Origin of the sequence: Mesorhizobium sp. M8A.F.Ca.ET.208.01.1.1 (assembly GCF_004791315.1) — a bacterium.
GTDB lineage: Bacteria > Pseudomonadota > Alphaproteobacteria > Rhizobiales > Rhizobiaceae > Mesorhizobium.
The window spans coordinates 171,665-229,335 of the sequence record NZ_SRUT01000007.1 but is presented as its reverse complement, the minus strand read 5'-3'; the positions used below and the strand labels follow the sequence as shown (position 1 = coordinate 229,335).

Sequence of the window (57,671 nt, the reverse complement as noted above, 5' to 3'; positions counted from 1 at the left end):
TGGCGCGAGGCGATCAGCTCGCGGGCGAGCACGTTCGACGTCTCGACCTGCATGGTGATCTCGATGCGCGGGTAGATGCGGCGGATCTCGCGAATCGCCGGTACGGCCAATTCGATCGCCGGCGCGGTCACGGCACCGAGGAACACCGAGCCGCCCTTGCCGGCCTTGAGCTCGGCAATCTCGCGGTCGGCTTCGCGCATCTCGAGCAGGATCGACCGGGCCCGCCTGGCGAGCGCCTGGCCGTAGGGGGTAAGGGTCACGCCGCGCGGCAGCCGTTCGCACAGCTTTACGTCAAGCACCGCCTCCATCTCGGCGATCATGCGCGAGGCGGCCGGCTGGGAGATGTTCATGACCTGGGCCGCCGCGCTCACCCGTCCGTGATCGTCGAGGGCGGCGATCATGCGCATGTGGCGCAAGCTCAAGCCACTGCGCAGGAGTGTCTCCCCATCTCCCGGGAGCTTCTCGTAACTTACTGGAATAGCATCGGGATCGCGCAATGCCGCCATGATCTTCCAGCCTTTCCGCCGGTTTCTTTCCGCATGCTAGATCATACCGGTTTCGGTATAGCAACCACCAAAGATCGCATTTGACAGTTATGGCAAAGGGACCCACCCTTCGCGCGCTCCGAGATGCAAGGGTCGGTAACGAACAAAATCGTATCGATTGAAACTGTGTCGCGGAGCCGATTGGGAGGATACCGGAGATCGATAAAGCCGACAGCGGCGCCTTTGCGCTCCTGTCTGGCTGCGCGGCCCGCGAAGCCCCGAGGTGTCGCGTCCATCAACCAGGGAGAGTAACGTGAAAATCATCAAGACGCTGGCCGCCGTCGCGGCCCTTGGCATCGCTGCCATGAGCTATCAGGCGCACGCGGCCGACAAGGGTCTTGTCGGCGTGCTGATGCCGACCAAGACCTCGCAGCGCTGGATCAATGACGGCGACGCCGTCAAATCCCAGCTCGAGGCGCTCGGCTACACTGTCGACCTGCAGTATGCGCAGGACGACATCCCCAACCAGCTCAGCCAGCTGGAAAACGAAATCACCAAGGGCCCGAAGGCGCTGATCATCGCCTCGATCGACGGCACCACCCTGTCGGATGCGCTGCAGAAGGCGAACGACGCAGGCGTCGTCGTGGTCGCCTATGACCGCCTGATCAAGAAGACCGCCAATGTCGACTACTACACCACTTTCGACAATTTCGGCGTCGGCGTGATCCAGGCGAATTCGCTGGTCAAGGGCCTCAAGGAGCGCTTCCCGAACACCAAGCCGTGGAACGTCGAACTGTTCGGCGGCTCGCCCGACGACAACAACGCCTTCTTCTTCTACAACGGTGCTATCTCCGTCCTGCAGCCGTTGATTGACGACGGCTCGATCAAGATCAAGTCCGGCCAGACCGGCATGGACAAGGTCGGCACGCTGCGCTGGCTCGCCGCCACCGCCCAGGCTCGCATGGACAACCTCCTGTCGGCCAACTACTCGGACGGCAGCCGCGTCGACGGCGTCCTGTCGCCCTATGACGGCCTGTCGCGCGGCATCACCGCCTCGCTGCGCGCCGTCGGCTACGGCACGGACGCACAGCCCTGGCCGATCGTGACCGGTCAGGATGCCGAGACCGCCTCGGTCAAGCTGATCATCTCGGGCGAGCAGTACTCGACCGTGTTCAAGGACACCCGCGAACTGGCCAAGGCCACTGTGCAGCTGGTCGACAAGGTGCTCTCGGGCGGCAAGCCGGAAGGCCTCGATGAAAAGACCTACAACAACGACGTCAAGGTGGTTCCCTCGATCCTGCTGACGCCGCATGAGGTCGACAAGTCGAACTACCAGGCGATGGTCGTCGATTCCGGCTACATCAAGGCCGAAGACCTGAAGTAATCCCGGTTATAAAATCAGGGGTCCTGCGCAACGCAGGGCCCCTTTTCGTTCACAAGCGACCCCGGTATTGTTTCTGCCGGCCTAGAGCAATTCCAGGAAAAGTGCGCGGCGGTTTTCCGTCAGGAATTGCGTAAAAACAAGAAAGTCTAGGAGGAGCTTGCCCTGATGACCTCGACGATTTTGGAGATGCGCGACATCACCAAGACGTTCCCCGGCGTGAAGGCGCTGTCGAACGTCAACCTCAGCGTGGAGGAAGGTGAGATCCACGCCGTTGTCGGCGAGAACGGCGCCGGCAAGTCGACGCTGATGAAGGTGCTGTCGGGCGTCTATCCCTCCGGCACCTATGACGGCCAGATCATTTTTCAGGGCCAGGAATGCCAATTCAAGGGCATCCATGACAGCGAACACAAGGGCATCGTCATCATCCACCAGGAGCTTGCGCTGGTGCCGATGCTGTCGATCGCCGAAAACATCTTCCTCGGCAACGAGCACGCCAGATACGGCGTCATCGACTGGAACGCCAACGAGGCGCGCACCAGCGCCCTGTTGAAGAAGGTGGGCCTCAAGGAGGACCCAAAGACCCTGATCACCAATATCGGCGTCGGCAAGCAGCAGTTGGTCGAGATCGCCAAGGCGCTGAGCAAGGAAGTCAAGCTGCTGATCCTCGACGAGCCGACCGCATCGCTCAGCGAAAAGGACAGCCAGGCGCTGCTCGACCTGCTGCTCGAATTCAAGCGGCAAGGCATGACCTCGATCCTGATCTCGCACAAGCTCAACGAGGTGAACCGGGTCGCCGACAAGGTTACCGTGATCCGCGACGGGCGTACCATCGAGACGCTGGCCAAGAAGGATATTTCGGAGGACCGCATCATCACCTCCATGGTCGGCCGCTCGCTCGACGACCGCTATCCGCCGCGCGAGCCTGACATCGGCGAGGTCGTGTTCGAAGTGAAGAACTGGTCGGTCTATCACCCGATCCATGCCGAGCGGCAGGTGATCAAGGGCATCGACCTCAACGTGCGCAAGGGCGAGGTGGTCGGCATTGCCGGGCTGATGGGCGCCGGCCGCACCGAATTCGCCATGAGCCTGTTCGGCCGCTCCTATGGGCGCCGCATCACCGGCGAAGTGCTGCTCAAGGGCAAGGCGGTCGACGTCTCCTCGGTGAGCAAGGCGGTCCAACACGGGATCGCCTATGTGACCGAGGACCGCAAGACCTACGGTCTCAACCTCATCGATCATATCAAGCACAACATAACGCTGGCCAATCTGGGCGGCGTCTCGCGCCACAGTGTGATCGACGACATGCGCGAGCTCGCCGTTGCCAACGACTATCGAAAGAAGACCAACATCCGTGCATCGAGCGTCTATCAGATGACCGGCAATCTTTCGGGCGGCAACCAGCAGAAGGTGGTGTTGTCGAAATGGCTGTTCGCCGACCCGGAAGTTCTGATCCTCGACGAGCCGACGCGCGGCATCGATGTCGGCGCCAAGTACGAAATCTACACGATCATCGCGCGCCTCGCCGCTGAAGGTAAGGCGATCCTGGTCATCTCGTCGGAAATGCCGGAATTGCTCGGCATCACCGACCGAATCTATGTCATGAACGAAGGGCGCATCGTGGGCGAAATGCCCGCGGCGGACGCGAGCCAGGAAAAAATAATGCGGGCCATCGTTCGTGGAGAAGGAAAAGCAGCATGAGCACCGACAGCGCCCCCGCCCCGCAAGGCAACATCGCCGAAGAACAGCGTCCACGCATCGCCGTCTCGGCGCTGACGACGAACCTGCGCGAATATGGTCTGATTATCGCGCTGATCGTCATCATGCTGTTCTTCCAGTTCACCACGTCGGGAACGCTGTTCAAGCCGGTCAACCTCAGCAACCTGGTGCAGCAGAACTCGTTCATCATCGTGATGGCGCTGGGCATGCTGCTGGTCATCGTTTCGGGCTACATCGACCTCAGCGTCGGGTCGGTCGCCGGTTTCATCGGCGCGCTGGCGGCGAACATGATGGTCATCTGGCAGCTCGGACCGCTCAGCAATCCGCTGGTGGTCTCGATCGTCTGCCTGATCGTGGGCGGCCTGATCGGCGCGGCGCAAGGCTATTGGATCGCCTACCACCGGATACCGAGCTTCATCGTGACGCTGGCGGGCATGCTGATCTTCCGCGGCATCTGCCAGGCGCTGCTGGGCGGCGGCTCCTCGGTGGGTCCGCTTCCGGACGGCTTCAAGGCACTCAGCTCCGGCTTCATCCCTGATGTGATCGGCCCGCTGACGCTGGTTGCGCCGACGGTGAACGCGGCCGGCAAGACCATTTTGGGCAGCGGCCTGACGCTGCACATGACGACGGTCGTGCTGGGGCTGATCGCCGTGCTGGCCTATGCCTATTTCGGGGTGAGGACACGGCGCAAGCGCGAGCGCCACGGCTATGAGGCCGAGCCCTTCCCCCTGTTCGTCATCAAGACGCTGGTTGCCAGCGCGCTGGCGCTGTTCCTGGTCTATGAATTCGCCAGCTACAGGGGCCTGCCGGTGGTGCTGCTCGTCATGGGCGTGCTGATCTCGCTGTTCGTCTTCGTTACCAAGCGCATGACCATCGGCCGCCGCATCTACGCGATGGGCGGCAACCCCAAGGCAGCACAATTATCCGGCATCAACACCGAGCGGCTGACGCTTCTGGTGTTCATCAATATGGGCGTGCTGTCGGCGCTCGGCGGCCTGATCATCGCCGCGCGTCTCGGCCAGGCCGTGCCGGCCGCGGGCCTCGGCAGCGAGCTCGACGTGATCGCGGCCGTCTTCATCGGCGGCGCCTCGGCGATGGGCGGCGTCGGCCAGGTGATCGGCGCGGTGGTCGGCGGCTTCATCATGGGCGTGATGAACAACGGCATGTCGATCATGGGCGTCAACGTCGACTGGCAGCAGGTAGTCAAGGGACTGGTGTTGCTCGGAGCCGTCATCTTCGACGTCTACAACAAGAACAAGGCTTAAGGGCTGGAGGCAAGGACTAGGAGGCATACGGGTTCTAGATCGCGAAGCTGCCGGCAGCCCGTCGGCACCAAGAAGTCCGGGGAAGGACCAGGCTCGCGAACGCAATCCGGACGAAGCGTTTCAACCGTGGCGCGTTTCCGCGCCGCGCCGGTCAGGATTTTGCCGATGGCAGCCGGACACGGAAAAATGAGAGAGGACTGATCATGCTGATCTCGCAGATTCTCGACGACGCCGAGACGATCCGTGTCGTTGCCCGCAGCGGCGGGAAGACCCGGATCATCAACGGCGCGCGCAGCGTCTATTCGCTGGCGATGGAGGCCGCCCGCACCGGTGTCGGCCTGGCCGCTCTGATCGAACGCAAGGGACTTGGCGAGACGGTCGATCTCGACGCCGCCTACAAGAGAGGACGGCTCCTGTCGCCGATCAATCACCCCGACCCGGCGCATCTGCATTTGACCGGCACGGGGCTGACGCATCTCGGGTCGGCCGCGACGCGCGATTCCATGCACAAGAAGCTCAGCACCGACGGCGAGGAGCAGCTCACCGATTCGATGAAGATGTTCCGCATGGGGCTGGAAGGCGGCAAACCCGCCAAAGGCCAGGTCGGCGTACAGCCGGAATGGTTCTACAAGGGCAACGGCACCATGGCGGTCGCGCCTGGCGCGGCGCTGATGTCGCCGGCCTTTGCCAAGGATGCCGGCGAAGAACCCGAGGTCGCCGGGATCTATGTCATCGGCGACGATGGCGCGCCGTTCCGCGTCGGCTTCACGCTGTCGAACGAATTCTCGGACCATGTGACCGAGCGCGTGAACTATCTCTTCCTCGCCCACTCCAAGCTGCGCAATGCCTCGTTCGGGCCGGAAATCCTGATCGGAGACCTGCCTTCGGACATCCGCGGCACGTCGCGCATCCTGCGAGACGGCAAGACATTGTGGGAGAAGCCGTTCCTGTCGGGCGAAACGAACATGTCGCACACCATCGCCAATCTCGAACACCACCACTTCAAATATTCGGCCTTCCGCCAGCCGGGCGACGTGCATGTGCATATGTTCGGCACCGCGACGCTATCCTTCGCCGACGGCATCAACACGGAAGCAGGCGACGTGTTCGAGATCGAGGCAGGGGATTTCGGCCTGCCGCTGCGCAACCCGCTGGAAATCGAAAAGCCGGTGAAGGTGGCGGTGAAGGCGCTGTAAAAGCCACGGGGGCGTCATCCCCCTCTCGTGGGGAGATCGGCAGCTTCGACCTTAGCGCACCGCGCGGAAATGCTTTGAGAGCTTGAGGCCTTGCGCCTGGTAGTTCGAGCCCAGGTCGGTGCCGTAAAGCGCCCGCGGCCGCTTCAGCATGTGCTCGTAGACCAGCCGGCCGACGATCTGGCCATGGTCGAGGATGAACGGGACTTCGTGGCTGCGCACTTCGAGCACCGCCCGGCTGCCGGTGCCGCCGGACGCCGAATGGCCGAACCCCGGATCGAAAAAGCCGGCATAGTGGACACGGAACTCGCCGACCAGCGGATCGAAGGGCGTCATCTCGGCGGCGTAGAGCGGCGGCACATGCACCGCCTCCTGGCTGACGAGGATGTAGAACTCGTCGGGATCGAGCACCAGTTCGCCGGCGCCGCTCTTGTGGATCGGCTCCCAGAAATCGACGACGTCCTGTGCGGCACGCTTGTCGACATCGACGAGGCCGGTGTGGTGCTTGCCGCGATAGCCGACCAGCCCATCCTTGTCGCCATTGAGATCGATCGACAGCGCGATGCCGCCGCCGGAAATGTTCGGCGGATCGGTGGCGACCAGCATTTCGGCGTTGTGCAATTCATGCAGTTCGGCTTCCGATAGCAGTGCGTTGCCTGTACGGAAGCGGATCTGCGACAGGCGCGAACCGGTGCGCACGACGATCGGAAAAGTGCGCGGACTGACCTCGAGATAGAGCGGGCCGTGATAGCCGGCGGCGATCTTGTCGAACTCGTGGCCGCGATCGGTCATGACGCGGGTGAAGATGTCGAGCCGCCCGGTCGAGCTCTTCGGATTGGCCGAAGCCGAAATGCCAGCCGGCAGGGCCAGACTTTCGAGCAGCGGCACGATATAGACGCAGCCGGTTTCGAGAACCGCGCCTTCGGTCAGATTAATCTCGTGGAGTTGCAGCCGGTCGAGCTTTTCCGAGACCTTGTGATTGGGACCGGGCAGGAACGAGGCGCGCACCCGCCAGGCCCTTTCGCCCAATCTGAGATCAAGGCTCGCCGGCTGGATCTGGTCGGCATCGAGCGCGCGCGGCGACTTCAGCGCGCCGGACCTGAACAGCGCCGAAATGTCCTGATCGGGAAGAATGCCTGTCTGCCGCAAAGTCTGGCTCCGCCCAAGACTGGTCTCTTTTGGTGCAGGTTCTTGCCGCAAAACCACTGGGCACTTTTGCGGAACCTGCCTTGGTACAAACCTCTTAATGAAGCCGGCAATTGACGCAAGCGTGGCGCGGGTCTAAAGGGTCGTTATCCCGTGGTGATTTGGCCGGTCGGCTTGCAGCCACGTTAAACAAGTCGCTAAAGGACCGTCGGGCCGCAAGGCCGTATGGACCGGTTGCGACTTTCGCGGCCGGTTTTTTTGTGTCTGGAACAAAGCGATGAGCACCAAGAAGCGCAACTGGAAACCTCAGACGGCACTCGTGCATGGCGGAACCCTGCGTTCCCAATTCGGCGAAACCGCCGAGGCGATGTACCTGACCCAGGGCTATGTCTATAAAACCGCCCAGGCGGCGGAAGCCCGCTTCAAGGGCGAAGAGCCTGGCTTCATCTATTCGCGTTACGCCAACCCGACCGTCGACATGTTCGAAAAGCGCATGTGCGCTCTCGAAGGCGCCGAGGACGCGCGCGCCACGGCGTCGGGCATGGCGGCGGTGACCGCGGCCCTTCTGTGCAGCGTCAAGGCCGGCGATCATATCATTGCGGCGCGCGCGCTGTTCGGCTCCTGTCGCTGGGTGGTCGAGACGCTGGCGCCGCGCTATGGCATCGAGGCGACCTTGGTCGACGGCACCGATATCGCCAATTGGGAAAAGGCGGTCAGGCCGAACACCAAGCTGTTCTTCCTGGAAAGCCCGACCAATCCGACGCTGGAAGTCGTCGACATATCAGCCGTCGCCTCGCTTGCCAATTCGATCGGCGCGCGGCTTGTCGTCGACAACGTCTTCGCCACGCCGCTGCAGCAGAAGCCGTTGCAGCTTGGTGCGCACATCGTCGTCTACTCGGCCACCAAGCATATTGACGGCCAGGGCCGTTGCCTCGGCGGCGTCATCCTGTCGGACAAGAAGTGGATCGACGAAAATCTGCACGACTATTTCCGCCACACCGGCCCCAGCCTGTCGCCGTTCAATGCCTGGACCTTGCTGAAGGGGCTCGAGACGCTGCCGCTGCGCGTGCGCCAGCAGACGGAAAGCGCCGGCAGGATCGCCGACTTCCTGGCCGAGCAGCCGCAGATCGCCCGCGTCATCTATCCCGGCCGCGCCGACCATCCGCAGGCCGCCATCGTCAAGAAGCAGATGTCGGGCGGCTCGACGCTGATCTGCCTCGACGTCAAGGGCGGCAAGCCGGCGGCCTTCGCGCTGCAGAACGCCCTCGACATCGTGCTGATCTCGAACAATCTCGGCGATGCCAAGAGCCTGATCACCCATCCGGCGACGACGACGCACAAGAACCTGAGCGACGAGGCCCGCGCCGAACTCGGCATCGGGCCAGGGACGCTCAGGCTGTCGGTCGGCCTGGAGGACGCCGACGACCTGCTGGAAGACATCGCGCAGGCGCTGAAGGCCGCCAAATAGGCTGTTTGGGAGCGTCGGTCGCGGCGATCAGGCGCGCGACGGCGTCTCCTCCAGTTCGGCCGCCTTGGTGCGGATGGTCATTGCGTTGCCGCGCCAGTCGACGGCGCCGCCGAGCCAGCCGCGCGCCCAGAGGGTTGGGAGCATCACGTCCCGCGCAATCATGGCCGCGACCATGCGCGGCGACAGGTACCAGCCCTTGGACAAGGCCAGTGCGCACTCCGGAAGGTAGAAGGCCGCCAACACGGCAATCGCGGTTGCCCAGAGGCTGATGCCGGCGCTCGCCGCAGCAACCAGGGCAAGCGCGAGAGGCACCGCCGCGCCGGTCAGGATTTCGGGCGCGAAGAACAGCGGGAAGGTGACGCGGCGCAGGCGCGCCCAGCGGGCCTGGCGCGACCAGATCTCGCCAAGCGTGCGCTGGCCGAGCGGCTGCTCGAAGGGCGCGGCAACGAGATTGACGCGCAAGCCGAGGCCGTTCACCAGCTTGGTGGCGGCAGCGTCCTCGGCGATCTCGGCGGCCAGCGCCCGAATGCCGCCATTGGCATCCAGCATCGGCTTGTTCCACAGCATGCTCTTGCCCTGGGCAAAGCCGAGGCCGAGCGCCTCGCCGGCATACTGCCAGCGGGCCTGCAATGTGTTGAGGAAGGCGCATTCGACATCGGCCCAGAAACCCTCGGGCCGCGAGCCGATCGGCGTCGAGCAGACAAGGCCGGTGTCGGGCCGCCATGCCGCCATCATGTGCTCGACATAGTCCCTCGGCATCAGGACGTTGGAATCTGCAAGGATGACCCAGTTGTGGCGTGCCGCTTCCCAACCCTTGACGCAATTGTTGAGCTTTGGATTGGCGCTGACGCGGTCGTCACCGATCAGCAGCCGGGCCGGCACCTTGGGAAACCGGGCAATCGCCCTGTTTATCAGTTTGACCACCGGATCGTCGGTATGGGCGACGCAGAAGATCAGTTCGTAGCGTGGCCAGTCGAGGGCGAAGGCGCGTTCCAGCGTCTCATGCGTGAACGGCTCGACGCCCCGCGACGGGACGACGATCGAGACCGGTTGCGGCTTGCCGGCTGGCGGGGCGATCGTGTTGCGCCGTTTCAGCTGTGAAGCGGCGAGCGAAATGCTGGCGGCGTTTGAAAGGATGAGTGCGGTCGAAAGCGAGGCGGCTATGAAGGTGAGTTCCATCGAGATCTGGTCACTCCGGAAAGGCGGCCGGCATCGTGGCCGTTTTCAACAGTTCGACAGAGCGCCGAGTCGCCCGGTTCGTGCACACCACCATTGTCGTGTGTCACTTAAATGACATTCTTTGCCGGCACCTGCGGTTCAAGGTCAGCCGCGACAAGACGCGCACGTTGACCTGCTCACCGGGAGCGCTGAAAGTCATCGGGTTGTTTTGGAGCCGCTCATGTACCGCGCCGTGACGCGCAACATCGAAGTGCAGGTCAGGCCGTTCTATCTCGAGGACCGTTCGGATCCCTCGGAGAACCGCTATGTCTGGGGCTATCAGATAACGATCGACAACCAGTCGGACGAGTTCGTGCAGTTGTTGTCGCGCTATTGGCACATCACCGATGGCGCCGGCCGGGTCGAGGAAGTGCGCGGGCCGGGCGTTGTCGGCGACCAGCCGGAACTCAATCCCGGCGACAGCTATCAATACACGTCCGGCTGCCCGCTCTCGACACCGTCCGGGATCATGGTCGGACGCTACACGATGCGCAACAAGCGCGGCGAGACCTTCGACATCGCCATCCCCGCCTTCTCGCTCGATCTGCCGGGGACAAGGCGCACGGTGAATTAGCGTCTTTTCTCCCGTCACTATACGGGGGAGTTGAGGAATGGCCGCGAAGCGGACGAAAAGCCAATTGCTTGGCTTTTCGAGTGACGACCGTCCGGCAGGACAATGAGGGCAGCGCCGAGCTTGCGAGAATTTTCTTCAGACAGAGCCAAGGAGCTCCTGTACTAACGCTGGCGCTGCCCCTCATCCGCCTGCCGGCACCTTCTCCCCGTATAGTGACGGGGAGAAGGGACTAGCTTTACTGAGCCGCAAACTCGGCCGGATCGAAGTCGTACTGGGTCGAGCAGAACTCGCAGGCGACGTGGATGCCGCCATCCTCGGTGCTGTCCTTGATCTCCTGCGCGGAGAAGCCCTCGAGGATATCGCGGATCTTGTCCCTGGAGCACGAGCACTGGTCGGTGACGGGGACGCCGCCGAAGACGCGCACGCCATGCTCGTGGAACAAGCGATAGAGCAGCCGCTCGGCGCCGATGGTCGGGTCGATCAGCTCGGTCGGCTCGATGGTGCCCAGCAAGGCGAGGAGTTCCTGCCAGGAATTATCGGCCGGATCGTGGACTTCCGCGCGCGGATCGCCATCGCCGCCCGGCAGGTCCGGGACGCGCATGCGCTCGGGCGATTGCGGCAGGAACTGCGCCAGTATGCCGCCGGCGCGCCACTGCTCGCGCGCACCGCCGATACCGGGCGTCAGCAGCTTGGCGACCGAGAGCCTGATATCCGTCGGGATCTGTTCCGACTGGCGGAAATAGGTGCGCGCCGCGTCTTCCAGCGTTTCGCCGTCGAGCTGGACGATGCCCTGATAGCGCTGCGTATGGGCGCCCTGATCGATGGTCAGCGCCAGCACGCCGCTGCCAAGCAGCGTTTGCTGCGAGGTCTCGCCGGCCGCGACCAGCGCTTCGAGCCGATCCGCGTCGAAACGCGCATAGGCGCGCAGCGCCGAGGGCGTGGAAAAGTCCGCGACCAGCATGTCGACAGGCCCGTCGGTACGGGTCTGCAGGATGAACTTGCCTTCGAACTTGAGCGAGGTGCCGAGCAGCACCGTCAGCACACAGGCTTCCGCCAGCAGGCGGGCGACCGGCTCGGGATAGTCGTGGCGGCCAAGGATGGCGTCGAGCATCGGCCCGAGCTGCACCGTGCGGCCACGCACGTCGAGCGGACCGACTTCGAAGGGAACGACGTGATCGTCGCCGGCGTAGCCGAACTCGCCGAGTTTGGGGTGATGTTCAGTCACTTGATGGCTTTCCAACATGACAAAGCTCCAGGGCGCGGCCATGCGGCCCTGGTGGGCACATGCGTCCAAACGCGCTTGATTTGCGTGATGCGGCGCAGATAGGCATCGCGCCCCCGCAGATCAAGCGCCTGGGCATTTCAGGCGCCAAGACATATCAAGCAACAAGACACATCAAGCACCGAGACACCAGGCAAGCACGGCCTTCTGGGCGTGGAGCCGGTTCTCAGCCTCGTCGAAGACCACCGAATGCGGTCCGTCGATGACCTCGTCGGTTACCTCCTCGCCGCGATGGGCCGGCAGGCAATGCATGAACAGGGCGTCGGGCTTTGCCTTGGCCATCAGCGCCGCGTTGACCTGATAGGGCGAGAAGACATTGTGGCCGCGGGCACGGTGTTCCTGGCCCATCGACACCCAGCAGTCGGTGACGATGCAGTCGGCCTGGTCGACGGCTTCTTCGGGCGAGCGGGTGAAATGCAGCTTGCCGCCATGCGCCTTGGACCAGTCGACATGCTTCTGCGCCGGTTCGCTGCCTTCGGGTACGGCGACGTTGAGATTGAAGCGGAACCGTGCCGAGGCCTCGAGCAGCGAGTGTAGCACGTTGTTGCCGTCGCCGGTCCAGGCAATGGTCTTGCCGGCCACCGGACCGCGATGCTCCTCGAAAGTCATGATGTCGGCCATCAGCTGGCAGGGGTGGGTGTCGTCGGTCAGCCCGTTGATCACCGGAACGGTGGCATTCTCGGTCAACTCTAGCAGCCGCTCGTGCGAGGTGGTGCGGATCATGATGGCGTCGACATAGCGCGACAGCACCTTGGCGGTGTCGGCGATGGTCTCGGAGCGGCCGAGCTGCATCTCGGTGCCGGTCAACATGATGGTCTCGCCGCCAAGCTGGCGCATGCCGACGTCGAAAGAAACGCGCGTGCGCGTCGACGGTTTGTCGAAGATCATGGCCAGCACCTTGCCTTCGAGCGGCTTGGTCCGCTCGCCGGCCCTGAGACGCGCCTTTCGCGTCACCGCATCATCCAGCATGAAGCGCAAATCGCCTTCGGAAACGGTGGAAAGATCGGTGAAATGGCGAACTGACATCAGGAATGGTTCCGGATTACTTCGCGGCGGCGGAGGCAATGGCCTCCGACAGGCCCTTGGCGCCGGCGCGGATGCGGCCGAGCGCTTCGTGAATCTCGGCATCGGTGACGGTCAGCGGCGGCAGCAGGCGAATGACGTTGTCGCCGGCCGGAACCGCCAGCAAATGCTGGTCGCGCAGCGCCATGTTCACCTTGCCGTTGGGCATCGCGCATTTGAGGCCGAGCATCAGCCCGGTGCCCCTGATATCCTCCATCACCTCGGGGAATTCGTCGGCTACCGACGCAAGCCCCTGCTTCATCAGCAGCGCCTTGCGCTGGACATCCTCGAGAAATCCATCTTCCAGCACGACGTCGAGGACGGCGTTGCCGACCGCCATTGCCAGCGGATTGCCGCCGAACGTGGTGCCGTGCACGCCGGCGGTCATGCCGACGGCCGCTTCATCGGTGGCAAGGCAGGCGCCCATCGGGAAGCCGCCGCCAATGCCCTTGGCGATTGCCATGATGTCGGGCGTCACACCCGACCACTCATGCGCGAACAGCTTGCCGGTACGGCCAATGCCGCACTGAACCTCATCGTAGATCAACAACAGGCCGTGCTGCTCGCAGAGCTGCCGCAGACGCTTCAACGACTGTGTCGGTACCGGGCGGATGCCGCCCTCGCCCTGCACCGGCTCGATCAGGATCGCGGCGGTCTCGGGCGTGATCGCTTTTTCAGCGGCGTCGATGTCGTCGAAGCCGACCTGATCGAAGCCTTCGACCTTGGGTCCGAAGCCCTCGAGATATTTGTACTGGCCGCCGGCCGCGATGGTCGCCAGCGTGCGGCCATGGAAGGCGCCTTCGAAGGTGATGATGCGGAAGCGCTCGGGATGTCCCTTGACGAAGTGGTAGCGCCGCGCCGTCTTGATCGCGCATTCCAGCGCCTCGGCGCCGGAATTGGTGAAGAACACCTTGTCGGCGAAGGTGGCATCAGCCAATCGTTCGCCAAGCCGGCTCTGCCCCGGGATCTCATAGAGATTGGAGACGTGCCAGAGCTTCGCCGCCTGTTCGGTAAGGGCCGCGACCAGATGAGGATGGCCGTGGCCAAGCGAATTGACAGCTATGCCGCCGGCGAAATCGAGATATCGCTCGCCCTTGTCGGTAACCAGCCAGGTGCCTTCCCCATGGTCGAAGGCCAGGGGTGCGCGAGCAAAGGTCTCGTAAAGCGCCGAACCGCTCATTATATGCGTCTCCGGTACCGGAAAATCAAAAAAGCCGCCAAAGCGGCGGCCTTCTGTGGCTTATCGTGTTTTTCGGTCATGAAGTCAACGAAAACGTCGCGTAGTGGCGCGCGGCAAGCCCCCTGACGCGACGCCGGCTCATGAGCGACCGGGCAAGTTGGGGAAAACCGAAAAAACCGATTCGTGTTGCACTTGGGACTCTTGTCACCGAGTCAGCGCATAGAGTAGTTGTAGTCGAGAAATAACTAGATTTCGTGCGGCGGACCTAATCACCAGATATATGTGGTGTCTGCCCCAGCAGTGGTGCTGGGTCGGGAAAGGATTCTGATTGCCGCACGCTTATGAGGAGCGCGGTCATGAACTGGACTGACGAGCGGGTAGAACTCTTGAGAAAACTGTGGTCGGAGGGTCTGAGCGCAAGCCAGATTGCCGCTCAGCTTGGAGGGGTCAGCCGCAACGCGGTCATCGGTAAGGTGCACCGGCTGAAACTGTCGGGCCGCGGCCGTGCGACGGCGACGCCGGCACGCCAGAAGAAGGCATCGCAAGGATCGACCGTCCAGAAGTCGGTGGCACGCGCCGCGACCACGGCACGTCATGTCACGACTTCGATCGGCGCGACGGCCCTTCAGACGCAATTCGACGCCGAACCTGTAGCAAGACACTACATTCGCCCGGTCGAGAACGTCGTGGTACCGATCTCACGGCATCTGCAGCTCGTCGAACTGACCGAGCGCACCTGCAAATGGCCGAACGGTGATCCGCTTTCGGAGGACTTCAATTTCTGCGGCAACGAAGCCGCCGAGACCGGTCCCTACTGCAAGTACCATGCCCGCGTGGCGTTCCAGCCAGCGGCGGAGCGGCGCAGGAACCGATAGGGAATAGCCACTGATTGAGCTTCCGCGAGGGGGCAATGCAGTCTTTCCCCTATTCGCTATTTGCTCTTTCACAGCCAGCCGTTCTTCCTGAACCGCCAATACAGGAAGCAGCAGATCAGCGCGATGGTGGCCAGCACCATCGGGTAGCCATATTCCATCTTCAGCTCGGGCATGTCGGTAAAGTTCATGCCGTAGATACCGGCGAATGCGGTTGGCACCGCCAGGATGGCCGCCCACGAGGCGAGTTTCTTGGAGATCGCCGTTTCCTGGCTCTGGCCGACCAGGAGACTGGCCTCGAAGGCGAAGGCCAGCACCTCGCGCAGACTGTCGATTTTCTCCTGGACGGTGCGGATGTGATCCGTCACGTCGCGGAACAGCGGGTGCATGGCCGAATGGATCTGCGGCAGCTCGGCGCTGGTCAGCCGGCGGCAGACTTCCACCAGGGGCAATGCCGCATTGCGCAGGCGCAAGAGGTCGCGGCGCAGCATGTAAAGCCGTTCGATATCGGGGCCGGTCATCGGCTTCAGCAGGACCTTGTCCTCGATCGCCTCGACCTCGTCCTCGATCTGCTCGAGCACGGGCATGTAGTTGTCGACGATGAAGTCGAGAATGGCGTAAAGGACGAAATCCTCGCCCTTGGCCAGCGAGTGCGGGCAGCTTTCCCAGTGCTGGCGCACGGCGGCATAGGATGTCGACGGGCCGTGCCTGACGCTGACGATGTAGCCTGAGCCGACAAACAGATGAGTCTCGCCGAAGGTGACGCGCCCGTCGATCAGCTGCGCCGTGCGGGCGACGATGAACAGCGCATCGCCATATTGCTCGATCTTTGGCCGCTGGTGCGGATGCTCGGCATCCTCGATCGCCAGCTCATGCAGATGAAACTGTGCCTGGACGCGCAGCAGAAGTTCACGGTCGGGTTCAAGCAGCCCGATCCAGACGACGTGTCCCGATTTCTTGGCCCAATCGCCGGCTTCCTCGATTGGAATATCGGCGATGCGGCGCCCGGCGGTATAGACACCGCAGGCAATGATGCCCGATGTCGGCGGCGAGGGCTTGAACTCCCGGACATATTCCATCGCGGCCTCCGAAAGCGTTGCCTTCCCCAGGGAACCAAGCTTATCTCGGGGTAGTTTAGCGCAATATGATCAAGCGTTCGAGAGGACGTGCGTTCACTTCACCGGCAGCGCCGCGGGGAGGCCGATCTTGTCCGTCTTGTCGCTTTTCGGCCGATCGGGCGGCATCTGGTCGCCGGTGACGATGTAGTAGATGGTCTCGGCGATGTTGGTGGCATGATCGCCGATACGCTCGATGTTCTTGGCGCAGAACAGCAGATGCGTACAGGGCGTGATGTTGCGCGGATCTTCCATCATGTAGGTCAGCAATTCGCGAAACAGCGACGTGTACATGGCATCGATCTGGTCGTCTCGGTCGCGCACGAAGCCGATCTTGTCGACCGAACGCGACGCATAGACGTCGAGAACTTCCTTCAGCTGGGTCAGCGCCAGGTTGGCCAGAGCCTCCAGGCCGCGGAAAAGGCTGGTCGGCTGACGGCCGTCGATGACGGCGACCACCCGCTTGGCGACGTTCTTACCGAGGTCGCCGACCCGCTCGAGGTCGGCCGAAATGCGGATGGCGCCGACGATCTCGCGCAGGTCCGTCGCCATCGGCTGGCGCTTGGCGATGATGATGATCGCCTTGTCGTCGATCTCACGCTGCCCCTCATCCAGCACGAGGTCATCGCGAATGACCTTCTGGGCCAATCCCGGATCGGCATTGACCAAGGCGGCGACCGCCTGCTCGACCATGCGCTCGGCATGGCCGCCCATGGCGGCGATGCGCTTGGAGAGATATTTCAGTTCCTCGTCAAAGGCGCTCATTGTGTGAACGGACTGCATGGACGAAATGCCTTCCCACGGGGTGTCTTGATTTTGAGTCGTTTCCTCGAATCCCCGCTGATACGCTAACCGGATGACAGAAAAAAGAAACGGTCCCGTGGAAAACTAGGGCAGTATCAGTGCGCCGGCAAATGGACTGAGAACGCGGCGCCCTTGCCGACCTCGGACCGGATCGTCAGCCTTGCGTTGTGACGCGTCAGAATGTGCTTGACGATCGACAGGCCAAGTCCCGTGCCTTTCTGGGTCCGGCTGGTCTCGACATCGATACGATAGAACCGCTCGGTGATGCGCGGGATATGTTCCTCGGGGATGCCGGGGCCGAAATCCCTGATCGTCACGTCGATGCCTGGCTCGGAGCCGTCATCGCCGCGCGCGATCGACACCACGACGCGGCCGCCCGACTGGCCGTATTTGCAGGCGTTTTCCAAAAGGTTCTCGAAGACCTGGAACAGCTCGTCGCGATCGCCCGGCACATCGAGCGGCCCCTTGGCGAAATCGCGCTCGATGGCGACATTGTTTTCCCGGGCGAGCGGTCCGAGCGAATCGATGACGCTGTCGACGGTCTGGCGCAGATCGACTTCGGTTCCCGGCTTCAGATATGGCTTCATCTCCAGCCGCGACAGCGACAGCAGATCGTCGATCAGGCGCGCCATCCGGCCGGTCTGGTTCTGCATGATCTGGAGGAACTGCTCGCGTGCCGCCGGATCGTTGCGGGCCGGTCCGCGCAGCGTTTCGATGAAGCCCGCGATCGAGGCCAGCGGGGTGCGCAACTCGTGACTGGCGTTGGCGATGAAGTCGGCGCGCATGCGGTCTATGCGTCGCGCCTCGCTCTGGTCCTTGAAGACCAGCACATAGAGGTCAGTGCCATGCCCGACCGATGACGCGCTGACCCGGTAGGCCCGTTCGACAGGCAGTTTCTCGGTGTAATCGACAACATCCGAGGCGACGGTTTCCGACAGCACACTGTCCAGCAGCGCCTGCATTTCCGGCGCCCGGAATTTCAGCGGCAGCGATATGCCGGGCGCGATGCCGCCAAAGGCGGCAAAGGCGGCGGCGTTGGCGTGGACGATGGTGGCGGCCTGGTCGAAGATGATGAGCGGATCGGCGACCGCGGCCGCGAGATATTCCCCCGACAGGCGCTGCAAGCCCATCGCCTCGATTGCCCCGGCGCTCTCGGCGGAATGGCGCACACCGGCCGCCGGCAATATTGCCGCCGCCAGCAACAGCAGCAGAGCCGGTACCAGCACGTAGGCGGAAATACCCGCGAAGCCATAGGCGATCAGAACCGCCACGACCCCGGCCGCAAGCAGCCAGCGGCTGTTCCACAGCCGGGCGGCCATGGCTTGCCCCGTGCCTTTCTGTTCCGCGCCCAGGTCAGTCATTCGCGCGCCCAACCTCCACCGGTCACACGGCGACGGAAACTTCCGCTGGACCGCAAATCAAAAGTGCTACAGCGTCGTTTGCGCGTCCAAATGGACATGCGGCCTGTAGTGGCTCCCAATAGCATGAGTCCAGACACTTAAAAGGGTTCGCCTGCATGAAAAACGCCAAGGAAAATTCCGTCACGCCAACTTCTGGTCCGCTGAACATCAAGATCGGCGGCAAGAAACGGGAGTTCGATATCGAGAATCCCGAGCTTCCGGACTGGGTCGAGGAGAACAAGCTGACCGCGGGCGGGTATCCCTACGACAAGAAGATGAAAAGCGAAGAGTATGACGAGACGCTCGAGAAATTGCAGATCGAGCTGGTCAAGGCGCAAGCCTGGCTGCAGGCGACCGGCAAGCGGGTGATGGCGCTGTTCGAGGGGCGTGACGCTGCCGGCAAGGGCGGTACGATCTTCGTGGTGCGCCAGTACCTCAACCCGCGCACGGCGCGCAACGTCGCGCTGACCAAACCAACCCCGACGGAGCTGGGGCAATGGTACTACCAGCGCTATGCCGACCATTTCCCGACATCGGGCGAATTCGTCACTTTCGACCGCTCCTGGTACAACCGCGCCGGCGTCGAGCCAGTGATGGGTTTTTGCACCCCCGAACAGCATGAGAAGTTTCTCGACGAGACGCCGCATTTCGAACGAATGATCGTCAATGACGGCATCCATTTCTTCAAATTCTGGCTGAACATCGGCCAGGAGACGCAGCTCGAGCGCTTTCACGATCGCCGCTACAGCCCCCTGAAGAGCTGGAAGTTCTCGCCGATAGACATTGCCGGCATCACCAAGTGGGACGATTACACCAAGGCGCGCGACAGCATGTTCGAGCACACCCACAAGGAGTTCGCGCCATGGATCATCGTGCGGGCCAACGACAAGCGCCGCGCGCGGCTGGCGGTGATGCGTCGCATCCTCCTGTCGCTGCCCTACGAGGGGCGCGATCTCGATGTCGTCGGCAAGGAAGACAAGAAGATCATCGGCGAAGGGCCGTCATTCCTCGGCAAGCAGGACTGACGCTTTGGCGCCGCGCGGCCAAAGCCAGCGCGGCGCAGTTGATGGATGTCCTCTTTCCTCAGCCGAGCGGCTCTAGGCCGCCAGGCGCGCGATCCGCTGCAACCGTCGCAGCGTGGCGTCGTCCTGCAGCGCCTGCTGGAACAGCGATATCTCCTCATCGATGCGCTCGCAAAGTGCCGTGGTGTTGCCCTTGAGCAAGCCGCGCGTCTGCAGCAACGCCGCAACCGGCTTTTTGGCCAATTGTCTTGCCCGGCCGAGCGTCGCCTCCTCGACGCTGCCTTCCGGGACGATCTCTGCGACGAGGCCGAGCGCCCTGGCGTCTTCGGCACGGAGCGTGTCGCCGAGGCAGAAGAAGCGGAAAGCTCCGGCATAGCCGAGCTTCTGCGGCGCCAGGATGCTGGTCGCCGCGTCCGGCACCAGGCCGAAATCGACGAACGGCACCCGGAACGTGCTTTTTTCCGACGCGATCACCATGTCGCAATGGAACAGGATGGTGCAACCGACGCCGACGGCGTCGCCGTCGACACAGGCCAGGATGGGCTTCGGAAACGTCGCCAGCATGCGGAACATGTCGGTGACGGCGGCGATCAGCTTCTGATGCTTGGTGGCATCCAGGAATTCGGAAAAGTCGCCGCCAAGGCAGAAACAGCCCGCCAGGCCGCGCAGCACGACGACCCGCACCTCGTCGTTCTCGGCGGCTTCGTGGAACGTCGTGGCAAGGCTCTCATAGGCCCTTCTATCGAGCACCGGCCGGCCGTCATTCGACGATACGGTGACGATCAGAGCGTGGTTGCGCAGTTCAGGCTGCGGGTGCGCGTTCATGATGCCCTCCTTTGGCCGAACATGTCGGGATATCCCCTGGCCAGAACGGGCGCATGATGATTGCGGCGCGACCGCACCACGTCCAGCGTGTGCTCGTTGAAGGTGAGCAGCGTCGCCACGACCTGCTGGGTGCCATAGGTGCGCTGATAGCCGAGCGGCGTCGCCAGGAAGTGCAGTTGCAACGCGCGCAGCACCCACATCGGCTCGAACTCGATGATCACCTTGTCGACGCCGCGCTTCAGACCCCACTCGACGAAACCGGCTATCAACTCCGTGCCGACGGTCGAGACGCCGCGCCGGCCATCGCGAAAACCCGGAGCCACCGCATAGCGGGTCAACTCCCAGATGTTGGGACCCGCCGGCGGCGTTCCCTCGGAGAGATCGGTCAACACCTCGGTCAGCAGATGCGGCCGCGTGGTCGGCAACATCCTCTGATAGCCCGCGACTTCATTGCCCCTGATGACGATCTGATGCACCGCCTCGTCATGATCGAACTGGTCGACCTCAAATCCGTCGGGGCGCCGTAGGTCCTCCCATCCCATTTCCTCGACGAATATCTGATAGCGCAGCCGATGGACGGCCTCCCAGAGATCGGGGCGTTCCATCAATTCCTTGGTCGAAAGACAAAAAAGCATTCCGTAGTCTCCTGTGTTTCAGGGGAAGATACGGCCGTGCTTCGATGCGAAAATTGCGTGATCACGTAGGCGAAAAGTGCTAGGCCGGCACGGCCGACCTAGCTAATGTAGCCGCGCCTTATCGCCTCGGCGACTGCCTGCACCCGGTTGACGGCACCGAGTTTGCTTTTGGCGTTAAGAAGATGTTTCTCCGACGTGTGCTCGGAGATGCCGAGGATTTGCGAAATCTCCCATTCGGACTTGCCGACGGCGGCCCATTGCAGGCACTCGCGTTCGCGCGGCGTCAATTCGATATGGTCGATTATCTTGCCGGCCATGGTGTGGAGTTGCATGGCGCGGCCGACCGCATAGGTCGAGACCAGCGAGACAAGGCCGAACTCGGCCGCCGACAGTTCCACGGCCTCGCCCCCCAGGGACACCATGACGATCTCACCGTCAAGCGTGATCAGAGGGAAGGCGAGCCCGTCACGCAGCTTGAAGGCACCGGCGTCGCCCATCACTTCGCCACTGTTCTTGTCGATGCGAAGGCCCTGGGCGGCTTCCCGCCACTGGAACGGCGCCTGCAACTGCTTCATGTGACTGACGACGGGATCGTGATCGACATAGTTGCGCGCCACATAGCGCTCCAGCCATTCGACCGGCCAATCGCAAAGCAGCACATGCTGCTTTTGCTGACCCGTCGGCGTGCCCGGCTTCGGAACGGTTCCGGCCATCAGCGCGGTCAGGCCGAACTCCGATGTTACGCCCAACAGTTTCTCGCAGACCGCGGCCGCCGTCGCGGCGTGCTGCAGTTGGTCTATGTATTCCAGCGTCCGATCGAACTGACTCATCGCAACATCAACCCCATGTTGCCTCATGCATTAAAGCCCATGGTCCGCGCCTTGCCGGCACTTTGCCACTGACCACGGATTGCAAAGCGCCCGCTTCCGGTTGTGGTTCTCGACCCTGGTACCCCCACCAGGGCAGCCACCGCTTGTTTGCAAACTCAGCGAATCATATCCTGAAATCGAAGCGTTGAAATCAAAAAGCATTGTGCCTGTACCATTTTCGTACCAAAACCGGCACGAGCACGGTGCGGGGAGTTCTATCGTGGCGTTCCAATGGCGGTTCCAGGTCCTGGCAGTGGCGCTCATTGCGGCACTGGCTTGGATTCCCGGGGCGCGCGCGGAGCCCCAGGTACCGGTGCTGTGGGACGCCAAGGAGCGGCTGCCCAAGCCGGACCTTTCGGCACTGCCGCGGCTGCGGTTCCTGACGACCACGGATTTTCCGCCCTTCAATTTCCTCGACGGCGCGGGAAAGCTGTCGGGTTTCCATATCGACCTGGCGCGCGCCATCTGCGCGGAGCTCGGCATCGTCGACAAGTGCCAGATCCAGGCGCTGCCCTGGGCGGAGCTTCAAGGCGCGATCGGGAAAGGCGAAGGCGAAGCGATCATCGCCGGCATTGCCGCAACGCCGCAGTCGCGCCAGACATACGCCTTCTCGCGCGCCTACCTGCAGTTCCCGGCGCGCTTCATCATGCCGAAGAACAAGGCGCTGGCGGAACCGATCTTCGATAAATCGCACGGCAAGCGCGTCGGGGTGATATCAGGCTCGGCGCATGAACGCATGCTGCGCGACTATTTCAGCACGGTCCAGGTGGTTCCCTTCGACAAGCCGGAAGCCCTCTATGGCGATCTGAAGGCCGGCAAGATCGATGCGGCCTTCGGTGATGGCATGCGCTTCGCCTTCTGGCTCGGAGGCTCCGACGCGGCCGGCTGCTGCCGCTTTGCCGGCGGCCCCTATCTGGCGCCCGAATATCTGGGCACCGGCATGGCGATCGCCACGCGAGCGGACAATCCGGCACTGGCCGCGGCCCTCGACTACGCGCTGCAGGAGATTTCGATGAAAGGCACCTTCGCCGAATTCTACCTGCGCTATTTCCCGGTCAGCTTTTTCTGATCCGGCCCGGTCAGCTTTTTTCTGATCCGGCCCGGTCAGCTTTTTTCTGATCCGGCGTAATGCTCGCCTTCAGGTGAGCGTGCGAAGCCGCGCCTTGGCCGCACGGCCGATGGCCGCCACGGTCAACGTGTCGAGATCGAGCTGGCGGCGGATCAACTGCAGCACCCGCACTTCCTCCATGCGCATTTCGAGATCGATGGCAGCCACTTCGAAGGCCGCCGCATAGGCGGTGTCGCGCAATCGCTCCGGCAGCGCCTCGGCAACCTGGGTGAGGACACCCTCCAGGCCATCCTTTTCATGCAACAGCTTCTGACAAGCCTGAGCCACGGCAACCAGCCGGTCCTGCTTGAAATCCTCGAACACCGGCCACGAGCGGACGACCTCGCCGATCCTGGCCAGTTCGACATCGGTCATGTCACGGTCGGAGGCCGATGTGATGACCATCAGGTAGATCAGCGCTTCGTGCGGGGTGGGCGACGGCATTCTTTACTCCTTGGACGGGCTTCGAAGGTAGGAAGGGGAGCCTGAGGCCGCAAGGAAAAAGCGCCCCACGCGTTGACGCTCCGGCCATGCGCGCCTAGAGACCGGTTGAAAATCGACACTTGCAGCCCGAGCGGCGAATAATTTTGGAAAACAGGACCATGGCGGGATCAAACATCATCGATCTCAATCCCGAACTGCTGGCGGCGGCGGCCGAGAGCAAGGCGTGGCCGTTCGAGGAAGCCAAAAAAATCATCGAACGCTACAAGGGCGCCGACTTTCCCGAAACGATCCTGTTCGAAACCGGCTATGGACCGTCGGGCCTGCCGCATATCGGCACGTTCGGCGAAGTGGCGCGCACCTCCATGGTGCGCCATGCGTTCCGCGTGCTGACGCAGGACAAGGTCGCGACCAAGCTGCTGTGTTTTTCGGACGACATGGACGGCATGCGCAAGATACCCGACAGCGTGCCGGATCGAGCGGCGCTCGAGCCGTATCTGCACAAGCCGCTGTCATCGGTGCCCAACCCCTTCGGCGGCGACTTTGCGAGCTTCGCCGACCACAACAATGCGATGCTCTGCCGCTTCCTCGACACGTTCGGCTTCGACTACGAATTCGCCAGCGCGACGCAATATTACAAGTCAGGCCGCTTCGATGCGATGCTGTTGCGCGCCGCCGAACGCTACGACCAGATCATGGCGGTGATGTTGGCGACGCTCGGGCCGGAGCGGCAGGCGACATACAGCCCCTTCCTGCCGATTTCGCCGAAGAGCGGGCGCGTGCTTTACGTTCCCATGAAGCATGTCGACGCCAAGGCCGGCACCATCACCTTCGACGATGAAGGCACCGAAACCACGCTGCCGGTCACCGGCGGCAGAGTGAAGCTGCAGTGGAAGCCGGATTTCGGCATGCGCTGGGCGGCCCTCGGCGTCGATTTCGAGATGTTCGGCAAGGACCACCAGACCAATGCGGTGGTCTATGACCGCATCTGCAACATACTGGGCGGGCGGGCGCCGGAGCATTTCGTCTACGAGTTGTTCCTCGACGAGAACGGCCAGAAGATCTCCAAGTCGAAGGGCAACGGCCTGACCATCGACGAATGGCTAACCTATGCGCCGACCGAGAGCCTGGGGCTCTATATGTACCAGCGGCCCAGGCAGGCGAAGAAGCTCTATTTCGACGTCATCCCGCGGGCGGTCGACGAATACTACACTTTCCTCGCGGCCTATCCCCGCCAAGAGTGGAAGGAGCGGCTGGGCAACCCGGTCTGGCATATGCATGACGGCAATCCGCCCGCCATCGACATGCCGGTGCCGTTCTCGCTGCTGCTCAACCTGGTCAGCGCCTCCAATGCGCAAAACAAGGATGTGCTGTGGGGCTTCATCTCGCGCCATGTTCAGGGCGTGACCCCCGCCTCCCATCCCGAGCTCGACCGGCTGACGGGCTATGCGATCCGCTATTTCGACGATTTCGTGAAGCCGACGAAGACCTTTCGCCCGGCCGACGAGGTCGAACGCGAAGCGCTGGTGGCTCTCGAAAAGGCGCTTGCCGACTTGCCGACGGACGCCGGCGGCGAGGCGATCCAGAACGCCTCGCTCAACGTGGCGCGCAAGATCGAACGCTACCAGGATCATTCCAAGCAGAGCCCAGAAGGCGGCCCCGGCGTTTCAGGCGCCTTCTTCCAGATGATCTATCAGGTGCTGATTGGCCAGGAACGCGGCCCACGCTTCGGATCCTTCGCCGCGCTCTACGGCGTCACCGAGACCCGCTCGCTCATTCAGAAGGCGTTGGCTGGTCAGCTTGCTTGAGGACGCCGCCATCCTCTTCCAGGATCGAACCCGGCGCCTGAGGCGCCGGGGCGGTGGCGGCCGGCGCCGCCGGGATGCCGGCTAGGTTCGGCGCCGGTCCGAAAATACCTTTCTTCGCACTTTGTGCCTTGTCACCGGCTTCCACATAGGGCCCGCCCTTGGCGGCGCGCGCCCAGCCGTTTTCGACCAGCCATTGACCGACATCCTGCTTGCCTATCCGGCACTCCGCGGCAATCAGGTCGCGACCACCTTCCGGCGGCACCAGGCAAACCACCGCGCGGCCGCGCAGCAAGGAACGGAATGCCGTGCGGGCACGGACGCCGCACGGCCAGGATTTGCCATCGGTGGTGCAGGTCTCGTCCTGCCCGACGACATCGATGCCGGAAATGGCGACCGAATAGCCTTTCGCCTCGATCAGGCCGGCGGCCGGGGCGACCGGCTGGAACAGCTTTGTGCCGTGCCAGTCGTCGGGCATCTTCGGCTTGGGCGGCACGGCGAGCGCCAGCTTGCTCAGCGGCGCGCGCGGCTCGACCCGCTCGGGCTCCCCGGCGGGCATTTCTGGCGGCGTGATGACATCCGGATCGATCGCCCGCGAATGCACCGCCGGCTTTGGCGGCTGCGATGCAGGTATGGCGGAGGTGGCAGGTTCTTCCGGCACCGTCCCGGCGTCAGCCTGGGGGAGCGTATCGGCGCCGGGATCGATCTGGTCCAACGCAACAGTGCTTTCGCTGCCCTTCAGCGTGCGTCCGCCGGCAACGACCAGTGCCGCCATCGCCGGAACCATCAGAACCGCCAGGACAAGATGAGGAAGTCGCACCCGTTGCACCTATTGGCTTGCCCAGACGATCCGCGCCACCCATTCGACCTCGCGCATTGGGATGTCGCGATCCGGATGCTCCGGATTGAGCGAGACCAGCGCGATCGACTTGACGGTCTGTCGCTCGAGCACCTTGGCCATCACCTCACCTGATGTCGTCTTGACGACGACGCGATCGCCCTTGCGCGTGGCGGCGCCCGGCTCGACGATGAGGACGTCGCCGTTGCGGTAGAGCGGCAGCATGGAATCGCCCTGCACCTGCAGCGCATAGGAACTTTCGGTCGATTGCGCCGGCAATTCGACGAGCTCCCAGCCCTGCCCCGCCGGAAAGCCGGCATCGTCGAAGAAGCCGCCGGCGCCTGCCTGGGCAAAGCCGAGCAACGGCACGGCGCGCCGGCTGGCGGGCGATGCGCCCCGGCCTTCGATCAGTCCCGTGAATTCGTCCAGCGAAGCGCCGGTCGCCTCGATGATCTTGGCCAGCGATTCGGTCGAAGGCCAGCGCGGCCGGCCGTCCGAGGACAGGCGTTTCGATTTGTTGAAGGCGGTCGAATCCAGTCCCGCGCGCCTTGCCAGACCCGACGCCGAAAGCGAATAGCGCTCGGCAAGAGCATCGATGGCAGCCCAGACGCGGTCGTGCGAGAGCATGACGTGCTCTCCTTCGAAACAGGAAAAAATGCCTCTTCCTGTCTAACGCGCAACGGCTGCGTTGTCCACCAGCGTGGCCGGCGGATCACGAACAAAGCTGTGTGCCGCAACAACGGCACGGTCATGGCCAAAGCCGCGGATAAGCTATCCGGCCAATGCCGCCATCGCCCTCGGCAGACCCTTCTTCAGCTCGTCGACGTTCATTACCGGGATCATCTCGACGGTGGCATTGAAGGCGAAGAAGAACCGCTCGGCGACATAGGGCATGTCCGAACTGTCCTTTACCTCGAGGAAAAGGTAGGCCGTCCGCCAACCACCGTCAGCGGTAAAATAGGCAGCCTCCGGCTTGAGGTCGGACAGGGTATGCTCGATGAACTTGCCCATGCTGCCTTCCTTGATCGCCTTGTTGCCCTCCTCGGCCGGGATGGACACTCTCAGCATCATACGCATGATGACTACTCCTCCGCCAACATTATGTTAGCGAAAACTAATGTATCATCCGCACCTGGCTTGGGAAAGTCGATCGACGGGTTGATCAGCCGGACAATTTGGCGAGACCGCGCAGCCCTTGGTGCGAGGTCATGAAAATCCGTTCCGCCTCTGTCGGCGGACGCGGGTTCACCGCCCGGCCAAGTGCGGCGACAACCTCGTCAATGTCGAGGAAGCGGCGCGCCTTGCGGTCGTAGACGCCGGCCGTCGTCAGGATCAAAGCGGCCGTCTCGCCATTGTCCAGGACGAAACGGTGTTTGCCGATGACCTGGGTGCCTTCCCAGGTCTCGATCGAGGACACCACCTCGAAACGGCGCCACAGCCTGATCTCGCGGGCATAGACCACCTGCAGCCCGCCCATCATCGGCGCCCAGCCATTCTTCCGCGCCAGCCTGATCAAGCCGGCACGGACGAACAGGTCGATGCGGCCGAGATCGGCCAGCATCATGTAGCGCGCATTGTTGAGATGGACGTTGAAGTCGATGTCGGTCGGCAGGCAGCGAAAGGCCAGCCGGCCTTCACCAGCCATCACATAGGGGCCACGGCTACGCGCCGTGGCCAGCATGCGCGCCATGCGCGCCCAGACATACATGGCGCGATATCAGGCGGCCTGCTTCACGTCGCCCTTGGCATAGGGATCGAAGCGTTCGTAGAAGGTCTCACCTTTTTCGGCCATGTCGAGGAGCAGCTTGGGCGCCTTGAACTCGGCGCCGTACTTCTTCTGCAGCCCCTTGGCGATCTTGACGAACAGCTTGGCGCCGATCCCGTCGATATAGGACAGTGCGCCGCCGGTATAGGGCGCGAAGCCGAAGGCCAGGATCGAGCCGACATCGGCTTCGCGCGGGTCGGTGACGATACCCTCTTCCATCACCCGTGCCGCTTCGAGCGCGATGGTGACCAGCAGGCGCTGCTGCAGCTCCTCATAGTCGACCTTCTCGGGCGCGAGCTGCGGATAGAGGTCCTTCAACCCCGGCCACAGCTTCTTCTTGGCGGGCTTGGCCGGATAGTCGTAAAAACCCTTGCCGTTCTTGCGGCCGAAACGGCCGTGGTCGTCGACCATTGTGTTGATCAGCGCCATCTGCCTGGGGTCGACGGCCTTGTCGCCGAGATCCCTGATGGTCTGCTTCATGATCTTCTGGGCGAGGTCAATGGCCGTCTCGTCGGTCAGCGCCAAGGGACCGACCGGCATGCCGGCGGCCTTCGCCGCATTCTCGATCATCGGCGCGGGCACGCCCTCGATCAGCATCTTGTAGGCTTCCGACATGTAACGCAGCACGCAGCGGTTGACGTAGAAGCCGCGCGTGTCGTTGACGACGATCGGCGTCTTCTTGATGGCGCGCACGAAGTCGATCGCCGTGGCCAGCGCCTTGTCGCCGGTCTTCTTGCCGAGGATGATCTCGACCAGCATCATCTTGTCGACCGGCGAGAAGAAGTGGATGCCGATGAAATTCTTCGGCCGCGCCGAATTCTTGGCGAGGCCGGTGATCGGAATGGTCGAGGTGTTGGAGGCGAAGATCGCCGACGACTTCAGCACGGCCTCGGCCTGTTCGGTGGCGTTCTTCTTGACACCGGAATCCTCGAACACCGCTTCGACGACAAGATCGCAGCCGGCGAGGTCCGCATAGTCCGCCGTCGGCGTGATCAGCGACAGGAGCTTGTCCTTCTCCTCGGGCTTGGCGCGGCCCTTCTTGACCTGGTCCGAGACCAGGCTGTCGGAATGCGCCTTGCCCTTCTGCGCCGAGTCCATATCCCGATCGAGCAGAACCACCGGAATGCCGGCCTTGGCGGTGACATAGGCAATGCCCGCGCCCATGAAGCCGGCGCCGAGGATGCCGATCTTCCTGAACTTGGTGTCCGGCACGCCGGTCGGGCGGCGCGCGCCCTTGTTCAGCTCCTGCAGCGACACGAACAGCGAACGGATCATCGCCGCCGCTTCCTTCGTCTGCATGATCTCGGTGAAATAGCGCTGCTCGATCCTGAGCGCGGTGTCGAAGGGCACCAGCAGGCCCTCATAGACACATTTGAGGATCGCCGCGGCGGCCGGGTAATTGCCATGGGTCTCGCGGCGCAGGATGGCGATGGCAGGCGGCCACAGATTGGCGCCGGCGGCAGAATAAACCGGCCCGCCGGGCAGCTTGAAACCCTTCTCATCCCACGGCGCCACCGGCTTGAGGCCGTTCCTGATCATCGCCTTTGCGGTCTCGACCAGCTTGGCCGGTTCGGCGACCTCATGGATCAGGCCCATCGACTTCGCCTTTTGCGGCGTGAGATTCTGGCCGGAGGTCAGCATCTGCAGCGCCTGCTGCTGGTCGGTCAGCCTCGGCACGCGCTGGGTGCCGCCGGCGCCGGGGAAGATGCCGATCTTCACCTCGGGCAGCGCCATCTTCACCTTGTCCGAGTCGGCGGCGACGCGGCCGTGGCAGGCGAGCGACATTTCGAAGGCGCCGCCCATGCAGGTGCCGTTGATCGCCGAGACCCATGGCTTGCCACAGGTTTCCAGCTTGCGGAACAGGCCGGTCATCATGCCGGCATTGTCGAACAGCGCCTTGGTCGCCTTTCCGGCATCCTTCTCCTTTTCGGCGGCGAAGCTGGTCAGCATCTTCTGCAGCAGCGTGATGTCGGCGCCGCCGGAGAACGTATCCTTGCCGGAGGTGATGACCGCGCCCTTGATCGCCGCGTCGCCGGCGACCTGGTCGACGATGGCGTTCAATTCGCGCATCGCCTCTTCGGTGAAGACGTTCATCGACCGGCCGGGCATGTCCCAGGTGATCAGCGCGATGCCGTCGGCGTCGATGTCGAGGGTGAAATTGGTGTAGCTCATCTCTTCTCTCCCCGTCAGACACGTTCGATGATGGTTGCGGTGCCCATGCCGGCGCCGATGCACAGCGTCACCAGAGCGGTGTTGAGATCGCGCCGCTCGAGTTCGTCCAGCACGGTGCCGAAGATCATCGCGCCGGTGGCGCCGAGCGGATGGCCCATGGCGATGGCGCCGCCATTGACGTTGATCTTGTCGTGCGGGATCTCGAAGGCCTGCATGTAGCGCAGCACCACCGAAGCGAAGGCCTCGTTGAGCTCGAACAGGTCGATATCCGACAGCTTCATCTTGGCGCGCTTCAACAGCTTCTCGGTGACGTCGACAGGGCCGGTCAGCATCAGCACCGGCTCGGAGCCGATGTTGGCGAAGGTGCGGATGCGCGCGCGCGGCTTCAGGCCCATGGCCTTGCCGGCCTTCTTCGAGCCGAGCAGCACGGCGGCGGCGCCATCGACGATGCCGGACGAGTTGCCGGCGTGGTGGACATGGTTGACCTCCTCGACCTCGGGGTGCTTCTGCACCGCCACGGCATCGAAGCCGCCCATTTCGCCAGGCATGACGAAGGAAGGGTTGAGCGAGGCGAGCGACTGCATGTCGGTCGACGGCCGCATGTGCTCGTCATGGTCGAGAATGGTGAGACCGTTCTGGTCCTTGATCGGGATGACCGAGTTCTTGAAGCGGCCATCGGCCCAGGATTTCGCGGCTCGCTTCTGGCTCTCGACCGCGTAGGCGTCGACGTCGTCGCGCGAGAAGCCGTATTTGGTGGCGATCAGGTCGGCTGAAATGCCTTGCGGCACGAACCAGCCGGGCAGGCCGACCGAAGGATCCATGAACCAGGCGCCGCCGGACATGCCCATGCCGACGCGCGACATCGATTCGACGCCGCCGGCGATGACGATTTCATCGGCGCCTTGCGCGATCTTGGCGGCGCCGAAATTGATGGCGTCCAAGCCGGAGGCGCAGAAGCGCGAGATCTGCATGCCGGGTGCCTTGGTGTCGTAGCCGGCCTCGAAGGCGGCGGCGCGCGGAATGACGGAGCCCGCCTCGCCGACCGGGTCGACGCAGCCGAAGATGATGTCGTCGACCGTGCCGGTGTCCAGCCCATTGCGGTCGCGCAGTGCCTCGAGCGTCCTGGCGGCGAGCCGCACCGCCGGCACCTCGTGCAGCGATCCGTCCTTCTTGCCCTTGCCGCGCGGCGTGCGCACGGCGTCATAGACATAAGCTTCGGCCATTTTCATGCTCCTTGGGTTCGCTGAAGAGAGCTGCTCAGAGCGAGCGTCCGATCAACAATTTCATGATCTCGTTGGTGCCGCCGTAGATGCGCTGGACGCGAGCGTCGCGGAACATGCGGGCGATCGGATATTCATTCATGTAGCCATAGCCGCCGTGCAATTGAAGGCATTCGTCGACGACTTTGCCCTGCAGGTCGGAGAGCCAGTACTTGGCCATCGAGGCCGTGACCGGATCGAGGCCGCCATTGATGTGACGGGTGACGCAGTCATTGTAGAAGACGCGGCCGATGGTGGCCTCGGTCTTCAGCTCGGCCAATTTGAACTGGGTGTTCTGGAAGTCGATGATCGCCTTGCCGAAGGCCTTGCGCTCCTTGACGTAGTCGATGGTCAGCGCCAGCGCCCGCTCGATCATGGCGATCGCCCCGGTGCCGATCTGCAGCCGCTCCTGCGGCAATTGCTGCATGAGCTGGACGAAGCCCTGTCCCTCCTCATGGCCGAGCAGGTTGGCGGTCGGCACACGCACATCGTTGAAGAACAGTTCCGAGGTGTCGTTGGCCTTCAGCCCGATCTTGTCGAGGTTGCGGCCGCGCTGAAAACCTTCGACCTCATCGGTCTCGACGATCATCAGCGAGGTACCCTTGGCGCCCTTCTCCGGATCGGTCTTGGTGACGACGATGATGAAGTTCGCCAGCTGGCCGTTGGTGATGAAGGTCTTGGAACCGTTGATCTTGTACTGGTTGCCGTCCTTCTCGGCACGGGTCTTGACACCTTGCAGGTCAGAGCCGGCGCCGGGCTCTGTCATGGCAATGGCGCCGATCAGTTCGCCGGTGGCGAGCTTGGGCAGCCATTTCTTCTTCTGCTCCTCCGAACCGTAGTGAAGGATGTAGGGTGCCACGATCGAATTGTGCAGGCCGATGCCGAAACCGTCGACGCCGACATGGCCGATCGCCTCGATGATGGCGCTCTCATGCGCGAAGGTGCCGCCCGAGCCACCATATTCCTCCGGCATCGAGGCGCAGAGCAGGCCGGCGGAACCGGCCTTCAGCCAGCTTTCGCGGTCGACCATCTCGTTCTTCTCGAACTCGTCGTAGCGCGGTGCGATCTCCTCCGACATGAAGCGTGTAGCCATGTCGTAGAGCATGCCGACCTCGTCGGCCGCCCAGGCTGGTTTCGGCAAGGAGAGCACTTCGGCGGGATTTGTCGCCACGATTTCCTCCGCGTATCGACAGACAGAAGGCTAGCGGGACCGAGTTTAGAACGCTTCCGCCGGCAGGGCCATCAGCGTATCGGCGCCGCTCGAAATACGGGCGAGGTGCGCCGAGGTTTCCGGCATGATCCGTTCCATGAAGAAGCGCGCCGTCACGACCTTGTTGTCGTAGAATTGCTGGAAGCCGTTGGCGCCGGTCTTGCGCTGCGCCGCCTTGGCCATCTGCGCCCACATGTAACCCAGCGCCACGAGGCCGAAGAGATGCATGTAGTCGGTCGAGGCCGCACCGGCATTGTCGGGCTTGGCCATGCCGTTCTGCAGCAGCCACATCGTCGCCGCCTGCAAATCGTTGAGTCCCTTCTTCAGACCCTTAGTGAAGGGCGCCATCTTCTCATCAACGCGGTTTTCCTCACAGAATTCGCCGACCTCCTTGAAGAAGGCCTGGATGGCGCGGCTGCCATTCAAGCCGAGCTTGCGGCCGACGAGGTCGAGCGCCTGGATGCCGTTGGCGCCTTCATAGATCATGGCGATGCGGGCATCGCGCACGAACTGGCTCATGCCGTGCTCTTCGATATAGCCGTGGCCGCCGAACACCTGCTGCGCCATGACAGCGTGGTCGAAGCCCTTGTCGGTCAGCACGCCCTTGACCACCGGCGTCATCAAGCCAGTGTAATCGTCGGCCGCCTGGCGGTCCTTGTCGTCGGCGGAGCGGTGCGCGATGTCGGACTTGATGGCAGTCCACAGCGCCAGCGCGCGGCCGGCCTCGTTGAAAGCCTTCATGGTCATCAGCGAGCGGCGGATGTCGGGATGAACGATGATCGGGTCGGCCTTCTTGTCCGGCGCCTTCGGGCCTGACAGCGAGCGGCCCTGCAAACGGTCCTTGGCGTAGGCGACGGCGTTCTGGTAGGCGATCTCCGACAGTGAAAGGCCCTGCAGGCCGACGCCGAGACGGGCCTCGTTCATCATCGTGAACATCGCCTTCAAGCCGCCATTGGCCTCGCCCAGCAGCGTGCCTTCGGCCTCGTCATAATTCATGACGCAGGTCGAATTGCCATGGATGCCCATCTTCTCCTCGATGGAACCGCAGGAAACGGTGTTTCTTGTCCCCGGATTGCCCGAGGCGTCGAGCTTGAGCTTCGGCACGATGAACAGCGAGATGCCCTTGACGCCTTCGGGTGCGCCTTCGATGCGGGCCAGCACCAGATGGACGATGTTGTCCGACATGTCGTGCTCACCGGCCGAGATGAAAATCTTCTGGCCTGAAATCTTGTAGGTGCCATCGCCGTTCGGCACCGCCTTGGTGCGCAGCAGGCCGAGATCGGTGCCGCAATGCGGCTCGGTCAGGTTCATGGTGCCGGTCCAGGTGCCCTCGACCATCCTGGGCAGCCAGGTCGCCTTCTGCTCGTCGGTGCCGTGGGTGATGATGGCGGCGATCGCGCCCTGGGTCAGGCCGGGATACATCATCAGCGACATGTTGGCCGACACCATGTATTCGGCCACCGCCGTGTGCACGGCATAGGGCAGGCCCTGGCCGCCGAACTCGACGGGGGCCGCCAGACCCATCCAGCCGCCTTCGCGATACTGGTCGAACGCTTCCTTGAAGCCCTTGGGCGTGGTTACCGAGCCGTCGTCATGGCGCACGCAGCCTTCCATGTCGCCGACACGGTTGAGCGGATGCATGACGTTCTCGGCGAGCTTTGCGCCCTCGGCGAGAATTGCCTCCAGCACGTCGGGCGTTGCGTCGGCGAATCCGGGAAGGTTCGAATAGCGCTGATAGCCCAGCACTTCGTTGAGCACGAACAGCGTGTCCTGGACCGGGGCCCTGTAGATCGGCATGCTTTTCCTCCACCATGCGGATTAGGCCTCGAAATCAAGCCGTGCGCGGCAAGCGGGCCAATGTCGAAGCCGCAATAGCAAATATTGACGTTTGCGTAAACGTCAATATTTTCGATGCGACAAGATTTCCGCCGCCAGGCGCGCGGAGCCTAGCGTTGCGGCATCGCGCAAGCCAGGATGAAGCAGCGGGCCAAAGATAGCGAAAAGCCGCGCGGCATGGCCACGCGGCTTTGATGGTGAAGGGCCGACAGGTCGGCGTGAGCAGACTGGCTTAGCTGGCGACGCTCGCCTGCGGCGCCGAACGCTCGGCCAACATCTGACGCACCGCCGACATCGAGCCGCTGAGCTCATTGATGGCGTCGTCGATCAGCGCCCGCTGCTTCTGCAGGCGAGCGAGCTGCTTCTCCGACTTGTCCAGCGCCAGGCGCAACTGCTTGGTGTTGGAACCGGTCGGATCGTAGAGGTCCATCATCTGCTTGACGTCGCGCAGCGAGAACCCGACCTTGCGGCCGAGCAGGATCAGCTTCAGCCTGGCCTTGTCGCGGCGCGTATAGAGACGGGTCGAACCGTCGCGCTGCGGGTTGAGCAGGCCCTTGTCCTCGTAGAAACGCAGCGTGCGCAGCGTCACGCCGTACTTTTTGGCCATTTCGCCGATGCGGGAGAGATCCTCGCCGGCTTCGACGGATGCATTATTGGTATTGGCCGCGGTCTCGCCGGCCGAGATAAGCTTCATGGTTACTGGCTTCCCCGTCTGGTGGCGTCGCGGTCCTGGACCATGCGTCGCCTGACTGGAAGCGGGGGCGTGCTTCCGGCCGTGGTTTCAACAAACAAATCGCAAAACAGCACAGCTGTGCGCCATTTACGTTTACGTCAATTCTATACCGATAGCCGCCTCATGACGCAAGGGCGTTCTGAGAACGGTGCTTTTTGCCGCACCGGAAGTCGCGACAGCCAACTTCCTTGCAACTTCTTAAGCTTGGTTAACGCGTTGTTTACCACGTTGGGCGAAATGTGCGCGTGTCGGCTACCCGTGGTTATCCTGTATCGAATTTTCACGGTTTTTCGGAGCGCGGGTCAAACCCGGGAAGCTTGTCTTCCACCGTGGCATGGAAGCGCGGTCGCCTCGTTCCGGCAGGGACTTGGGGAGCTGGTCGCAAGCCGGCCAATCTGAAAGACGGACGCACCGATGAACAGCAAGCGGTCCTACCTCGATACACTCAATGCCGGCAGGCAGCGCAAGCCGCAGACAACGCTCGAGCAGTTGAACCGCTCGCTGGAGACGCTGGAACAGCGCCTGGGGCAGACGCGTGAGGACGCGACGGCACGGCCCGTTCCTCGCCAATATGGCGCAGACCCGCGTTACCCAGCCACCGATCCGCGTTATCCCGCCGCACAGCCGACAGCCCAGCAGCGCTGGTATGAGGATCCGCAGCCGGCACCGCGCGCGCAGAACCCGGCGCCTTCGCCCGCCTTCGACCAGAATTATCAGGCGATCGCGCGCGACATCGACCGCGTGCGCGGCCAGGAAGACAGCGTCGCCATGGTCGGCAAGATCGCCGGCGAGCTGCGCGGCATGCGCGAGGAACTGCGCCACCAGGTGACTTCAGGCCTGCAGCGCGAATTCGACGCGCTGCGCAAGGACATCGACCGCGCCTTCCAGGCGAACGCCAAGCCCGGCGCGACAGGCAAGGGCAGCGCCGAACTCGGCGTGGAATTCGAGCGGCTCTCCGGCGCCATCAAATCGCTGTCGGAGAAGAGTGACGACAGGAGCGTCAACCTGCTGCGGCTGGAGCTCGAGCAGGTCAAGGCCGCGCTCGACACGCTGGCGCGCGAGGAGAGCGTGCAGAAGGTCGACCGCCGCTGGGACGATTTCGACCGCCGCTGGACGGCTTTCGAGGACCGCGTCGACGCCGACCAGCGCAAGCGCTCCGACGATCCCGCCCTCGCGGCCTTGACCGACCGGCTGGAGCAGATCAGCAACGCCGTCAACAACCTGCCGGAATCGCTGTCGCTGCGCTCGCTGGAGGAAAAGGTCCGCACGCTGGCCGGCGCGGTCGACCATTTCGCCAGCCAGCAGGACAATCGCGGCGGCGGCACGCTGGCCATGATCGACGAGCGGCTGGACGAGATTTCCCGCGCCATCGTGGCCTCGACAGTCGCCGCACAGGCGAATTCAATCGACCACGAAGCCTTCGAGCGCATCGAGAAGCGGATCGACTCGCTCGCCCAGCAGATCGAGGAAGTGGCGCAGGACCGTCCCGGCAATGTCGTGATCGACCGGCTGAACACGCTGTCGAGCCGGGTCGATGACCTCGCCGGCCGCGCCAACCTGCCCGAGCAGGCGATGGAACGGCTCGCCAAGCAGATCGCGCTGATCGCCGACAAGATCGATCAGGCGCCGGCCATGCCCGACGCTGACTACATCTTCCACGGGCTGGAGCAGCGCTTCGACGTGCTGTCGGGCATGATGGAGCGTCGCCAGGGCGACGCCATCGAACAGGGCAACATGCTGTTTCGCGATCTCGAGCGCCGGCTGGACGAGGTTGCCGACCGGCTGGACCAGCGCAGCATGCCGCAGGTCGACAGCGCCGGCATCATGGACGCCATCGATGCCCGCTTCACCGCACTGGCCAAGCGCATGGAAACGCGCGCTCCCGATCCCGCCGGCGAGGCGGCGATCCGCGGGCTGGAAAGCCGGCTCGAAGACATCTCAAGCCGGCTGGACGCCTCGGCGGCCCAGGTGGCCGGCATTGATCCGGCGCTGATCCGCAGCCTGGAGGCTCAGGTCGCCGGCCTGTCGGCGCATCTTTCCAGGCCCAGCACGCCGCTGCCGGACTTCGAGGACATCAGCCCGCGCCTCAACGAAATCGAGAAAGCGCTGGCCGGGACCCGCGATTCCATCCTCGGCGCCGCACGCGAGGCGGCCGAGAACGCCGTGCGCTCGCTGGCCGGAACGAGCACCAATACGGCCGCGGTGTCCGGCCTCGCCCAGGATCTGAAGACACTGGAGACATTGACGCGGCGTTCCGACGAACGCAATTCGCGCACCTTCGAGGCCATTCACGATACACTGCTCAAGATCGTCGACAGGCTGGGTTCGCTGGAAACCAGCGACCCGTCCGAAGCGGTAAGCGAACTGCTGGATGCGGCTCCGACCGAACCGGGCGGCTGGCGTGGCGCACGGCGGTCCAAGATGGCGGTGAACGCGCCGTCAATGACCATGGACGAGCCGCTGCCGCTGACCGGCGACATGGCCGATCTGGACGCGCGTGCCGCGGCCATATTGCGCGCCGAGCCTGCTTCGTCAGGCGAGCCGGCACTGCAGGTCGAATCGGGCTTTTCTGCCCGGCCGGGGGCGCGCTCGCCCGCGGAAGCCGCCGCCGCAGCCGCGATGGCCGCACTCGGTTCCGACGCCACCACCGGAAAAGACCGGCCGGCTGGCCGCAAGTCGATGTTCGGCGGGCTGGCGCGCGCCTTCAAGGGCAAGAAGGCGGCGGATGTTCCGCCGCTGGCCGGCCCGGCACCGGGCGCCGATATCCCGAGTGTCGATCTCGACGAGCCGCTCGACCCGAAGGTCGCCAACCGCCCGCTGGAGCCCGGCTCCGGCGCGCCCGACCTCAATGCCATCATGAAGCGCGTGCGCGACGAGCGGGGACAACCGGCAAAGCCCGGCGACAGCGACGCAGCGAAATCGGATTTCATCGCCGCTGCCCGGCGCGCGGCGCAGGCGGCCGCGGCCGAGGCCGACGCCCTGAAGCGCCAGTCGACGATGAAAGGCCCGGTCAAGGCGCTCAGGATAGGCGACTTGCTCAAGGCGCGGCGCAAGCCGATCCTGATGGCGGCGGCAGCGATCATGCTGGCGCTTGCCGGCCTGCAGCTTGGCAAGGCGTTTCTTTCGGATCCCGCTCAGGTGGCAAGCAACGACGCGGCTCCCATCGTCGCCTCGCAGTCGGTGAAGACGGCATCTGTCGATACCGCCAGCCAGCCGAAGACCGAAGTCCAGCCGGCGGCGACGGACAGCGCGCCGGCCCCTACCGTCAGGCAGGCGGAACAATCCGCGCCGGCAAGCAAGGACGACATGGCGGCGCAGACCGTCATGGCCATGCCGTCTGATACGGACGCGATGCCAGCGCCTACGGCCGGGCCCGCTCCGGCACCGGTCGCGCCGGCCATGGCTTCCGGCCCGGGCGCCCCCGACGCGATGGCTTCAACCGCGCCGGCGCCTGTTGCTCCGGTGACCGCTGCTCCCACCTTAACGGATCCGGCACCAGCCGCCGTCACCGGCGGTACGCAGGCGACGGATGCCGATGCCCAACCTGCATCAGCCGCGCCAACGGCAGCCGCCGAGGCAACGGCCAACGACACGACCGGCACCGTTTCGCCGATGGACAAGCCGGCGGCGACAGCCCCGACCAAGTTCGACATCCCTGCCGAAGCCGGCCCGGCCGCCTTGCGTGACGCCGCCGCCGCTGGCGACGCCAAGGCACTGTTCGAGGTCGGCTCGCGCTACGCCGAGTCGCGCGGCGTCAAGGAAGACATGCCGGCGGCCGCCAAATGGTACGAGAAATCGGCGGAACTCGGCTTCGCGCCGGCCGAATACCGCATCGGCAATTTCTACGAGAAGGGCATCGGCGTCGCACGCGACATCAAGAAGTCGAAGACCTGGTATCAGCTCGCCGCCGCGCAGGGCAACGCCAGCGCCATGCACAACCTGGCGGTGCTGTTCGCCATGGCCGCCGACGGCGTGACCGACAATGAATCGGCCGCGCACTGGTTCCAGGAGGCCGCCGACCTCGGCGTCAAGGACAGCCAGTTCAATCTCGGTATCCTGGCCGCCAAGGGCGTCGGCATGAAGCAGAACCTGGAAGAGTCCTATAAATGGTTCGCGCTTGTCGCCAAGACCGGCGACAAGGATGCCGCGGCCAAGCGCGACGAGATCGCCAATGCGCTGCGGCCCGAGCAGCTCGAGCGGGCGCGCGCCGCGACAGAATTGTGGAAGGCCAAGCCGCTCAACGCGGCGGCCAATTCGGTGGACATTCCCGAATCCTGGCAGGAAGGCACGCCGCAGACGACCGCCGGCATCGACATGAAGAAGGCGGTCAAGAACATCCAGCTCATCCTCAACAAGAACGGCTATGACGCCGGTGGCGCCGACGGCGTGATGGGCGAGAAAACCAAGAACGCGATCATCGCTTTCCAGACCGCCAACAAGCTGCCGGCGACCGGCGCGGTCGACGAGAAACTGGTCAAGGCATTGCTGGCGCGCAAATAACGGCAGAAGCGTCGTTTCCACGACGCCCTTGCCATACATTTGCCTGTTAACTGATTGAGTTGTTTTTTGTTTCGGCGCGGTGGCGGGGTTTGACCCCGCTGCCGCGTCGGCGCAAGACAAAATTGGCTTTTCGATGCGATACTGCCCGCAACGGCTTTATTCGCCGACAGGCAAACTGATCGAGACTGACGGGTGGGCATCTATCTCCCGATCGCGGAAATTTCCGTCAACGTCTTCGTGCTGCTGGCCATGGGCGCCGCGGTGGGCTTCCTGTCGGGCATGTTCGGGGTGGGCGGCGGCTTTCTCATCACGCCGCTCTTGATCTTCTACAATATCCCGCCGGCGATCGCGGTCGCCACCGGCGCGAACCAGGTCATCGCTTCTTCCGTCTCCGGCGTTCTTTCGCACATGAAGCGAGGCACGCTCGACTTCAAGCTCGGCGGCGTGTTGCTGGCCGGGGGCATCGTCGGTTCCACCGCCGGCATCTACGTGTTCGGCTTCCTGCGCAGGCTCGGCCAGCTCGACCTGTTCATCTCGCTGCTCTACGTCGTGCTGCTCGGCACCGTCGGCGGGCTGATGCTGGTCGAGAGCATCAACGCGTTGCGCGCCACGCGCAGCGGCGCGGCACCGGTGCTGAAGAAATCCGGCCAGCACAACTGGATCCACCGCTTGCCGCTGAAGATGCGCTTTCGCGCGTCGAAATTGTTCGTCAGCGTCATTCCGGTGCTCGGTCTTGGCGCCGGCATCGGCTTCCTGTCGTCGATCATGGGCGTCGGCGGCGGCTTCATCATGGTGCCGGCGCTGATCTATCTCTTGAAAGTGCCGACCAATGTCGTCATCGGCACCTCGCTGTTCCAGATCATCTTCACGTCCGCCTACACGACGCTGGTCCACGCCACCACCAACCAGACCGTCGATGTGATGCTGGCCTTCCTTTTGATGGCCGGCGGCGTGGCCGGGGCGCAGTATGGCGCCAAGGCCGGCCAGCGGCTGCGCGGCGAGCAATTGAGAGCCCTGCTGGCGCTGCTGGTGCTGGCGGTGGCGATCCGGCTCGCCATCGATCTGTTCGTCACGCCGCCCAACCTTTATTCGTTGTCCGGCTTGGGCCTCAACTGATGAAAGGCATGAAGGCGCTCGCAACCGTCGCTCTCCTGTCCCTGACCGCCGCCCCGCCGGCGAGGGCGCAGACGCCATTGACGGAAGGCATCCAGATCGGCCTCTCCACCGATGCGGTGTCGATCACCGCCGGTTTTTCCGGTGCCGACCTGACCATTTTCGGTTCGCTGGAAAATCCCGACCCACTGGTGGCACGCCAGGGCCGCTACGACGTCATCGTCGTGCTCGAAGGGCCGCCCAAACCGGTGGTGGTGCGCCGCAAGGACCGGGTGCTGGGCGTCTGGATCAATCTGGATTCAGAGACCTTCGAGAATGTGCCGGTGTCCTATTCGGTGGCCACGACGCGGCCGCTGCAGGACATCACCGAACCCAACAGCTACAAGCAATTATCGCTCGGCGCCTCCAATCTCTATATGCAGCCCGCCGATGCCGGCGACAGCCCGGCGACGATCGAGGAATTCACGGCGGCACTGCGCGAGCGCAAGGCCGCCGCCGGCCTCTACAGCGAGAATGTCGGTGGCGTGCAATTCCTGTCGCAGAACCTGTTTCGCGCCACGGTCAGGCTGGCGCCGAATGTGCCGGTCGGCACGCACAAGGCGCGTGCCTTCCTGTTCAAGAGCGGCCTGTTCATCAAGGAGAGTTCGGCGCAACTCGAAATCCGCAAGTCGGGCTTCGAACAATCGATCTTCCGCGTCGCCCACGACTATTCGTTCCTCTATGGCGTGTTCGCCATATCGCTGGCCATGGTGACCGGCTGGCTCGGCCGGCTGGTGTTCCGCAAAGATTGACGCTCGGGGAAAAGAGGGGTTCCCCTTTTCCCCACCATGCGATAAACCGCCGCCTCCCAGCCCAAGGGCAAACACGCACATACCATTCGCAAGAGCGGTCCGGCTTTCCGGATGACAGCGCGATACGTCGCCGCTGTCTTGCCGCCACGAAACCATGACAGGAGGCTGCAATGCACCAGGCATTCGGCGGCATCGACTTCGGCACGTCCAATTCCACGGTGGGCGTGATCCGGAACGGCAAGGCGCGGCTGGTCCCGCTGGAGGGCGAACAGCCCACCTTGCCAAGTGCCGTGTTCTTCAACTTCGAGGACGGCCACACCTATTTCGGCCGGCGCGCGATCGGCGATTATACCGACAGCATCGAAGGCCGCCTGATGCGCTCGTTGAAGAGTGTGCTCGGCAGTTCGCTCGCCCACGAGAAGACCCGCATCAAGACGCGCCAGATCGGCTTCATCGACATTATCGGCCTGTTCATCGGCCATCTGAAGACGAGGCTGGAAGAGGACACCGGCAGCGTGGTGGAAAGCGTGGTGCTCGGCCGCCCGGTGCAATTCGTCGATGACGATGCGCAAGCCGACGCGAAGGCGCAAGGCGAGCTCGAGAAGGCTGCCCGTGCCCAGGGTTTCAAGCACATCGCTTTCCAGTTCGAGCCGATTGCCGCGGCGCTCGACTACGAGCAGAAGGTGACGCGCGAGGAACTGGCTCTGATCATCGACATGGGCGGCGGCACGTCCGACTTCTCGATCGTGCGGGTCTCGCCGGAGCGCTCGCGATCGACCGACCGCAAGGACGACATCCTGGCCAGCCGCGGCATCCATATCGGCGGCACCGATTTCGACCGGTTGCTGAGCATCGCCCATGTCATGCCGCAGCTCGGCTACCTCTCCGCGACCAAGGATGGCAAGCGCAATCTGCCGGCCAGCTACTTCATCGATCTCGCCACATGGCAGCGCATCAACCTGGTCTATACCGCCAAAGCCATGACGCATCTGCGCCAGATCCGCTACGAGGCCGTGCGCGCCGACCTGGTCGACCGCTTCATCCACATCGTCGAGCACCGCTACGGGCACGCTCTGGCGGCGCTGGTCGAAAGAGCCAAGATAGAACTGACCGACAGGTCATCGGCGGAGGTGGAGGTGAAGCTGCCGGACGCGGCGTTCGCCGCCGGGATCACGCGCGACGGGCTGGAGGCCACGATTGCCAGGGATATCGAGCGGGTCACCGAAACGGTCGGTCAGACCATTCGCGACGCTCAGGTCAAGCCATCGGACATCACCGCCGTGTTCCTGACCGGAGGCTCGACCGCGATCCCGCTGGCAAGACGAGAGATCCTGTCGCTGGTGCCGCAGGCTTCCGTCATAGACGGCGATATGTTCGGATCGGTCGGGCTTGGCCTGGCACTCGATGCGCAGCGGAAGTTCGGCTGATCCTACCCTGACCCGTTCATCTCTGCAGCCAGATGCGCCTTCAGCGCCATCTGGGCCAGGCTTGCCTGGCGGTCGCGATGGGTGATCATGGCGAAGTCGCGCTTCGGCAATTCGATCGGCACGGCTCTCAGGCTCCCCTCGGCGACCGCGTGCCCGACGACCAGCTCCGAAATGATGGTCGCGCCTGCGCCTGCTTCGACGGCCTGGCGAACCGCCTCGTTGCTGGGCAGCACCAGGAATATCTGCAGGTCGGCAAGTGAAATCCCCTCGCGACGCGCCAGATCCTCCAGCACCTCGCGCGTGCCGGAGCCGCCCTCGCGGATGATCCAGCGCAGGCCCGTGATGTCGGGGCGGCCCGGCGCGATTTCGGCGATCCGCGGATGGGAGCTGGCAACGACCAGCATCAACCGGTCGGTATCGACCTTGGCGCGGCGCAATATGTCGGATTCGGTGCGCCCTTCGACCAAGCCGAGATCGGCGGTTCCATCGAGCACGCTGGCCTCGACCTGCCTCGTGTTGCCGATGGTGACGCTAAGCCTGACGGCCGGATAGGCCTCGTGGAAGGAGGCCAGCCGGCGCGGCAGCCAGTAGCTGGCGATGGTCAGGCTGGCGGCGATCGAGAGGCTGCCGGCGACCGTCTGCGAAACATGTTCCAGCACGTTGCGGGCGGCGGCAGCCCGCTCCAGCACGGCCTTGGCCTCGGGCAGGAACCGGTGGCCGGTCTGGGCCAGCTCTATGTTGCGGCCGACGCGGTTGAACAGATGGACACCGTGCTGCTCTTCCAGCGCGCGAATGGCCGCCGACGCGGCCGACTGGGAAATGCCGAGAAGCTCTGCTGCCTTGGTCATGTGGCCACGCTCGGCAACGGCGACGAAAATGCGCAACTGGTCCAGGGTCATGCCTGTATTAAGAACCAATATCGATCGAATTTACAAGAACAACTGATTAGACGGATCGATAAGTTCATTCTACTTTTTCAGCCGAAGTTAGAAAAAATTGGCCTGCAGATCGCAGAGAACAAAATGATCGGGCGGTTCAGATCCCTGATTGCGCATTGGACCCGCGGCATCCGGCGGCGGTTGGCCGGTGATCGATATCACCCGGAAGAGCATTATATGCGCGGACCCGGGCCGAAGACGCGCGCCAAATCCGCCGGCCGCGCGGGCACCACGGGATCATGATGCAAGGACCGCGCGGCGCCAATTCAGCCCCCTCGCAACGCCAGCTTGCCGACACGCGCGCGCCCGATGAAGGCGACGGCGTCGACACCTCCCCAGATGTTTCCGACAGCATCGCCAAGACGACCTGCTACATGTGCGCCTGCCGCTGCGGGATCGACGTGCACATCAAGGACGGCAAGATCCGCTACATCAACGGCAACAAGGACCATCCAGTCAATCGCGGCGTGATCTGCGGCAAGGGCAGCTCCGGCATCATGCAGCACTACAGCCCGGCGCGGCTGAAGAAGCCGCTCTTGCGCACCGGCCCGCGCGGCTCGGGTGAGTTCCGCGAGATCGAGTGGGAGGAAGCCTTCTCGATCGCCACCGAGCGGCTGTCGCATATCCGCCGGACCGACCCCAAAAAACTCGCCTTCTTCACCGGACGTGACCAGTCGCAATCCTTGACAGGCTGGTGGGCGAGCCAGTTTGGGACGCCGAACTTCGCTGCCCATGGCGGCTTCTGTTCGGTCAACATGGCAGCCGGTGGCCTCTACTCGATCGGCGGCTCGTTCTGGGAGTTCGGCGAGCCCGATTGGGACAACACGAAATACTTCATGCTGTTCGGCGTCGCCGAGGACCATGACTCCAACCCGATCAAGATCGGACTGGGCAAGCTCAAGGCGCGCGGCGCCAAGGTGGTGTCGATCAATCCCTGCCGGACCGGTTACAATGCGATCGCCGATGACTGGATCGGCATCCGACCCGGCACTGACGGCCTGTTCGTGTTCGCGCTCATCCACGAACTCTTGAAGGCCGGCCGCGTCGATCTCGATTATCTGCTCCGCTACACCAACGCGCATGTCCTGGTTATCCAGGAGCCTGGCGCGGTCGATGATGGGCTTTTTCTGCGCGACAGCGACGGCACTCTTGTCGCTTGGGACCGAGTGGCGAAGACCTCCGTCAACGCGACCGAGCCAGATGCAAAACCGGCACTGACCGGCAGCTTCACGGTCGACGGGCGCAGGTGCGTTCCGGTGTTCCAGCTCATTGCGGACCGCTATCTCGACGAGAGCTACGCACCCGACGCGGTCGCCGGGCGTTGCGGCATTGCCGCCGATACGATCCGCCGGATCGCCGCCGAACTTGCACATGTCGCCTTCGAAGAGGTGATCGAACTGCCGGTCGCCTGGACCGATTGGGCCGGGCGCCGGCATGAGACGATCAAGGGCCGACCTGTTTCGATGCATGCCATGCGCGGCATCTCCGCCCATTCCAACGGCTTTCATACCTGTCGCGCCATTCACCTGCTGCAGGTGCTTCTCGGAACCGTGGACGTGCCTGGCGGCTTCCGCTTCAAGCCGCCCTACCCCCGGTCCGCCCCGCCGGGTCCGAAGCCCTGCGGCAAGGACGTGAGGCCGATGACGCCGCTCGACGGCATGCCGCTCGGTTTCGTCTGTGGACCCGACGATCTGCTGGTCGATGACGCAGGCACGCCGCTGCGCATCGACAAGGCCTATTCCTGGGATTCGCCACTTGCGGCGCATGGTCTGATGCACACCGTCATCCGCAACGCCTGGGCCGGCGACCCGTACCCCATCGACACGCTGATGATGTACATGTCGAACATGGCGTGGAATTCGTCGATGAACACGGTCGAGACCATGGCCATGCTCACCGACCGTGATGAAGCGGGCAACTACAGGATCCCCTTCATCATCTATTCCGACGCCTATTATTCCGAGACGGTGCCGTTCGCCGACCTCGTGCTGCCCGACACCACCTATCTCGAGCGTCATGACTGCATCAGCCTGCTCGACCGACCGATCAGCCATGCCGACGGGCCGGGCGACGCCATCCGCCATCCCGTCGTCGAGCCCGACCGCGACGTCAGGGCGTTCCAGTCGGTGCTGATCGAACTCGGCGCACGGCTTGGCTTGCCCGGCTTCGTCGAGGAAGACGGCTCGGCGAAGTACCGCGACTACGCCGACTACATCGTCAATCACGAACGCACGCCCGGCATCGGCCCGCTCGCCGGCTGGCGCGGCAAGGACGAAACCTCGATCGGCAAGGGCGACGTCAACCCCAACCAGCTGCAGCGCTACATCGACAATGGCGGTTTCTGGCACCACGACTTCACCGACGATCAGCGCTACTACAAGATGGCCAACCGCTCCTATCTCGATTTCGCGGTGCAACTGGGCTTCATCCCCAAGGCCGAGCCGATCGTCTTCCAGCTCTATTCCGAACCGATGCAGCGTTTTCGGCTGGCCGCGCGCGGACATGGCCGGGTGGTGCCGCCCGAAGGCGAACGCCGGCGCATCGAGACCTACATGGATCCGCTGCCGTTCTGGTACATGCCCTTCGAGGAAGCGGCCGTGGACCTGGAAAAATACCCGCTGCACGCGCTGACGCAGCGGCCCATGCACATGTACCATTCCTGGGGTTCGCAAAACGCGTGGTTGCGGCAGATCACCAGCCAGAACCGGCTGTTCGTACATCACCGGACGGCGGCCGGCCTTGGCCTTGTCGATGACGACTGGGTGTGGATCGAGAGCATCAATGGCAAGGTGAAGGGGCAGATCAAGCTGGTCGACGGAGTAAACGAAAGCACGGTCTGGACCTGGAACGCGATCGGCAAAAGGCGCGGCAGCTGGGGACTGAATGACGATGCCGCCGAGAGCAATCGCGGCTTCCTGCTCAACCACATCATCGGTGACCAGACTTCCGCTGACGCGCAGGGCAAGCGCTACTCCAACTCCGATCCGGTGACCGGCCAGGCCGCGTGGTTCGATCTGCGCGTGCGCATCGTCAAATGCGCTGATGAGGAAGCCGGCTTCACCGAGCCGCAATTCGAAAGATTTCGCCAGCCGCCACATTTCGAACCCTCGCCCGACAAGCTCACTTTCGGCGCCGAATTTCGCCGGGCAAGAGAGGCGGCCGAATGACCTGTCTTCCAAGTCCGGGCGGCAAGAAGCTCGGCCTCGTCGTCGACCTCGACACCTGTGTCGGCTGCCAGGCCTGCGTCACCGCCTGCAAGGAGTGGAACACCGGCGGTCACATGGCGCCGCTGACCGACATCGACCCTTACGGCGGCCATGTCGACGGCGTCTGGTTCAACCGCGTGCACAGCTACGAGCACATCACCGAGATGGGCGGGCGCACGGTGAACTTCCCGCGCTCCTGCCTGCATTGCGAGACGCCGGCCTGCGTCACCGTCTGTCCGACGGGCGCCTCCTACAAACGCGCCTCGGACGGCATCGTGCTGATCGACGAGGACAAGTGCATCGGTTGCAAATTGTGCAGCTGGGCGTGCCCTTTCGGCGCGCGCGAGTTCGACACGGATGTCGGCGTGATGAAGAAATGCACGCTCTGCGTCGACCGCATCTACAACGACAATCTGGCCGAAGGAGACCGCGTGCCGGCCTGCGTCGCCGCCTGCCCGACCAGCGCCCGGCATTTCGGTGACCTCGGCGATCCCCAATCCGCCGTCTCGCAACTGGTGGCGGATCGCGGCGGGGTCGACCTGATGCCCGAGCTTGGCTATCGCCCGACCAACAAATACCTGCCGCCGCGCGCCCATACGCAGCGCGCCGCATCGGTGCCGGCCAAGGCGCTGGAGCCGGTGCGGGCCGAGGGTGGTTTCCTTGGCTGGGTCGACCGCATGCTTTCGAGCTGACCATCCATGCATCCAGCTTTTTCGGTCGTTTTCTTCACCACCGCTACGGGTGCCGGCTATGGGTTGCTCGCAATGCTCGGCGTGCTCGGCCCGCTCGGCCTCATCGCGCCCGATTTCTGGCCGGGCTTCGTCGGCATTGGCCTGGCGCTCGGCCTGATCGCGGCCGGCCTGCTGTCATCGACCCGCCATCTCGGCAGACCTGAACGTGCCTGGCGGGCGTTCTCGCAATGGCGCAGTTCATGGCTGTCGCGCGAAGGCGTATCGTCGGTCATCACCTTCATCCCGGCGGGCCTCTTCGGCCTGGGCTGGGTCTTCCTTGGCCGCCTCGATGGCTGGGTGGCGGCCGCGGGCGTTCTGGCCACCTTCGGCGCCTTTGTCACGGTCTGCATGACCGGCATGATCTATGCATCGCTCAAGCCGATTGCCCAATGGCACAGCCCCTACACCTTGCCCGGCTATCTGATCTTCTCAGCGATGAGCGGCTGCGTGCTGGTGAATGCCCTGCTGCAAGGCTTTGCGGTCGGCTCGACTGTCCCGCTCGCCGCTTCCGTACTGCTCACCTTGCTCGGCTGGGGCTGGAAGCTGGCGACCTGGCGCCACAATGACCAGCTTGAAATCGCGACCAACGCGAACACCGCGACCGGGCTCTCCGGCGGCACGGTGCGATCCCTGGAATGGCCGCATACCGAGGAAAACTACCTGCTCAAGGAAATGGGCTTCCGCATCGCACGCAAGCACAGCGCGAAGCTGCGCCGGATCGCGCAGGCGCTGGCGTTCGGCTTGCCAAGCTTGCTGCTGATTGCCGCCCTCGCCTTGCCGTGGCCGTTTGCGGCGGTGTTGTCGGCGCTCGCCGCGATCGTCCAGTTCGCCGGCATGCTGGTCGAGCGCTGGCTGTTCTTCGCCGAGGCGAAGCACACCGTCATGCTTTATTATGGACGATAGGACAGCTGAAAATGACTTCCGCCAGCTCTCTGAGCGACAGTAAAATTCGGCATTATTGTTGACAGCGGAGTCGATACTATCCTTTAAATCCAGAATGCTCCAGTTCTCTATTCGTAGTTCAAGGCGATGAATCTCGCTGCCTTCCGCTCTCCGACCTATCTCGCACTCGGCTTGTTCGCCGCATGTATGTTTATCCTTGCACCCTGCAATTTAATAGCAGGCGCGCTCGAAGCCGAAGCCGCCTTTAAAGCGAATAATTATTCAGAAGCGTACAAAGAATGGACGGCTCTCGCCCAAAAGGGTGATGCCATTGCCCAATTTAACGTCGGATTTCTGTATTCCAGAGGACTGGGTGTTCCACTGGATTATTCCAAAGCTGCCGAATGGTGGGGCAAGGCGGCGGATCAAGACATGGCAGTGGCCGAGTTGAACCTTGGACTTTTGTACTCCTGGGGCAAGGGCGTTCAGCAGGATGATTCCAAAGCGGCGGAGCTATGGCGCAAGGCGGCGATCCGAGGTTTGCCCGAAGCTCAGCAGTATCTTGGATACGCGTATTTTTCTGGGACGGGAGTGCCCAAAAGTGGTTCCGATGCGGTACTTTGGTTAACCAAAGCAGCTGAGCAAGGTAATGTTGACGCGCAAATTAATTTGGGCGTGGCTTACCTGACCGGCGAGATTGTAGATAAGAACCCCAAGCTAGCCTTCTATTGGTACGAAAAGGCTGCGCAACTGAATGACAGCAAGGCGCAATTCAACGTGGCATTGATGTATCTCAAAGGTGTTGGGGTTGAGCAGAATGATGACCTTGCCATCCAATGGTTAAAACGCTCGGCAGCGCAGGGATACCGCGGCGCGGAAGAAGCACTTGACCGCATTCATGCTGCGCTTAAGAAGACTTGAGCTTCACCAAGACCAGGCGGCGACCCTCAACCCGGCCGCAGCATCGAACCGGAGATGGCGAAGATGCGGTCAGTGCCAAGCATGTAAGCCATCAGCGACTCCAGCCGGAACAAGCCGGCATAGGCGCGGTCGAGCACGTTGAGCGAGCCGGTATAGGCACCGAAAGCCGGCATGATCATGCGGCCGCCGTCGCCGGCAAAGCAGCGCCTGCGCACCGAACGGCCTTGCTGCACGATGCGCGCGCAGGGATGCAGGTGGCCTGAAATCTCGCCCTCGACCCGCACCTTCGACGGCTCGTGCCGGAACAGCAGGGAACCTATGGCCAGTTCCCGCACGGTCTCGCCGGGCAGGTCCGCCGGCGCCTCCGGGTCGTGATTGCCGGCGACCCAGAACCAGTCACGGCCTGCCATCAGCGCCTCCAGCCGTTCGCGAAAGCTCGAATGCATGCGCTTGGCGCCGCCGCCATCGTGGAAACTGTCACCCAGGCTGATGACGATCGACGGCTGGTAGTCCGATATCACCGCCTGCAATCGCAGCAGGGTCGCGCCGGTATCGTAGGGCGGGATCAGTGTGCCGCGCCTGGCCAGCGACGAGCCCTTCTCCAGATGCAGGTCCGATACTGTCAGCAGCTTGAGCTCGGGAAAATAGAGCACGCCGCGCGGATCGCAGACCGCGCGCGCGCCCGCGATGCCGACAAGGTCGGCCTCGGCGATCAGCGATGCGCGCGCCAGCGAAAAGGTCATTCGTCAACCATCCCGGGCCCCATGGCCTCCTCGACCAGCGTCGCCGCATCCATCAGCAGCGTTTCATCGGCCTCGCCATTGACCGGCATCTTGCCGATCTCGAGCATGATCGGCACGGCAAGCGGCGATATCTGTTCGAGGGCCTTATGCATGATTCGACCCTGGATGCGCGAGAGCATGTCCGCAAGTCTGCTGACATCGAGCAGGCCGGTCGCCGCATCGGCACGCGTCGCCTGAAGCAGGATGTGGTCCGGCTCATGGCTGCGCAGCACATCGTAGATCAGGTCGGTCGACACCGTGACCTGGCGGCCGCTCTTCTCCTGGCCGGGGTGGCGTTTTTCGATCAGGCCCGAGATCAGCGCGCAGTTGCGGAAGGTGCGCTTGAGAAGCCAGCTGTCGGCCAGCCAGGCTTCGAGATCGTCGCCCAGCATGTCCTGGTCGAACAGCGCGCCGAGTGAAGGTTTCCTGGCTTTGAACATCGCACCCATGTCGCCCAGCGACCATATGGCCAAGGCATAGTCGGTGGCGACGAAGCCAAGCGGCCTGGCGCCCGCCCTGTCGAGGCGACGGGTGAGCAGCATGCCAAGCGTCTGGTGCGCCAGCCTGCCCTCGAAGGGATAGGCGACCAGATAATGGCGGTTGCCGCGCGGAAAAGTCTCGATCAGCAAATCGTCGCGCTTGGGGAGCATCGATTTGTCCGACTGAAACCGCAGCCAGTCGGCCACCTGCTCCGGCAGCTTCTTCCAACGCTGCGGATCGTCGAGCATGATGCGGACCTGTTCGGCAAGGTACGTCGACAGCGGAAACTTGCCGCCGCCATAATAGGGCACCTTAGCGTCGCTGCCGGGCGCATTCGAGACGAAGCATTCATTCTCGCGGATACCTTCGAAGCGCAGCACCTTGCCGGCAAACATGAAGGTGTCGCCATGCGTCAAGGTTTCGAGGAACGCCTCCTCGATCTTGCCGAGCACGCGGCCGCCGTGCGACGCCGCGCCTTTGCTGCCGGCCTTGACGTAGCGCACATTGAGCGCCGGCACCTCGATGATGGTGCCGACATTCAGCCTGTATTGCTGGGCGACGCGCGGATTGGATACGCGCCACATCCCATCCTTGTTCAGGCGGATGCGGGCGTAGCGCTCGTAATTCTTCAACGCGTAGCCGCCGGTGGCGACGAAATCGATGACACGGTCGAAGGTCGGACGAATGAGGCCGGCATAGGGTGCCGCCGTTCGCACCTCCTCATAGAGGTCATCGGCGCGGAACGGTGCGCCACAGGCGCAGCCCAGCACATGCTGCGCCAGCACATCGAGCCCGCCATTGACCAGCGGCGGCGTATCCTGCGCGCCGAGATAATTGGCGTCGAGCGCGGCCCGGCATTCCAGCACCTCGAAACGGTTGGCGGGAATCAGGATCGCCTTCGACGGCTCGTCCATGCGGTGGTTGGCGCGGCCGATGCGCTGCGCCAGCCGGCTGGCCCCCTTTGGCGCGCCGACATGCACGACCAGGTCGACATCGCCCCAGTCGATGCCGAGATCGAGCGTCGAGGTGGCGACGATGGCGCGCAATGCGTTGTCGCCCATTGCCTTTTCGACACGCCGGCGCTGGGCGACGTCGAGCGAGCCATGATGCAGGGCGATCGGCAAGGTGTCCTCGTTGACCCGCCACAACTCCTGGAACAGCAGCTCCGCCTGGCTGCGCGTGTTGACGAACAGCAAGGTCGTCTTGTGGCGCTTGATCTCGCGGTAGATTTCCGGCGTGGCGTAGCGCGCCGAGTGCCCCGCCCACGGCACGCGCTCCTCGGAATCGAGGATCGAGATTTCGGGCTTCGCCCCACCCGTCACGGTGATCAATTCCGCCATGTCACCGGGTGGGTTCTGGCTGACCAGCCAGCGCCGCAATTCGTCCGGCTCGGCCACCGTCGCCGACAGCCCGATCGTCTGCAGGCCAGGGACGAAGCTGCGCAGCCGCGCCAGCCCAAGCGCCAGCAGATGGCCGCGCTTCGACGTCACCAGCGAATGCAATTCGTCGAGCACGACATAGCGCAAATCCTCGAAGAAGCGCCTCGCATCGCCTGCCGCGATCAGCAAGGCCAGTTGCTCTGGTGTGGTGAGCAGGATGTCGGGCGGCGCAAGCTTCTGGCGCTGGCGCTTGTGGGCGGGGGTGTCGCCGGTGCGCGTTTCGATGGTGACCGGCAGGCCGATCTCCTCGACCGGCTTGCCGAGATTGCGCTCGATGTCGACGGCCAGTGCCTTCAGCGGCGAGATGTACAGCGTGTGGATGCCGCGCCGCGCCTGGCCTGGTTTTCGCCTCGGCCTGACGGCCAGTTCGGTCAGCGACGGCAGGAAGCCGGCCAGCGTCTTGCCGGCGCCGGTCGGCGCGATCAACAGCACCGATTGCCCGGCCTGGGCTTTCGCCAGCAGTTCGATCTGATGCGCGCGCGGCGACCAGCCCTTCTCGCCGAACCATTTTACGAATGGCTCGGGCAAGACGACGGCGGCATTCTGGTCGGCGAGGCGCGGCAGCTCGGTCACCCGCCAGAGGTAGCGCGGCGGCGCCCAATCGCCAAGCAGAATCGGAACAAAAGGGGATCGAAAAAAGCCTTACGGCCGCCGAAACCCCGTCGGTCCGCCATAGAGATAGCCGATGCGGGCGACCGCTTCCTTCAGCCCTTCGCGCGATACCAGCATGGTGTGGCCGTTGGCGTGGATCATGGTTTGGGCGTCGGTCATGATGGCGACGTGACCTTTCCAGAACACCAGGTCACCACGTCGCAACCCCGAAAAATCGGCGCCCGGCTCGAGCGGCTCGCCGACCGAAGCGGCCTGCATGTCGGAATCGCGCAGCACCTCCCTGCCGGCCATGCGCATGGCCAGTTGCACCAGGCCGGAGCAATCGATGCCGAAGCCGGAAACACCGCCCCACAGATAGGGCGTGCCGAGAAACGTCTCGGCCACGGACACATAGTCGTCGGCCACTTCGCCGATCGGCCGCAGATGGCCAGCGATCATGGCTTCACCCGACGGCAGCAGGGCATAGTGCGTGCCGCGTGTTTCCGCGGCACCCGTCACCATTACGGTCGATCCCATCGACAGTTGCAGGGCGATCGGAAAGCGCAGATCGGGACCGGGATAAAGAAACGTACGCGGCACCGAGACAATATGGGTGGACGCATGGTCCCGCCGGCCCAGCATGCTGTCGGCGACATAGCCGACATAGCCGTCTCGCTCGGCCTGGATCCAGGCCCAGCCTTCTCTGTCCTCGAAAACCAGGATATCGTCGCCGAACAGAGCTTGCGTGTTGACGCCTGAATCCAGCTTCGGCGCCTTGCGGATATCGGCCACCGGCACCGAAATCCGCGCTGGCCGACCCGTGACGAAACGGTCGGCAGCGACCTCTCCTTTCAACCTGGCATCGGCGAGATCGGAGCGGAAAGCATGAAGGCGTGCGTCGTGAGCGGTCAAAATCGGCAACCCTGTTGAATGGGCAATACAGTCAGATCGGCAGTTCGTGGGCCTTGGCAATGATACCATCGCCGAAGCGCTCGACAAAGAGCGCGCCTTCAACGGTGCGCTTGATCAGGACATTGCGCTTGTCGAGCTCGTCGCGATGGCGCGACACCAGTTTCAGCGCGCCCATCGTATCGAGCGCACGTGTGATGACCGGCTTGGTGACGTTGAGGCGGGCGGCAAGACCGCGCACCGTATGCGGCGGCGGATCGAGATAGATGGTGAACAGGATCGCCGTCTGACGCATGGTGAGATCGGGCGCATCCTCGCGCACCTGTGACAGCATCACTTGCTGCCACAGTCGCAAGGCCTGGCTCGGGCGCATCGCAATCGACATCGCGCCATCATGACGGCAAATTGTTTCGGTTCCGTTTCAGTTTCAGCAATCTGCCGGCTGTGCTTGCGGCCATCAGCCATAGCGCGTCGAGATGATCCGCTCCAGCGCCCGGATGCCTTGCGCCTCGCCACCGGCGGGGCCGTAGGGTCGATCGGCGGGGTTCCAGGCGAAGATGTCGAAATGCGCCCAGCTCGCGGTCTTCTCGACGAAGCGCTTGAGGAACAGCGCCGCGGTGATGGAACCGGCGAAACCGTCCGTGGTGACGTTGTTGATGTCGGCGATCTTCGACGACAGTTTCGCATCGTAGGGCCGCCATAGCGGCATGCGCCACAGCGGATCCTCGACCGCCAGCGATGCCGCCGCCAGCTCCGAGGCAAGCGCCTCGTCATCGGTGTAGAAAGGCGGCAGGTCGGGGCCGAGCGCGACGCGGGCGGCTCCGGTCAGGGTCGCCATGTCGACCAGGAGCCGCGGTTCCTCCTCGTCGGCCAGCGCCAGCGCATCGCCCAGCACCAGCCTCCCCTCGGCGTCCGTGTTGCCGATCTCGACTGATATGCCCTTGCGGCTCGTCAGCACGTCACCCGGACGAAAGGCGTTGCCGGCAATCGAATTCTCGACCGCGGGGATCAGCACTCGCAGCCTTACTTTGAGCCCGGCGGCCATGATCATCGAAGCCAGGCCCAGCACATTGGCGGCGCCGCCCATGTCCTTCTTCATCAACAGCATGCCCGAGGACGGCTTGATGTCGAGGCCGCCAGTGTCGAAGCAGACACCCTTGCCGACCAGGGTCACCTTCGGCGCCCCTTGCTGCCCCCATGTCATGTCGATCAAGCGCGGCGCGCCGGACGAGGCGCGGCCGACGGCGTGGATCATCGGGAAGTTCTGTGTGAGCAGGTCGTCACCCTTGATGACGGAGACTTCGGCCTTGTGGGTCCCAGCCAAGGCCCGCACTGCCCTCTCCAGATCATCCGGCCCCATATCGTTGGTCGGTGTGTTGACCAGATCGCGCGTCAGGAAAACGCCATCGGCGATGCGGCGAACGCGCTGCGCATCGACGCCGGCCGGCAGCTCGAAGCGCAGCTGCTTGCCTGGCTTCTTGCCGTAGCGGGTAAAGACATAGCCGCCGAGCGCCAACGCGATTGCCGCCAGTTCCGGCTCGGCCGGCGCCGAGGCGAAGTGCCAGTCGCCTTCCGGCAGGGTTTTCGCCAGCGCGCCCAGGCCGAGCGCGCCCTCGCCGTCGCCAAGACCGAACATGGCGCCGCCGAGCGCTCCGTTCTCGCCGGGCACGGCCAGCGTCCTGCCGGCCTCGCCAGAAAAGCCGTTTGCCCTGGCCCAAGCGACAATAGACGGCGACAGACCGGCCGCCTCCAGGCCGTCCCTGCCGACCAGATGGACCGGCAGTGGGTTCTTCAGCTTGTTCTCGACCAGTTCCACAGCCATCAGATGTTTCTCCTGCCGACTCGCCCCGAGTCGGCGCTTCTTAACCCTCCGTTAGGGTTAACAGAATATTTCTGCTGGAGGGAAGATGGCCACGCAATGGCCACGCGCATGAATGGAGGCCCAGGGTGCCGATGCCGACCAACCGCACGATAGACATCCGGGGAAAACGGCTCATCACCACGGCATTCATGCTGGCGCTCGCGGCAGGTGTCGCGGGATGCGCGACCGACAAGCTCACCACCGGCTCGATCGGACGCACCAGCGGCAAGCCACTGGAGACGATGTCGGCGGGAGAACTGCACAATGCCACCGCCGCACTCGGCCAATCCTACGCCAGGAACCCCAACGACAAGCGCATCGCGACCAACTTCGCGGCGGCGCTGCAGATGGATGGCGATGCCGACCAGTCGCTTGCGGTGATGCGCAAGCTGGCGATCGCCTATCCGAAGGACCGCGACGTACTCGCCGCCTATGGCAAGGCGCTGGCCGCCAACGGCCAGTTCGAGGCGGCGCTCGACGCGGTGCGCCGCGCGCAGACGCCGGAATATCCCGACTGGAGGCTGGTCTCCGCCGAAGCGGCCATACTTGACCAGCTCAACCAGAAGGATGATGCGCGCCAGCTTTACCGCAAGGCGCTCGAACTCAAGCCCAACGAGCCTTCGGTCCTTTCCAATCTCGGCATGTCCTATGTGCTGGAAGGGGATCTGCGCACCGCCGAGACCTATATGCGGTCGGCCGCCCAGCAACCGAACGCCGACAGCCGGGTACGCCAGAACCTGGCACTCGTTGTCGGCCTGCAGGGCCGTTTCGACGAAGCCGAGAAGATCGCCTCGCAGGAACTTTCGCCCGAACAGGCACAGGCCAATGTTGCCTATCTCAGGCAGATGCTGGCCCAGCAGAACGCCTGGAGCCAGCTCAAGGATCAGGACAAGGCGAAACTGCCGAAAACCGCCACCAACTGATCACCTCGAGCTTACCGAAAATCGTAGAAAAGCCGCGCCCCCCTGCAGCGCGGCTTTTTGTTTGCGCAGACGAGTTCTGCGTTGGTCTACTGGCTGGTCGACGCGGCCCCGCCGGAGTGATCGCCGAAGATGCCGCGCTGGCTGACCTGGATGCCCGCCGGCCCCAGGATGATGGCGAACAGCACCGGCAGGAAGAACAAGATCATCGGCACGGTGAGCTTGGGCGGCAGGGCGGCGGCCTTTTTTTCGGCGGCGTTCATGCGCATGTCGCGGCTTTCGCTGGCAAGCACGCGCAGCGCGTGCGCCACCGGCGTGCCGTAGCGCTCGGCCTGGACGAGCGCCTGCGACACCGACTTGACCGATTCCAGTCCCGTGCGGCCGGCCAGGTTCTCATAAGCCTGCTTGCGTTCCTGCAGATAGGAGAGTTCGGCGTTGGTCAGGATGAATTCTTCCGCCAGGGCCACCGACTGCGCGCCGATCTCGTCGGCGACCTTGCGCAGCGCGGCTTCCACCGACATGCCGGACTCCACGCAGATCAGCATCAGGTCGAGCGCATCCGGCCACGCCATCTGGATCGACTGCTTGCGCTTGGTCGCGCGGTTGTTGACGTAGAGGACCGGAGCATAGAAGCCGCCATAGGCAACCAGGACGCACACGAACAGCCGGATCACCAATGGCTTGTCGGGCAATCCGCCGAGAACGAAGATATAGAACAGACCGAGCGCGAAGCCGACAAAAGGAAGCACCAGGCGGAAGAACAGAAAACGCGTTAGCGGATTCTGCCCGCGAAAGCCGGCAACCTTGAGCTTTTGCAAGGTGGCCTCGTCGGCCAACGCACGCCGCAGATCGAGTCGGTCAACAATGTTGCGCATGCCGACCGACTGTTGCTCGCGCAGACCCTTGCGGCGGCGATCGGCCTCGTTCGCGAGCCGCGCGCGCTGCTTGGCGCGAAGCTCATCACGCTCCAGCGCGACCGACTTCATGCGCGCCTTGAGCTGGTTTCCGCCGATCGCCGGCAGCAGCGTAAAGACGGTTGCGAACACGGCGATGGCGACCAGCAGCGCAATCAGGAAGCTGGGATCCGTCAGTGATTTGATGACTTGTTCGGTCATGCCCCGGCCCTAGACTTCGAAGTTCATCATCTTGCGCATCACGAAGATGCCGATCGACATCCAGACGGCGGCGAAACCGAGTATCAGATGACCGACGCTGGTCGTGAACAGCGGCATCAAATAGTTGGGACTGGAGAGATAGACGAGAAAGGCGACGATGAAAGGCAAGGCGCCGATGATGGCGGCGGATGCTTTCGCTTCCATCGACAGTGCCGCGACCTTGGCCTTCATCTTCTTGCGGTCGCGCAACACGCGCGAGAGGTTGCCCAGCGCCTCGGAGAGATTTCCGCCGGCCTGCGACTGGATCTGGATGACGATGCCGAAGAAACTCGCCTCGGTGCATGGCATGGTTTCGGGCATGCGCAAGGTCGCGTCGGGGATCG

General features: G+C 63.6%; 50 protein-coding genes and 1 riboswitch (2 of these 51 running past the window's edge). Of the genes, 20 read left to right on the top strand and 30 right to left on the bottom strand.

The features are described 5' to 3' along the window. Positions 1-506: the 5' portion of a LysR family transcriptional regulator gene (locus EN851_RS26875; RefSeq protein ID WP_015319281.1), read on the bottom strand. Its footprint begins 484 nt before the window's first position; 506 of the gene's 990 nt are visible here — the first part of the coding sequence; its start codon is at positions 504-506; its stop codon lies off the left edge, out of view. A gap of 292 nt (positions 507-798) precedes the next feature. Here EN851_RS26875 and chvE point away from each other — a divergent pair, with 292 nt between their 5' ends. The 4 genes from chvE (at position 799) to araD1 (ending at position 6,046) form a co-directional block, all read left to right on the top strand. Continuing rightward, entirely contained in the window at positions 799-1,869 is a 1,071-nt protein-coding gene (chvE, locus tag EN851_RS26870) for a multiple monosaccharide ABC transporter substrate-binding protein (RefSeq protein WP_127275620.1), read from the top strand. Positions 1,870-2,034: 165 nt separating this feature from the next. Further along, complete coding sequence (gene mmsA / locus EN851_RS26865; protein WP_127275619.1) at positions 2,035-3,567, top strand: multiple monosaccharide ABC transporter ATP-binding protein; 1,533 nt, start codon at positions 2,035-2,037, stop codon at positions 3,565-3,567. After that, positions 3,564-4,850: a multiple monosaccharide ABC transporter permease gene (mmsB, locus tag EN851_RS26860; protein WP_127870780.1), complete on the top strand. Its 1,287-nt coding sequence runs from the start codon at positions 3,564-3,566 to the stop codon at positions 4,848-4,850. Before mmsA ends, mmsB begins: the two co-directional genes overlap by 4 nt. Before the next feature lie 203 nt (positions 4,851-5,053). After that, positions 5,054-6,046, top strand: a complete 993-nt coding sequence (gene araD1, locus EN851_RS26855; protein ID WP_127275617.1) for an AraD1 family protein — start codon at positions 5,054-5,056, stop codon at positions 6,044-6,046. 51 nt (positions 6,047-6,097) lie between these two features. Here araD1 and EN851_RS26850 read toward each other — a convergent pair whose 3' ends face one another. Beyond that, positions 6,098-7,192, bottom strand: a complete 1,095-nt coding sequence (locus EN851_RS26850; RefSeq protein ID WP_135930341.1) for a 2'-deoxycytidine 5'-triphosphate deaminase — start codon at positions 7,190-7,192, stop codon at positions 6,098-6,100. Between the two features lie 140 nt (positions 7,193-7,332). Continuing rightward, a riboswitch (SAM riboswitch) is annotated at positions 7,333-7,410 on the top strand. A 56-nt stretch (positions 7,411-7,466) separates the two neighbouring features. On the opposite strand from EN851_RS26850, the gene EN851_RS26845 reads away from it, so the two are divergent. Continuing rightward, on the top strand, positions 7,467-8,657 hold the full coding sequence (locus EN851_RS26845; protein ID WP_127275615.1) for an O-succinylhomoserine sulfhydrylase: 1,191 nt from the start codon (positions 7,467-7,469) through the stop codon (positions 8,655-8,657). A gap of 27 nt (positions 8,658-8,684) precedes the next feature. Here the strand turns inward: EN851_RS26845 and EN851_RS26840 are convergent, their stop codons facing one another. Further along, complete coding sequence (locus tag EN851_RS26840) at positions 8,685-9,836, bottom strand: ceramide glucosyltransferase (protein ID WP_135930340.1); 1,152 nt, start codon at positions 9,834-9,836, stop codon at positions 8,685-8,687. A 220-nt stretch (positions 9,837-10,056) separates the two neighbouring features. On the opposite strand from EN851_RS26840, the gene apaG reads away from it, so the two are divergent. Continuing rightward, positions 10,057-10,449: a Co2+/Mg2+ efflux protein ApaG gene (gene apaG / locus EN851_RS26835; RefSeq protein ID WP_027146773.1), complete on the top strand. Its 393-nt coding sequence runs from the start codon at positions 10,057-10,059 to the stop codon at positions 10,447-10,449. A 235-nt stretch (positions 10,450-10,684) separates the two neighbouring features. Here apaG and EN851_RS26830 read toward each other — a convergent pair whose 3' ends face one another. From EN851_RS26830 to EN851_RS26820, 3 genes are all read right to left on the bottom strand, one after another. Then, a complete protein-coding gene (locus EN851_RS26830; RefSeq protein ID WP_135930339.1) occupies positions 10,685-11,716 on the bottom strand; it encodes an Hsp33 family molecular chaperone in 1,032 nt (343 codons plus the stop codon). 129 nt (positions 11,717-11,845) lie between these two features. Continuing rightward, a complete protein-coding gene (argF, locus tag EN851_RS26825; protein WP_127275612.1) occupies positions 11,846-12,757 on the bottom strand; it encodes an ornithine carbamoyltransferase in 912 nt (303 codons plus the stop codon). A 16-nt stretch (positions 12,758-12,773) separates the two neighbouring features. Beyond that, complete coding sequence (locus tag EN851_RS26820; protein ID WP_127275611.1) at positions 12,774-13,973, bottom strand: aspartate aminotransferase family protein; 1,200 nt, start codon at positions 13,971-13,973, stop codon at positions 12,774-12,776. 356 nt (positions 13,974-14,329) lie between these two features. Here EN851_RS26820 and EN851_RS26815 point away from each other — a divergent pair, with 356 nt between their 5' ends. Then, on the top strand, positions 14,330-14,848 hold the full coding sequence (locus EN851_RS26815; protein WP_127275610.1) for a GcrA family cell cycle regulator: 519 nt from the start codon (positions 14,330-14,332) through the stop codon (positions 14,846-14,848). A 68-nt stretch (positions 14,849-14,916) separates the two neighbouring features. Here EN851_RS26815 and EN851_RS26810 read toward each other — a convergent pair whose 3' ends face one another. From EN851_RS26810 to EN851_RS26800, 3 genes are all read right to left on the bottom strand, one after another. Further along, complete coding sequence (locus tag EN851_RS26810) at positions 14,917-15,924, bottom strand: magnesium and cobalt transport protein CorA (protein WP_127870775.1); 1,008 nt, start codon at positions 15,922-15,924, stop codon at positions 14,917-14,919. A gap of 93 nt (positions 15,925-16,017) precedes the next feature. After that, positions 16,018-16,743 (bottom strand): phosphate signaling complex protein PhoU, encoded by a 726-nt coding sequence (gene phoU / locus EN851_RS26805; protein ID WP_127275608.1) that lies wholly within the window; start codon positions 16,741-16,743, stop codon positions 16,018-16,020. 116 nt (positions 16,744-16,859) lie between these two features. After that, on the bottom strand, positions 16,860-18,125 hold the full coding sequence (locus tag EN851_RS26800; protein ID WP_135930338.1) for an ATP-binding protein: 1,266 nt from the start codon (positions 18,123-18,125) through the stop codon (positions 16,860-16,862). A gap of 155 nt (positions 18,126-18,280) precedes the next feature. Here EN851_RS26800 and ppk2 point away from each other — a divergent pair, with 155 nt between their 5' ends. Continuing rightward, on the top strand, positions 18,281-19,189 hold the full coding sequence (ppk2, locus tag EN851_RS26795) for a polyphosphate kinase 2 (protein WP_127870773.1): 909 nt from the start codon (positions 18,281-18,283) through the stop codon (positions 19,187-19,189). A gap of 72 nt (positions 19,190-19,261) precedes the next feature. Here the strand turns inward: ppk2 and EN851_RS26790 are convergent, their stop codons facing one another. From EN851_RS26790 to EN851_RS26780, 3 genes are all read right to left on the bottom strand, one after another. Then, positions 19,262-20,011, bottom strand: a complete 750-nt coding sequence (locus EN851_RS26790) for an enoyl-CoA hydratase-related protein (RefSeq protein ID WP_127870772.1) — start codon at positions 20,009-20,011, stop codon at positions 19,262-19,264. Then, positions 20,008-20,646 (bottom strand): acyl-homoserine-lactone synthase, encoded by a 639-nt coding sequence (locus EN851_RS26785; protein WP_127870771.1) that lies wholly within the window; start codon positions 20,644-20,646, stop codon positions 20,008-20,010. Before EN851_RS26785 ends, EN851_RS26790 begins: the two co-directional genes overlap by 4 nt. Before the next feature lie 98 nt (positions 20,647-20,744). Beyond that, positions 20,745-21,476, bottom strand: a complete 732-nt coding sequence (locus EN851_RS26780; protein ID WP_127279873.1) for a LuxR family transcriptional regulator — start codon at positions 21,474-21,476, stop codon at positions 20,745-20,747. A gap of 259 nt (positions 21,477-21,735) precedes the next feature. On the opposite strand from EN851_RS26780, the gene EN851_RS26775 reads away from it, so the two are divergent. Further along, positions 21,736-22,584 carry a transporter substrate-binding domain-containing protein gene (locus EN851_RS26775; protein ID WP_135930337.1) on the top strand — a complete coding sequence of 283 codons (849 nt, stop codon included), beginning with the start codon at positions 21,736-21,738 and terminating at the stop codon, positions 22,582-22,584. 69 nt (positions 22,585-22,653) lie between these two features. Here EN851_RS26775 and EN851_RS26770 read toward each other — a convergent pair whose 3' ends face one another. After that, complete coding sequence (locus EN851_RS26770) at positions 22,654-23,067, bottom strand: tellurite resistance TerB family protein (protein WP_127279875.1); 414 nt, start codon at positions 23,065-23,067, stop codon at positions 22,654-22,656. Positions 23,068-23,225: 158 nt separating this feature from the next. Between EN851_RS26770 and EN851_RS26765 the strand changes: the two genes are divergently transcribed. Further along, on the top strand, positions 23,226-24,872 hold the full coding sequence (locus EN851_RS26765; protein ID WP_135930336.1) for a lysine--tRNA ligase: 1,647 nt from the start codon (positions 23,226-23,228) through the stop codon (positions 24,870-24,872). Here the strand turns inward: EN851_RS26765 and EN851_RS26760 are convergent. The 9 genes from EN851_RS26760 to EN851_RS26720 all read right to left on the bottom strand — a co-directional run bounded on the left by EN851_RS26760 (position 24,838) and on the right by EN851_RS26720 (position 34,643). Beyond that, complete coding sequence (locus EN851_RS26760; protein ID WP_348630734.1) at positions 24,838-25,689, bottom strand: thermonuclease family protein; 852 nt, start codon at positions 25,687-25,689, stop codon at positions 24,838-24,840. The two genes, EN851_RS26765 and EN851_RS26760, sit on opposite strands and share 35 nt — an antisense overlap. 9 nt (positions 25,690-25,698) lie before the next feature. Further along, complete coding sequence (locus tag EN851_RS26755) at positions 25,699-26,334, bottom strand: helix-turn-helix transcriptional regulator (protein ID WP_127280688.1); 636 nt, start codon at positions 26,332-26,334, stop codon at positions 25,699-25,701. 144 nt (positions 26,335-26,478) lie between these two features. Beyond that, positions 26,479-26,784, bottom strand: a complete 306-nt coding sequence (locus EN851_RS26750; RefSeq protein ID WP_127870769.1) for a hypothetical protein — start codon at positions 26,782-26,784, stop codon at positions 26,479-26,481. Positions 26,785-26,869: 85 nt separating this feature from the next. Further along, positions 26,870-27,415, bottom strand: coding sequence for a thioesterase family protein (locus EN851_RS26745; RefSeq protein ID WP_127280690.1), 546 nt, complete (start codon positions 27,413-27,415; stop codon positions 26,870-26,872). Between the two features lie 9 nt (positions 27,416-27,424). Beyond that, on the bottom strand, positions 27,425-29,644 hold the full coding sequence (locus EN851_RS26740; protein ID WP_135930335.1) for a 3-hydroxyacyl-CoA dehydrogenase NAD-binding domain-containing protein: 2,220 nt from the start codon (positions 29,642-29,644) through the stop codon (positions 27,425-27,427). A 14-nt stretch (positions 29,645-29,658) separates the two neighbouring features. Continuing rightward, positions 29,659-30,867: an acetyl-CoA C-acetyltransferase gene (locus EN851_RS26735; protein WP_127870767.1), complete on the bottom strand. Its 1,209-nt coding sequence runs from the start codon at positions 30,865-30,867 to the stop codon at positions 29,659-29,661. A gap of 34 nt (positions 30,868-30,901) precedes the next feature. Next, positions 30,902-32,074 (bottom strand): acyl-CoA dehydrogenase family protein, encoded by a 1,173-nt coding sequence (locus EN851_RS26730; RefSeq protein WP_127279758.1) that lies wholly within the window; start codon positions 32,072-32,074, stop codon positions 30,902-30,904. A gap of 45 nt (positions 32,075-32,119) precedes the next feature. After that, complete coding sequence (locus tag EN851_RS26725) at positions 32,120-33,910, bottom strand: acyl-CoA dehydrogenase (protein WP_135930334.1); 1,791 nt, start codon at positions 33,908-33,910, stop codon at positions 32,120-32,122. Positions 33,911-34,181: 271 nt separating this feature from the next. After that, complete coding sequence (locus tag EN851_RS26720; protein WP_127279760.1) at positions 34,182-34,643, bottom strand: MerR family DNA-binding transcriptional regulator; 462 nt, start codon at positions 34,641-34,643, stop codon at positions 34,182-34,184. Positions 34,644-35,096: 453 nt separating this feature from the next. On the opposite strand from EN851_RS26720, the gene EN851_RS26715 reads away from it, so the two are divergent. The 4 genes from EN851_RS26715 (at position 35,097) to EN851_RS26700 (ending at position 42,513) form a co-directional block, all read left to right on the top strand. Continuing rightward, positions 35,097-39,182, top strand: a complete 4,086-nt coding sequence (locus EN851_RS26715; RefSeq protein WP_135930333.1) for a peptidoglycan-binding protein — start codon at positions 35,097-35,099, stop codon at positions 39,180-39,182. Positions 39,183-39,374: 192 nt separating this feature from the next. Further along, positions 39,375-40,298, top strand: a complete 924-nt coding sequence (locus EN851_RS26710) for a sulfite exporter TauE/SafE family protein (protein WP_127870764.1) — start codon at positions 39,375-39,377, stop codon at positions 40,296-40,298. Beyond that, entirely contained in the window at positions 40,298-41,086 is a 789-nt protein-coding gene (locus tag EN851_RS26705) for a TIGR02186 family protein (RefSeq protein WP_135930332.1), read from the top strand. The genes EN851_RS26710 and EN851_RS26705 overlap by 1 nt, the downstream gene beginning before the upstream one ends. Before the next feature lie 170 nt (positions 41,087-41,256). Beyond that, on the top strand, positions 41,257-42,513 hold the full coding sequence (locus tag EN851_RS26700; RefSeq protein WP_135921017.1) for an Hsp70 family protein: 1,257 nt from the start codon (positions 41,257-41,259) through the stop codon (positions 42,511-42,513). Positions 42,514-42,515: 2 nt separating this feature from the next. On the opposite strand, the gene EN851_RS26695 is transcribed toward EN851_RS26700, so the two are convergent. Further along, on the bottom strand, positions 42,516-43,412 hold the full coding sequence (locus tag EN851_RS26695) for a LysR family transcriptional regulator (protein ID WP_135921019.1): 897 nt from the start codon (positions 43,410-43,412) through the stop codon (positions 42,516-42,518). Between EN851_RS26695 and EN851_RS26690 the strand changes: the two genes are divergently transcribed. The 5 genes from EN851_RS26690 to EN851_RS26670 all read left to right on the top strand — a co-directional run bounded on the left by EN851_RS26690 (position 43,362) and on the right by EN851_RS26670 (position 49,191). Continuing rightward, entirely contained in the window at positions 43,362-43,694 is a 333-nt protein-coding gene (locus EN851_RS26690; RefSeq protein ID WP_135930331.1) for a hypothetical protein, read from the top strand. The two genes, EN851_RS26695 and EN851_RS26690, sit on opposite strands and share 51 nt — an antisense overlap. Further along, positions 43,694-46,618 (top strand): molybdopterin oxidoreductase family protein, encoded by a 2,925-nt coding sequence (locus tag EN851_RS26685; RefSeq protein ID WP_135930330.1) that lies wholly within the window; start codon positions 43,694-43,696, stop codon positions 46,616-46,618. The genes EN851_RS26690 and EN851_RS26685 overlap by 1 nt, the downstream gene beginning before the upstream one ends. Continuing rightward, positions 46,615-47,349, top strand: coding sequence for a 4Fe-4S dicluster domain-containing protein (locus EN851_RS26680; RefSeq protein ID WP_135930329.1), 735 nt, complete (start codon positions 46,615-46,617; stop codon positions 47,347-47,349). Before EN851_RS26685 ends, EN851_RS26680 begins: the two co-directional genes overlap by 4 nt. A gap of 6 nt (positions 47,350-47,355) precedes the next feature. Then, complete coding sequence (locus tag EN851_RS26675; RefSeq protein WP_135930328.1) at positions 47,356-48,291, top strand: dimethyl sulfoxide reductase anchor subunit family protein; 936 nt, start codon at positions 47,356-47,358, stop codon at positions 48,289-48,291. A gap of 126 nt (positions 48,292-48,417) precedes the next feature. Beyond that, positions 48,418-49,191, top strand: coding sequence for a tetratricopeptide repeat protein (locus tag EN851_RS26670; protein WP_127280003.1), 774 nt, complete (start codon positions 48,418-48,420; stop codon positions 49,189-49,191). A 26-nt stretch (positions 49,192-49,217) separates the two neighbouring features. Here the strand turns inward: EN851_RS26670 and pdeM are convergent, their stop codons facing one another. From pdeM to EN851_RS26645, 5 genes are all read right to left on the bottom strand, one after another. After that, the gene (pdeM, locus tag EN851_RS26665) at positions 49,218-49,934 is read right to left on the bottom strand and encodes a ligase-associated DNA damage response endonuclease PdeM (protein ID WP_135930327.1); all 717 of its coding nucleotides are present in this window, start codon (positions 49,932-49,934) and stop codon (positions 49,218-49,220) included. Next, positions 49,931-52,465 (bottom strand): ligase-associated DNA damage response DEXH box helicase, encoded by a 2,535-nt coding sequence (locus EN851_RS26660; RefSeq protein ID WP_135930326.1) that lies wholly within the window; start codon positions 52,463-52,465, stop codon positions 49,931-49,933. Before EN851_RS26660 ends, pdeM begins: the two co-directional genes overlap by 4 nt. Before the next feature lie 69 nt (positions 52,466-52,534). Continuing rightward, positions 52,535-53,395: an NlpC/P60 family protein gene (locus EN851_RS26655; RefSeq protein ID WP_135930325.1), complete on the bottom strand. Its 861-nt coding sequence runs from the start codon at positions 53,393-53,395 to the stop codon at positions 52,535-52,537. Positions 53,396-53,426: 31 nt separating this feature from the next. Then, entirely contained in the window at positions 53,427-53,777 is a 351-nt protein-coding gene (locus tag EN851_RS26650; RefSeq protein WP_015319324.1) for a MarR family winged helix-turn-helix transcriptional regulator, read from the bottom strand. A gap of 72 nt (positions 53,778-53,849) precedes the next feature. After that, on the bottom strand, positions 53,850-55,214 hold the full coding sequence (locus EN851_RS26645) for a leucyl aminopeptidase family protein (RefSeq protein WP_135930324.1): 1,365 nt from the start codon (positions 55,212-55,214) through the stop codon (positions 53,850-53,852). Positions 55,215-55,345: 131 nt separating this feature from the next. Here EN851_RS26645 and EN851_RS26640 point away from each other — a divergent pair, with 131 nt between their 5' ends. Further along, a complete protein-coding gene (locus tag EN851_RS26640) occupies positions 55,346-56,176 on the top strand; it encodes a tetratricopeptide repeat protein (protein ID WP_127870817.1) in 831 nt (276 codons plus the stop codon). 86 nt (positions 56,177-56,262) lie between these two features. Here the strand turns inward: EN851_RS26640 and EN851_RS26635 are convergent, their stop codons facing one another. Together EN851_RS26635 and EN851_RS26630 are read right to left on the bottom strand one after the other, a co-directional pair. After that, a complete protein-coding gene (locus EN851_RS26635; RefSeq protein WP_127870754.1) occupies positions 56,263-57,288 on the bottom strand; it encodes a type II secretion system F family protein in 1,026 nt (341 codons plus the stop codon). 9 nt (positions 57,289-57,297) lie between these two features. After that, positions 57,298-57,671: the 3' portion of a type II secretion system F family protein gene (locus tag EN851_RS26630; RefSeq protein ID WP_135930323.1), read on the bottom strand. It continues 640 nt past the right edge of the window; only the last 374 of its 1,014 coding nucleotides appear in the window; its start codon lies off the right edge, out of view; its stop codon occupies positions 57,298-57,300.

Excerpts from the sequence above, each read along its gene's own strand:
- phoU (WP_127275608.1), bottom strand. The coding sequence starts at position 16,743 with ATGCAGTCCGTTCACACAATGAGCGCCTTTGACGAGGAACTGAAATAT.
- EN851_RS26745 (WP_127280690.1), bottom strand. The coding sequence starts at position 27,415 with ATGTATGTCTGGGCGCGCATGGCGCGCATGCTGGCCACGGCGCGTAGC.
- argF (WP_127275612.1), bottom strand. The coding sequence starts at position 12,757 with ATGTCAGTTCGCCATTTCACCGATCTTTCCACCGTTTCCGAAGGCGAT.
- EN851_RS26700 (WP_135921017.1), top strand. The coding sequence starts at position 41,257 with ATGCACCAGGCATTCGGCGGCATCGACTTCGGCACGTCCAATTCCACG.
- EN851_RS26810 (WP_127870775.1), bottom strand. The coding sequence starts at position 15,924 with ATGGAATATGTCCGGGAGTTCAAGCCCTCGCCGCCGACATCGGGCATC.
- EN851_RS26780 (WP_127279873.1), bottom strand. The coding sequence starts at position 21,476 with ATGAGTCAGTTCGATCGGACGCTGGAATACATAGACCAACTGCAGCAC.
- EN851_RS26640 (WP_127870817.1), top strand. The coding sequence starts at position 55,346 with ATGCCGACCAACCGCACGATAGACATCCGGGGAAAACGGCTCATCACC.
- apaG (WP_027146773.1), top strand. The coding sequence starts at position 10,057 with ATGTACCGCGCCGTGACGCGCAACATCGAAGTGCAGGTCAGGCCGTTC.
- EN851_RS26740 (WP_135930335.1), bottom strand. The coding sequence starts at position 29,644 with ATGAGCTACACCAATTTCACCCTCGACATCGACGCCGACGGCATCGCG.
- EN851_RS26820 (WP_127275611.1), bottom strand. The coding sequence starts at position 13,973 with ATGAGCGGTTCGGCGCTTTACGAGACCTTTGCTCGCGCACCCCTGGCC.
- EN851_RS26685 (WP_135930330.1), top strand. The coding sequence starts at position 43,694 with ATGCAAGGACCGCGCGGCGCCAATTCAGCCCCCTCGCAACGCCAGCTT.
- EN851_RS26645 (WP_135930324.1), bottom strand. The coding sequence starts at position 55,214 with ATGGCTGTGGAACTGGTCGAGAACAAGCTGAAGAACCCACTGCCGGTC.
- araD1 (WP_127275617.1), top strand. The coding sequence starts at position 5,054 with ATGCTGATCTCGCAGATTCTCGACGACGCCGAGACGATCCGTGTCGTT.
- EN851_RS26670 (WP_127280003.1), top strand. The coding sequence starts at position 48,418 with ATGAATCTCGCTGCCTTCCGCTCTCCGACCTATCTCGCACTCGGCTTG.
- EN851_RS26785 (WP_127870771.1), bottom strand. The coding sequence starts at position 20,646 with ATGCTTTTTTGTCTTTCGACCAAGGAATTGATGGAACGCCCCGATCTC.
- EN851_RS26695 (WP_135921019.1), bottom strand. The coding sequence starts at position 43,412 with ATGACCCTGGACCAGTTGCGCATTTTCGTCGCCGTTGCCGAGCGTGGC.
- EN851_RS26770 (WP_127279875.1), bottom strand. The coding sequence starts at position 23,067 with ATGCCGTCGCCCACCCCGCACGAAGCGCTGATCTACCTGATGGTCATC.
- EN851_RS26735 (WP_127870767.1), bottom strand. The coding sequence starts at position 30,867 with ATGGCCGAAGCTTATGTCTATGACGCCGTGCGCACGCCGCGCGGCAAG.
- EN851_RS26680 (WP_135930329.1), top strand. The coding sequence starts at position 46,615 with ATGACCTGTCTTCCAAGTCCGGGCGGCAAGAAGCTCGGCCTCGTCGTC.
- EN851_RS26720 (WP_127279760.1), bottom strand. The coding sequence starts at position 34,643 with ATGAAGCTTATCTCGGCCGGCGAGACCGCGGCCAATACCAATAATGCA.
- EN851_RS26650 (WP_015319324.1), bottom strand. The coding sequence starts at position 53,777 with ATGTCGATTGCGATGCGCCCGAGCCAGGCCTTGCGACTGTGGCAGCAA.
- mmsB (WP_127870780.1), top strand. The coding sequence starts at position 3,564 with ATGAGCACCGACAGCGCCCCCGCCCCGCAAGGCAACATCGCCGAAGAA.
- EN851_RS26830 (WP_135930339.1), bottom strand. The coding sequence starts at position 11,716 with ATGGCCGCGCCCTGGAGCTTTGTCATGTTGGAAAGCCATCAAGTGACT.
- EN851_RS26750 (WP_127870769.1), bottom strand. The coding sequence starts at position 26,784 with ATGCGTATGATGCTGAGAGTGTCCATCCCGGCCGAGGAGGGCAACAAG.
- EN851_RS26755 (WP_127280688.1), bottom strand. The coding sequence starts at position 26,334 with ATGCTCTCGCACGACCGCGTCTGGGCTGCCATCGATGCTCTTGCCGAG.
- EN851_RS26635 (WP_127870754.1), bottom strand. The coding sequence starts at position 57,288 with ATGACCGAACAAGTCATCAAATCACTGACGGATCCCAGCTTCCTGATT.
- EN851_RS26675 (WP_135930328.1), top strand. The coding sequence starts at position 47,356 with ATGCATCCAGCTTTTTCGGTCGTTTTCTTCACCACCGCTACGGGTGCC.
- EN851_RS26705 (WP_135930332.1), top strand. The coding sequence starts at position 40,298 with ATGAAAGGCATGAAGGCGCTCGCAACCGTCGCTCTCCTGTCCCTGACC.
- mmsA (WP_127275619.1), top strand. The coding sequence starts at position 2,035 with ATGACCTCGACGATTTTGGAGATGCGCGACATCACCAAGACGTTCCCC.
- EN851_RS26800 (WP_135930338.1), bottom strand. The coding sequence starts at position 18,125 with ATGACTGACCTGGGCGCGGAACAGAAAGGCACGGGGCAAGCCATGGCC.
- EN851_RS26815 (WP_127275610.1), top strand. The coding sequence starts at position 14,330 with ATGAACTGGACTGACGAGCGGGTAGAACTCTTGAGAAAACTGTGGTCG.
- EN851_RS26725 (WP_135930334.1), bottom strand. The coding sequence starts at position 33,910 with ATGCCGATCTACAGGGCCCCGGTCCAGGACACGCTGTTCGTGCTCAAC.
- EN851_RS26845 (WP_127275615.1), top strand. The coding sequence starts at position 7,467 with ATGAGCACCAAGAAGCGCAACTGGAAACCTCAGACGGCACTCGTGCAT.
- EN851_RS26715 (WP_135930333.1), top strand. The coding sequence starts at position 35,097 with ATGAACAGCAAGCGGTCCTACCTCGATACACTCAATGCCGGCAGGCAG.
- EN851_RS26790 (WP_127870772.1), bottom strand. The coding sequence starts at position 20,011 with ATGAACGCGCACCCGCAGCCTGAACTGCGCAACCACGCTCTGATCGTC.
- ppk2 (WP_127870773.1), top strand. The coding sequence starts at position 18,281 with ATGAAAAACGCCAAGGAAAATTCCGTCACGCCAACTTCTGGTCCGCTG.
- pdeM (WP_135930327.1), bottom strand. The coding sequence starts at position 49,934 with ATGACCTTTTCGCTGGCGCGCGCATCGCTGATCGCCGAGGCCGACCTT.
- EN851_RS26765 (WP_135930336.1), top strand. The coding sequence starts at position 23,226 with ATGGCGGGATCAAACATCATCGATCTCAATCCCGAACTGCTGGCGGCG.
- EN851_RS26840 (WP_135930340.1), bottom strand. The coding sequence starts at position 9,836 with ATGGAACTCACCTTCATAGCCGCCTCGCTTTCGACCGCACTCATCCTT.